Below are 57,519 nucleotides of genomic sequence, written 5' to 3'. Positions count from 1 at the left end.
GCTGAAATTGGCCAGCTCACTCTGCATCAGCCCCAGTTTGGGGCTGTCCTCAGCAACACCGAGGCCCCGCTCATTCATGTAGGCAACAGCCTGAGGCCACAGACGACCGGGTACGTCGTTGACCAACAGCCAGGTCTGGCCGTCGAGCTCTTCGATGACGTAGTTTTCGTCCAGAATCTCGGACGTCATATCCGGGGGATTGGGAATAGCCGAGGGATACAGTTTTCCGGATTCGGCGGTATTGATTTCGCGTATTGGCATCACCTGATGCAGACGGGAGCCATCGGCCCCCTCCGGCAACTGAAGCGGTGAACCTTCCGGGGCATCCACATAACGCTCGGAGCGGTCTTCCAGAAGACTGCATCCGGAGACTGCTGTCAGCAACAGCAGTCCCGATGCCAGGGCGATCGATTTGTACAGACGGACAGGACGGGTTCCAGAAAGAACCTGCATTCGGCTACTCCGGTTCAGAAACGGGATCGACAACCTCAGAGCACACCCGAGGCTTTCAGGGCTTCTTCCACCTCGGCGTGGAATTTTTCACTCAGTGGCGTCAGGGGAAGGCGAATGCCCTCGCTGATGAGCCCCATTCGATGCAACGCCCATTTCACCGGAATCGGATTGGCTTCGAGGAACAGCTTGCGGTTCAGCGGCATCAGCAGCTCGTTGAGACGCTCAGTCTCTTCCCGGTTGCCGGCAACTGCAGCTTCGCACAGCTGGGCCATGGACTTGGGCGCCACATTGGCGGTCACCGAAACGTTACCCTTGGCGCCGGCGAGCATCAGTTCCGCTGCCGTGGCATCGTCCCCGGAGTACACAGCAAGCCGACCATCGAGTGCTTCGATCAGTTCTGCACCGCGGGGAATGTTGCCCGTGGCGTCCTTGATGCCCACAATATTCGGAATATCGGCGAGCCGGAGTACTGTCTCGTTGAGCATGTCGCAAGCTGTCCGACCGGGGACGTTATACAGCATCTGGTTCATGCCGGGCACGGCCTCGGCAATGGCCTTGAAGTGCTGGTAAAGGCCTTCCTGAGTCGGCTTGTTGTAGTACGGTACCACCAGCAGACAGGCGTCTGCCCCGAGCTTATGGGCTTCGGTGGTGAGTTCGATCGCTTCGCGGGTGCTGTTGCCGCCCGTCCCGGCGATCACAGGAATGCGACCGTCCACGCGTTTTATGATACGGCCGATGGTCTCGCAGTGCTCTTCCGGGTCCAGGGTTGCGGACTCACCGGTAGTGCCCACGGCGACAATGCCGTGCGTGCCGTTTTCAATATGAAAGTCCACCAGCCGATCCAGCTCTTCCCAGTGGATATCGCCATTGGGGTGCATGGGCGTGACCAGTGCGACAAGGCTACCCGTAATCATAAACACTCCGTCCGAATAAAACCGATATGGTAATGTTGGGCTCGAACTGACACAAGGGAATTAAAGGAGATGTCATGTCATCCGTCGAATTGAACAAAGCCGTTCCGGACTTTGAAGCTGCAGCCACCGGAGATCAACAGGTTCGCCTGGCCGACCTCCGTGGCAAGAATGTTGTCATCTACTTCTATCCGAAGGACAACACGCCCGGTTGCACTACCGAAGGTCAGGAATTCCGGGACAGAATGAAAGACTTCGTGGAACTGGACACGGAAATTTTCGGCGTATCCCGGGATGGACTGAAGGCTCACGAGAATTTTCGCGCCAAACACGAATTCCCGTTTCACCTGATTTCCGACAAGGACGAGGATCTGTGCAAGCTGTTTGACGTCATCAAACTCAAAAAGCTTTATGGCAAGGAACATCTGGGCATCGAACGCAGCACCTTCCTGATCGACAAGGAAGGCGTGCTGCGCAAGGAATGGCGTGGAGTCAAGGTCAAGGGCCACGCCGACGAAGTACTGGAGGCAGTCAAGGCCCTCTGAGGCTGACTCAGGAGACTTCCTGGGCCGGTGGAGGCGGCGTTTCCTTCACCGGCCAAGCGGAGAAGACGGCCTTGAGCAGCGTTGCCAGCGGGATGGCAAAAAAGACACCCCAGAGCCCCCAGATCCCGCCGAAGAACAGCACCGCGATAATGATCGCCACCGGATGCAGATTATTCACCTCGGAGAACAGCAGAGGCACGAGGACATTACCGTCCAGGCCCTGAATGATTCCGTACACCACCATCACCCAGATGAAGTGGGTTCCCCAGCCAAAGGCAAAAAGGCCGATCATGGCCACGGGAATGGTGACGACGGCAGCGCCAATGTAGGGAATAACCACGCTTAGGCCGACCAGTAGGGAGAGCAATGCCGCATAGGGCATGCCGAGGAACTTGAAGGCTATGTAGGTCGCCCCGCCCACGATCAGGATCTCCAGCGCCTTACCACGGACATAGTTGGCGCACTGAAGGTTGACCTCACGCCAGATTTTCAACATCAATGGGCGTTGGGGCGGCAGCAGCTTGGCAATGGAGCCGAGTAGCAGGGTCTTATCCTTCAGGAAGAAGAACACCATGATGGGCACCAGGACCACATAGATCAGCAGCGCCACAAGATCCGGAATGCTGGACAGGGAAAACGACACCAGCCACTGGGTCATGTTGCCCACTTCGGTGGAAACCTGCCGGTAGACGCTATCAACCGCTTCCGCGGAAATCAGCTGTGGGTACTGATCCGGCAACAGCTCCAGGTAGGATTGGGTTTCGCGGATGATTCGCGGGGCCTCGCCGGCCAGATTGGTGACCTGGGTCCAGACAAGCGGGAGAAGGCCGAACAGAAAGCCCACCAGCACGCCGAGAAACACGAGGAACACACCGATAATGGAGACGGTTTCGGGCACACCCAGCCGATTCAGCTTGGTGACCAACCCCTGAAGGATAAACGCAACGATCAGCGACGCAATCGCCGGGGCCAGCATGGCGCCGAAAAGAATGACAAAGACGGTGCCGGTGACCAGTATCAGGGAAAGAATGACGGCTTCGTCATCTGAAAAGTATTTGTGTGCGAGACCGCGTAGAATTCTTACCATTGACGTCTCCAGTGGATTAGCCGCCGCACTGTATCACAAACCGGTACTCGCCATCGGCTTCGGTGCTGCTGACAAGCGTGTGGCTGGATAACGCCAGAAATGCCGGGATATCCCGGGCCGAGCCGGCATCAGTGGCGATGACTTCCAGCCGGTCTCCCGGAGCCATGCCATTGAGTTCAAGTTTGGTTTTCAACAAAGGCATCGGACAACGCAGTCCCGATGCATCCAGGGTTCGTTCAGCCATGAGCAGGGGGTACCATCGCAATTGGCAAATTTGACAGACGGGCATTATGCCGTGACATCGTTCGCTTTGCACCTCGGCTCAGAGACTCCCACCCAGAGAACTTTTAGTGGTAAAACAGGGTCCAAGCGTCAACGGCAATCAGAGGCAGACCGTATTACATGAGACACATCGTTGGCCGAACGCGGTTTGGCAGGTCACTCTTCAAAGGCACCGCCCTGGTCCTCGGACTGTTCATGGCAGGCACTCCGGCGCTGGCCCAGGAAACGGACCTGCCGAGCATCGGAGGTGCCGGTGGCGGTCTATTATCCGGGCAGCAGGAAGCCGACATCGGCCGACAGGTGCTGGTATCGATCCGCCGCTCTGCCCCACGCATCAATGACCCGCTGGTGTTCGATTATCTGAACGCGATTCTCTACCGCCTCGTTCCGTCCGCGCCGCTGCAGAACCGCGATCTCACCCTCGCGCTGATCGACAGCCCTCAGATAAACGCCTTTGCGGTGCCCGGTGGTATCGTTGGCGTCAACGGCGGGCTGTTCCTGAATGCGGTGACTGAGCAGCAGTTCGCCTCTGTGCTGGCACACGAGCTGGCGCACCTGAGCCAGCGCCATTTTGCTCGAAGAATGGAGCAGCAGGAAACCAGCGCGCCACTGACCATCGCCGGCATGATCGCCGGAATCGTGCTGTCTGCCGTGACCCAGTCCGATGTCGGCTTGGCCGCCATCGCCGGTACCCAGGCCCTGTCAGCGCAGAACATGCTTGCCTATAGCCGGGCCAACGAGAAAGAGGCGGACCGGATCGGCATGGACATCCTGGCATCGGCCGGCATGGATCCCCGCGGCATGCCCCAGATGTTTGAAATCATGATGAAGCAGAATCGTCTTCAGGGAAATCAGGTGCCGGAATACCTCTCCACTCACCCACTGACACAGAATCGTGTGGCGGACACCCGTAACCGGGCTGAACAGTATCCTGACCTGGATGTGAAAGAGGGGCAGGAATATCACCTGATGCGAAGTCGTATGCAGGTGCACTACGCCTCTTCCCCCGAAGTTGCGGTGGAAACATTCAAGGCCTATCTGGATCATCCTGAAGCCCGGAAATATCACGCTATCCGTTACGGCCTGGCTGTCGCCTACCAGGCCAACAATCAGCCGGAAAAGGCCGAGGCCATCTTGCGGGATCTGCTCGACAAGAACCCGGGGCGCATCACCTTTCAGGTGTCTCTTGCGCAGGTCCTGAACGATGAAGGGAAACACGACCAGGCCAGAGCGCTGCTCAAGGAGGCGCTGTTCCGGAATCCGGGAAACTACCCTATCTCCGTCACCCTGGCCAACACCGACATTGCGGCAGACAACGGTGCCGCAGCCGCAGATTTACTGAAGGAGCTCACCAGACGATTCCCGCAACAGGAGCAGATCTGGCTGCGACTCGCAGAAGCAGAGGGAATGGCCAGAAACATTGTGGGCGTCCACAGGGCGAGGGCCGAATACGACGCTCTGATGGGCGATCTTGAGAGCGCCCAGCGGCAACTCCGCCAGGCGCAGGAGAAGCTTCCGGCGGGATCACCCCAGCGTCAGGCGGTCACAGAAAGACTGGCGGAAATCTCCCGCCAGCTGCACTCGGATAGCCAAAGCTGACGAGAGTGGACTGAAAGGCCGTATCAGGCGTTTCCTGCCGCCTTCAGATTCATGTTGGCGGTGAAGTCCAGCATTCGCTGAAGAGGCTTGAGGGCTCGCTCACGCAGGGCGGCGTCGACCTGAACCTCGTCCCTGCCCGTCTCGATGGCCTGAAGCAGGTTTTCAAGGCCGTTCATCGCCATCCACGGACAATGGGCACAGCTTCGACAGGTTGCGCCATTGCCTGCAGTTGGTGCCTCGATCAGCGTCTTGTTGGGGGCCAGCTGCTGCATCTTGTAGAAGATGCCGTTATCCGTGGCCACGATAAACTCCTGATTGGGCAAGGTCTGGACCGCGTGAATCAGCTGGGAAGTCGAGCCCACCACATCGGCCATTTCCACGACCGCATCCGGAGATTCCGGATGCACCAGAATGGCCGCATCCGGGTACAGGGCCTTGAGATCCTCCAGGCCACGGTATTTGAATTCCTCGTGAACGATACAGGAGCCATCCCAGAGCAACATATCCGCACCGGTCGTCTTCTGGACGTAATGGCCCAGGTGCTTGTCCGGTGCCCAGAGTATTTTCTCACCCCGGGCATCCAGATCCTCAACGATGGCCTGGGCACAGCTTGAGGTAACGACCCAGTCTGCCCGCGCCTTGACCGCAGCAGAGGTGTTGGCATACACCACCACAGTCCGGTCCGGGTGCTCATCGCAAAAAGCCGCGAACTCATCTGCCGGACAGCCGACATCAAGGGAACAGGTCGCCTCGAGCGTGGGCATGAGGACGCGCTTTTCAGGATTGAGGATCTTGGCCGTCTCTCCCATGAAGCGGACACCGGCCACCACAACCGTAGAGGCGGGATGCTGATTGCCAAAGCGGGCCATCTCCAGAGAGTCGGCGACGCAGCCACCGGTCTCTTCCGCAAGGCGCTGGATATCCGGATCCGTGTAGTAGTGAGCGACGAGCACGGCATCCCTGGCCTCAAGTGCTGCTTTGATCCGGGATTCAAGCTCTGCCTTCTCACCGGCACTCAGAGCCTTGGGCTCCGCCTCGTGGGCAAGGTGCTCATGAACAAGGATACGGTCTTCAGCTCGTGTCATTCCTGTATCTCTGCGTTGGGTTAGTCCCCGAAGTATATCACTTCAGTCAACGTTTTCATGGATTTGCAATCGCAACGTCACAACACGGTGTTACGAGAAAACGTCCATCACAATGCATAGGTTTGGGGCGGACAGGCAAAAAAAAAGAGCCCGTAGGCTCTTTTTTTCAGGACAACGAACGTCCTGACAGTTTGGTGGGTCGTGAAGGATTCGAACCTTCGACCAATTGGTTAAAAGCCAACTGCTCTACCAACTGAGCTAACGACCCATGACTGTTTTTCAGGAGTGCTTTTGCCCGATGGCGTTAACGCTTCCTGAATGGTTACTGTCTTCGCTCAAAAAGGCAGTAGCCGGAATCTGGTGGGTCGTGAAGGATTCGAACCTTCGACCAATTGGTTAAAAGCCAACTGCTCTACCAACTGAGCTAACGACCCAAGCGAGGCGCATATAGTACTGATATTTTTTCCGTGATCAACCCCTTTTCTGGGGATTCATCGGATTTTTTTCTCCCGCCGTTTTAACCGCTTGCAGAGGACAGGAACTTCCGGGCGAGATCGGCAGCACTGCTCTTGGGATAATTATCAATGACGCTTTGCATGCGGCGCTTGGCGGCTTCGGAATCTCCCATCCGATCCAGCGTCACTCCCAGCTTGTAGACCGCGTCCGGCGCCTTCCGATGATCCGGATACCGGGTGGCAACAATGGTGAACGCCTGTTTGGCCTGCTCGAGCTGAGGCTTCACCAGATACACCTCACCGAGCCAGTAATAGGCGTTAACCGTCAGATCACCCTCGGGGTACTTGTCGATGAACTCGTACAACCGGTTGATCGCCTGATCGTACTTCTTCTGGTTCCGGATGAGGTCCAGAATTTCGTTGTAGGCTTTCTGTTCCTCATCGCCTGGCTGGCGATACTCACGGGTTTCAATCGCCCCGCTACTACCTTCGGCTTCCGCCGATGCACCAGTGGCAGCAGGCTGCGATGCGCTTTCCGTCTTTTTGGAAAGGTCCAGAATGCGCTGATCCAGGTCGATGTAACGATCCCGACCCTGCTTCTGGAGGCGTTCGATCAGGTGCTGTTGTTCCTCAACCTTGCCCTGCAACCGGCGGACGTCGTCCTGCAGTTGCTGAATCATATAGAACAGCTCGGCCGAGGCCTGGTTGTTCGACGCCTTTCGCTGGGCTTCGGAGGCGTTGGTCTGGAACGCCGGGGTCGAGGACTGCGCCAGAGCCGGTGTCGCTTGCCAGACGGCAAGCGACATCAGCAGAGGCGCCATGAGTCGGTTTCTCATGGGCACACCTGATGTTGGGTCAGAAGGTCTTATTTGAATACCAGTTCAACCCGACGGTTCTGGGCCCAGGCACTTTCATTGGAACCCATGACCGCCGGCTTTTCCTCACCATAGCTTACGGTTTCAATCTGGCCACGTGAAGCGCCGTTCACGATCAGGAAGCGCTTGACGGCATTGGCACGACGCTCGCCCAGAGCCAGGTTGTACTCCTTGGTGCCACGCTCATCAGCATGACCTTCCAGGCGCACGTCCTGCTGCGGGTGCGACGCCAGGTACTTGGCATGAGCAACCAGCACTTCACGTGCCTCGGGCTTGATTTCGGAAGTATCAAAATCGAAGTAGAAGGTGGTGATTTCACGCAGGGCCGCCTGCTTGGCCTGCTCTTCCGCTGCCTGCTTCTCTTCATCGGTCAGGCCGGAAGAAGAAACGCCGCCCTCATCGCCACCACCATAGACGGTGGAACCACCTTCCTGGTCGATAGCCGAAACGTCGGATCCGGTGCCGGCTCCACCCTCGTCCATGGTTTCGCCCGTGGTGCTACAACCGGCAAACAGCCCTACAGACAGAAGCAGTGCGAGCGCCTTGGTTTGTGTCGAAAGATTCATGGTCATTTCCTTTACGTTGGTTTGGGATAAAACGGTCATGCCTGAGGCCCATCAGTTCACGATGGGTCCCCAGGCCGGTTCACGAACATCGCCCTCGGAGGCCGGCAGACTGTATGCCGCGCCGCCATCGGCAGAGATAACAGTCAACACACTATTGTCTCCCTGCTTGGTCGCATAGATCAGCATCCGACCGTTGGGCGAAATGCTTGGTGACTCATCAGACGACGTACGGGTCAGAATGGTTTCCTCCCCGGTTTTCAGGTTTGTACGTGCGATATGAAAGGCGCTGTTCCGCTGGTGCACGTAGTACACGAATCGCCCCTCATTGTCCGGCCTGGGCCGGGCATTGTAACGGCTGCCAAAGGTAATCCGGCGGGGTTCGGCGTCGAGGCTGTCCATGTGATAGATCTGGGGGCCACCGGAACGGTCAGATGTAAAGAAAATACCCTGACCGGTATGGTCGTACACAGCCTCGGTATCAATCGCCCAGTGGTCGGTCAGCTTGGTCAGCTTCCCGCTTGCCAGGTCCATCCGATAGATTTCGGCGTTGCCGTCCTTGGACAGCGTCATCAGCAACGAGCGCCCGTCATCGGACCAGGCCGGGGCAGAGTTCAGCCCCGGAAAATCCGCCACTTTGGTTCGTTTTCCGGTTGCCAGCTCATGAACAAAAATCACCGGCTTGCCGGTCTCGAAAGAGACATAGGCGAGCTTCTTGCCATCCGGGGACCAGGCCGGCGACAGAATCGGCTCCTGGCTCTCCAGGCGGATACGGGCACGTTTGCCGTCCACGTCACTGACCTGCAGGCGGTAACGGGGCTTGCCCTTGAAGGTATCACGGGTGATGTAGGCGAGCCGGGTCGAAAACGCCCCTTTCACGCCCGTGATCGCCTCATACACCTTGTCGCTGATGTGATGGCCCAGTGTCCTCAGGCTGTTGACGGACGCGCTCGCGGTTTCACCCAGAATCCGCTCCTGTCGATTCACATCAAACAATTCATAACGGGCGGATACGCGGTCCGCACTGCGCTTCAGCTCCCCCACCAGAACATACCGCTGACCCAGCATGCGCCAGTCCCGGAAGTACACATCCTCCCTTCTGGACGGAAGGCTCAACATTTTTTCCGGCGGCAGCGGGCGGAACTCGCCGCTCATGGTGAGATCGTCCTGCACGATACGACTGACCTTGTCCCCGGCAGGCATGGTGCCGCTCTCCGAGAAAGGCACGACGGCAATGGGGATGGCCGAATCGGCCCCCTCTGTGATTCGGATCAGCAATTCCGCATGGGCACTGTTCACCAGCGCCGTCATGGCAATCACGACCGCCAGAAAGACGTGTCGGGACAGGGTCCGGGTCCGCTGTGTCATGATAGTTCCTGCTTCCTCATCTCAACCTTCGGGGGTTGAATTCGATTGTGAACTGTCTGAAATACCGTTCAAATGTGTCACGGTCATCCGGAATGGGATACCGGTTCAAGGATCGCACGGCACTCAGCGCAGAGTTATCAAACGCTGTGTTGCCGCTACTACTCACCAGCTTAACGCTCGCAAGCTCACCGGTGGGCAACAAGGTGATCTGAAGTCTGGCGGTCATTTCCTCGGTTGCCGAAGAAGGTGGATACCAGGCCTGACTCAGCCGCTCACGGATCAACGCCTGATATTTCTCGCTCTCCGACAACATCTGGGCTTCACGTGCCTTGGCCGCAGCCGCCTGCTGCTGCTTCAGAGCCTCCGCTTCTTTTGCCTTGCGGGCCTCGTCAGCGAGCGCCTCCAATTGCTGCTCCCTCAGGCGACGTTCCGCTTCCAGCCGTTTCTGCTCAGCTGCCTTGCGGGCTTCTTCCTCCCGCTTTTTGCGCTCCGCCTCTTCTTTCTTACGCTGCGCCTCCAGGCGTCGCTTCTCTTCTTCCGCCTTACGCCTGGCCTCTTCCTGACGCTTCCGCTCTTCTTCGGCCTTGGCCTCGGCCCGGGCTTTCGCCTCTGCCTCGGCTTTCTGCCGGGCTGCTTCTTTAGCTTTTGCCGCTTTCTCGCGGGCCAGAGCTTCCTGTTTTTTGCGCTCGGCTTCAGCCTCCTTGCGAGCTTGCTCTTCCCGAGCCTTCTGCTCGGCGATCTTTCGCGCTTCTTCCTGCTTGCGCGCCTGATCAGCCTGCTTCCGCTTTTCTTCCTCAAGGCGCTTTTGCTTTTCACGGTCAGCCTGATCCTGCGGTTCCACCACCGGACTGGGCTCGGGCTGCGGTGAAATCAGACGCGCCGATATACTCCGGGGGGGCGGCTCCGGAGGCGTATCCATCCAGGACCAGCCGACAATTGCGATCACGATGATCACCAGATGCAGGACCACCGACATCACAACGGGCGACTTCCAGGGCGGCGTACCGGTACTGCTTACTCTTGGTTCCCGATTCGTCACAACAGCCTCACCCGCGTCACACTCATTTCTTGTCCGACGGCGTTTCGGTGATCAGGCCAATGCTGGCAGCACCGGCGTTCTGAAGCTCCGCCATCAACCGCACGACCATTCCATATTCGACGTGCTCATCACCACGAACCAGAATCTCACTCTTGCTTCGTTGGGAGAGAATCTTGGACACCTGCTGGCGCAGTTCCGGCAACCCCATCGGGTCGCTGGTTTTGTCACCGACATCCAGATAATAGGCTCCGTTGGAATCCACCGACACGACGATGGACTCCACATCCTTTTCTGGCTGGATCGGATGAGACGTGGTCTCCGGCAGATCCACTTTAACGCCCTGTGTCAGCATGGGCGCGGTGACCATAAAAATCACCAACAGCACCAACATGACGTCGATGTACGGGACGACATTGATTTCTGACATCGGCTTGCGCCGATGCTGCGGCATCATTCCCATGCCTTTCATGATCGCAGACTCCCTCGATGATCAACGAGCATCACGCAGCGCCCTGCTCGCTGCTGTGCACCCGACGATGCAGGATGCTGGAAAACTCCTCCGCAAAGGTTTCATAGTTTTTCAGAAGCGCGTCGGATTTGGCAGCAAAACGGTTGTAGGCAATGACCGCCGGGATCGCAGCAAACAGACCCATTGCGGTCGCGATCAACGCCTCGGAAATACCCGGCGCCACCGTGGCGAGCGTCGCCTGCTGGACCTGGGCCAGGCCCATGAAGGAGTTCATGATGCCCCAGACTGTTCCGAACAGACCGACATACGGGCTGGTGGAACCCACTGTGGCCAGGAAAGGCAAGTGCATTTCGAGCCGCTCCTGCTCCCGGGAAAACGCCACCCTCATGGCTCGCTGGGTACCGTCCATCACCGCATCGGCGTCCCGGCTCTGCTGCCGCAGCCGCGAGAATTCCTTGAAACCTGCCCGGAATACCGATTCCAGACCGGAAAACGGCGTCGGCTCGGCATTGACCTCCCGGTAAAGTTGCCCCAGATCCATGCCGGACCAGAAACGCTCTTCAAACGCCAATTGGGCCTGGCGCGCTTTCTTGAAGACCTTCAGGCGCTGGAAAATCAGGGCCCAGGAAATGACCGAGGCCGAGAGCAGCAACAGCATCACCAGCTGAACCAGTGCACCGGCGTTTGTAACGAGACTCCAGACTGTTACTTCTGAATCCACCTTTTACTCCTGGATACTTTTATTGATTGGGTCCGGATCCGGGACATTTCGTCTCAACAGATCCTGCATATTGTCGGGTAACCGTCTCGGCCGTCCCGAATCAAGCGCAACACAGGCAACACGAACCTCGGCGTCACAAAGCGGCTTGCTCTCACCCTTACGCCAGACGCGCTGCCTGAAACCCATCCAGACCCGCCCGAACGCCACGGGCTCGGCCGTCACCTTCAGCTGATCATCCAGTCTCGCCGGCGCAGCGTAGTGAATCGCCAGTTTCTGGACCACGTAGCTGATGTTGTCCGCCAGCCCGGCCCTTAGACCAACGCCGCAGCTTCGGACCCACTCCGTCCTTGCCCGCTCCATATAGTGCAGGTAACGGGCATGGAAAACGATCCCTCCGGCGTCGGTATCTTCGATGTAGACCCGGACGGGCAGCTCGAAACCATTGGTACCGGTTGCCTCAGTCAAAAAGATCTCCCTCGGTTTCCGATTTTGGCGGGACCACACCAAAGTGCTGATACGCATGGGAGGTCACCATACGCCCGCGAGGTGTACGGACCATGAATCCCTGCTGGATGAGGAAAGGTTCCAGAACGTCTTCTATGGTGCCCCGCTCCTCGCTGATCGCTGCGGCCAGGCTCTCGACGCCGACCGGTCCGCCATCAAATTTCTCAATCATTGCGAGCAACAACCGTCGATCCATATGATCGAACCCCTGGTTGTCGACCTTGAGCATGTTCAGCGCCTGATCGGCAATGTCCGCGCTGATGTGGCCATTGGACCGGACCTCGGCGAAATCCCGTACCCGCCGCAGCAGGCGATTGGCAATCCGCGGCGTGCCGCGGGATCGACGGGCGATCTCGAACGCACCTTCCTGATCAACGGCCACGGATGACAGGCGTGCTGAGCGGACGATGATATCGGTCAGATCCCGGGTGTTGTAGAACTCCAGACGCTGGACAATCCCGAAACGATCACGCAGCGGAGAGGTCAGCAGACCCGCTCGGGTCGTGGCGCCGACCAGGGTGAAAGGCGGCAGGTCCAGTTTGATCGAGCGCGCCGCAGGACCTTCACCGATCATGATATCCAGCTGATAGTCTTCCATCGCCGGATAGAGGACTTCTTCGACGGCCGCGCTCAGGCGATGGATTTCATCGATGAAAAGGACATCGCCCTCTTCAAGATTGGTCAGCATCGCAGCCAGGTCTCCGGCCTTTTCGAGCACGGGACCGGACGTGGTCTTGATCGCCACCCCCATTTCATTGGCGATGATATTGGCAAGCGTCGTCTTGCCGAGACCGGGCGGACCGAAAATCAGCACATGATCCAGCGCCTCCTGCCGGCCTCTCGCCGCAGAGATAAAAATCTCCATCTGTTCCCGGACGGACGGTTGGCCGACATACTCACTCAGCAGCGTCGGCCTGATCGCCCGGTCCTGGACTTCTTCGTACTCTCCGGCCTTGCCTGAAATCAGTCGGTCGGACTCAATCATCTCATCACCCGAGTTGTGGGATTCAACTTCCTGTCTGCACGACGCGGCCTTCTCGCGTGTCGGGCCAATTGTACAAACGGACTATTCACTGTCACGTTACGCTATCTACAGGTTGCCATCCCCGACACACACCACCACCGTCTCAAGGCGTGGGGATCATGTTCCGGAGAGCCAGGCGTATCAGGGTCTGGCTGTTCATGCCCTCTTCCGCAACCTTGCTGACTGCCTTTGCAGCCTCCTGAGGTTTGTACCCCAGCGCAATCAGGGCTTCTTCGGCCTCGTCCCTGGGCTCGTGTCCACCAGCGGCCCTGGCTGACGTGGCGTCTCCGGACACTGCGCTGGCCGTCGTCGACGGCGTGAACTGACCTTCAAGTTGCCCGATCCGGTCGGCCATTTCAATCAGTAGCCGCTCGGCGGTCTTTTTACCCACGCCAGGAAGTTTCACCAGCGCATTGACGTCCCTGGCCTCCACACAGCGAATGAACTGCTCGGCGTCGAGGCCGGACAGGATGCCCACCGCGAGTTTTGGCCCTACGCCATTGACCTTGATTAACAACCGGAAAAGATCGCGATCAAGCCGCGAGGCAAAGCCATAGAGGCTCTGGGCATCTTCACGCACGGCAAAATGGGTATGCAGGGTAACTTCCTGGCCGGTTTCCGGCAGGTGGAAAAAGGCGGTGTAGGGGATGTCGATTTCGTAACCCAGCCCGCCACACTCCACCAGCGCGTGGCCGGGGCTCTTTTCAATCAGACTGCCTCTAATTCGACCAATCAACGGTTTCTCCTGTTGGCTCAGGCGAGCCGGTCATTGTTGTCGGACCCGGCCACTGCGGACCTTCCCACCGGAGGCCGCAACCTTGAGTACACTCTGGCTCATGTGCGCGTGACACAGGGCAATGGCGAGTGCGTCAGCGGCGTCGGCCTGGGGTTTACGGGACAGCGACAGCAAGGTCTGCACCATATGCTGAACCTGGGACTTGTCGGCACTGCCCTTACCCACCACCGCCTGTTTGACCTGGCGCGCGGAATACTCGTGAACGGCAAGGCCACTGTTCGCGGCACTGACAATCGCCGCGCCCCTGGCCTGACCAAGCTTGAGCGCCGAATCCGGATTGCGCGCCATGAAAACCTGTTCAATGGCGAATTCTTCCGGCCGGTATTCTCCGATCAGGGTGGCAAGGCTGTGGAAGATGGACTGAAGTCGCTGGGCCATGGGCTTGTCACCCACCCGGATACAGCCACTGTCGATGTATTCGATGTGTCGGCCTTCGGCGCGAATGATGCCGTAACCGGTTATCCGGGAACCGGGATCCACTCCGAGAATGATCGCCACGTCAGCGGGCTCCGGTCATCAGAGGGATTCCATGATCTCAGCGGATATATCCGCGTTGTGATAGACATTCTGGACGTCGTCCTGATCCTCGAGCATATCGATCAGCTTGAGGATGGTCTCGGCTCCGTTCCGATCGAGTTCAACCCGGGTGGCAGGTACCATGGTGACTTCGGAATTGTCCGGTGTCAGGCCTGCCCCGACCAGTGACTCTTTTACATCCAGGTATTCTTCCGGCGTGGTGACGATTTCATAGGATCCGTCGCTTTGCTCCTGCAGATCCTCTGCCCCGGCCTCCAGTGCCGCTTCCATCAATCGGTCGCCATCGACCTCCGGGCTGTAGCTGATGATTCCCTGCTTGGTAAACAGGTAGGCCACCGACCCGTCAGTCCCGAGGTTGCCACCGAACTTGTTGAATGCATGGCGGACTTCGGCCACCGTCCGGTTCTTGTTGTCTGTCATCGCTTCCACAAAGATAGCCACACCGCCCGGGCCATACCCCTCGTAGGTGAGCTCCTCGTAGTTGCTGTCATCGCCACCACCGGCGCCACGCTCGATGGCGCGCTCAATGGTGTCCTTTTTCATGTTGGCCGTCAGAGCCTTGTCGACAACCGCCCGTAACCGGGGGTTGTCGTTGGGATCGCCGCCGCCCAGACGGGCGGCAACGGTCAGCTCCCGGATGATTTTGGTGAAGATCTTGCCGCGCTTGGCGTCCTGTGCCGCCTTGCGATGCTTGATGTTGGCCCACTTACTATGACCAGCCATACCAATCCTCCGTCCATCGTCCGGAGAGCGGGCCAAAGGCCCGCCCCCGACTTGTCAGAATTTACTCGCTGCCCTCGGCCTTGTTGCCCTCAACCGGCTTGGCGGAACGACGCAGACGGATGTGCAGCTCACGCAGCTGCTTTTCGTCCACTTCGCCCGGTGCCTGGGTCATCAGACACGTCGCGCTCTGGGTTTTCGGGAAGGCGATGACATCCCGAATGGAGGAGGCGCCAGTCATCAGCATGACCAGGCGATCCAGACCGAAGGCCAGGCCGCCGTGCGGAGGACAGCCGAACTTCAGGGCGTCCAGCAGGAAGCCGAACTTGGCCCGGGCCTCTTCCTCGCCAATACCCAGGATGCGGAACACGGCCTGCTGCATGTTCTCGTCATGGATACGGATCGAGCCACCACCCAGCTCGGTGCCGTTGAGCACCATGTCATAGGCGCGGGACAGCGCATTGGCAGGATCCGCGGCCAGCTCTTCCGGTGTGCACGACGGAGCCGTGAACGGGTGATGGATAGCAGTCAGACCGCCATCCGGTGTCTCTTCGAACATCGGAAAATCCACAACCCACAGCGGCGCCCATTCCGACGTCAGCATGTTCAGGTCGTGCCCCAGTTTCACACGAAGCGCGCCGAGGGCTTCGTTCACCACGGTGGTCTTGTCGGCACCGAAGAAAACGATGTCGCCGTCTTCGGCACCCACGCGTTCCATGATGGCCTGTGCCACGTCGTCGCCGAGGAACTTGATGATCGGAGACTGGAGCCCCTCGACTCCCTTGGCCAGCTCATTGACCTTGATGTAGGCCAGACCTTTCGCTCCATAGATGCCCACGAACTTCGTGTAGTCATCGATCTGCTTCCGGGTCAGCTCGCCGCCTTTCGGTACACGCAGAGCGGCGACACGGCCTTTCGGGTCTTTCGCCGGACCGGCGAAGACCTTGAAGTCCACATCGGCAACCAGATCGTTGACATCCACCAGTTCCAGCGGAATCCGGAGATCCGGCTTGTCACTGCCGTAACGCTGCATGGCCTCGGAATGCGGCATGCGCGGAAACTCCGGCAGCTCCACATCGAGTACGTCCTTGAACAGGGAGCGCACCATGTTCTCGTTCAGTGACATCAGAGTCTCTTCATCGATGAAGGAGGCCTCGATATCCACCTGGGTGAATTCCGGCTGGCGATCCGCGCGCAAATCCTCATCCCGGAAACACTTGGCAATCTGGTAATACCGGTCAACGCCGGACACCATCAGCAGCTGCTTGAACAATTGCGGTGATTGCGGCAGCGCAAAGAACGACCCTTCGTGGGTCCGGCTCGGCACCAGGTAATCACGGGCGCCTTCCGGCGTGGCGCGCGTCAGGATCGGCGTTTCCACATCCATGAAGCCGTTGCTGTCCAGGAAGTTCCGGATATAGCTGGTGACCCGCGAACGGAACCGCAGGCGGTTGATCATTTCAGGACGCCGCAGGTCCACAAACCGGTAACGGAGGCGAACGTCCTCACCCACATCAACGTGCTCATCCAGCGGGAACGGAGGCGTCGCGGCCGCGTTCAGGATCTCCAGCTGCTTGCCAAGCAGTTCAACCTGGCCCGTGGGCATGTTGTTGTTCTCGGTTCCGGCGGGACGACGACGGACCCTGCCGGTAACCTTGATCACGAACTCGCTGCGAACCTTCTCCGCCAGCGAAAAACTCTCGGGGGTGTCGGGATCCACCACCACCTGTGACATACCGTCCCGATCCCGCAGATCCAGGAAAATAACCCCACCATGGTCACGGCGACGGTGGACCCACCCGCAAAGCGTGACTTCCTGATCGATGTGGGATTCGTTGATCCCACCGCAATAATGACTGCGCATACCGGTTCCCGTAGTTTCTGAAATGTGCAATAAGATGCGTGTTCGAAAAGCCGCCCATTATAAACACAATGGCCTTGAAAATCAGGCGTGTTTCCTCGCATTTCCCGCGTTCGGGTGACTCTGTCCTGGCGGGGGGCTAGAATGCGGGCTTTCAGCAGTATACGGAGCCGGACTTTGTCAACCAGAGCAGAACAGAAACTGCGAACACGACGGGCGCTGATGGACGCCGCACTGGCCCAACTCAGTGCCGATCGGGGTTTCGGCAGCCTGAGCCTGAGGGAAGTGGCCCGAGAGGCGGGCATTGCCCCCACGTCGTTCTACCGACATTTTGCAGAACTGGATGAACTGGGCCTGGCCCTGGTCGATGAGGGGGGCGTGGCCCTGCGCCAACTGATGCGCCAGGCGAGAAAACGCATTGCCCGGGATGGCAGCGCCATCTCGACCTCGGTGGATACCTTCATGGAATACCTGGGCAACAACGCGAACCTTTTCCGGCTGATGCTCAGGGAACGGACCGGCGTGTCAAAACCGTTCCGGACGGCGGTCAAGGCAGAGATCGATCACTTTGTTACTGAACTTGCCGACGACCTGCGACGATTCGCCGACGAACAGAACAAGCCGCTATCGGATGCAAGGGTCGTCGCCGAAGCCATGGTCACCCTGGTGTTCAACCAGGGCGCCGAAGCGCTCGACGCTACCACCCGGGAACGGGAAGAGCTCAAGGCCAAGCTCAAGACCGAACTCAGAATGATTCTGGTGGGCTCACAGGCCCTCGCTGCCCGGGCGTAAACCGGGGCCGGACAGACGAGAGGGTTCAGTCGAACCGGATGCGACCTCCGGTGGCGTAATTTTCCGGCGCCCCTCGCCTGGCAATCAGACCGGATTCCATATCCGCCAGCAAGGTTTCAATCGCCCTGGCCTTACCCAACAGGCTCCAGGCGCTTTCCGGTTGACGGGGGTAAAGGAACTCAATTCCAACCCGGAAAGCCTTCTCCAGGCTGGTGACATAACACACTCTTGCCAGTACGGCGTTCAGCGAATCAATCGTCTTGCCCTCCCCGGATTCGTCCAGCGGTTCCACGCAAACCCGGATTCGATCGTCCACACCCACCGCGGAATCCGGAATGACCAGCGCCGCACCGTCACGGTCGAAGTCCAGGACCTCCCCCTGACAGAGGGCATCGCCGCCGTCTTCGTTCCGAACGGTTGCTCCGAGCATTCCCAGGGCAAAATACCGGTAACGCACCAGCCCATGATCGGATTCCGGAATTACCGTTCCCTCAGGCACTTTGGACAGGTTCTCGGAAAAGGCCTCTACCCTCACTTTTGAGTTCATACGATCACTCTTCTTGTTAGCGTGTTTTTTGTGACGTACGTCACACTCGAGAGTTATCGTACTGAATTCGTTGAAGGTTCAATTTGCTGAACTGACGTTCATGTTTTTTTGGCCTACAAGGATAAATCCGCCCAAAAGGACGGATTTATGCAAGCGCCTTAAGGATAGGAGAAAGCCTGGACCGACACTGGTCGAGCTCATCAGGAGTGTAAGGTGTCGGCGACCGGGTTCCCCAGACGGGCCCTGGCCAGGCAGGGTCCGAGCTGTAGCGGACGATGTGATGAATGTGAAGCTGAGGCACCATGTTGCCGAGGGAGGCGACATTCATTTTGTCGCCGGAAAATGCCTCCATCATGCCGCGGCTGAGCCGTGACGATTCCACCATCAAACGAAGCTGCTGGTCCTCGGACAACTCATAGATCTCGCGAATGCCCGGGAACACGGGCACCAGAAGGACCCAGGGCCAGGTCGATTCATTCATCAACCGGACCTCGCACAGACGGCTGCGGCCGAGGAGTATCGTATCCGCGGCCAGCCGTTCATGAATGACGAATCCTTCCTCCATCATTCAGCCCGCGGAATGAAACTGGTTGCGACCCCGGCCGATGGCATAGTAGATCAGGCCATGGCGTTCGAGCATCTCGGGTTCGTACAGGTTGCGGCCATCGAAAACCACCGGCTCTTTCAGGGCGGCAGACACGGCCGCGAAATCCGGAGAACGGAACTCTTTCCACTCGGTGCAGATCACCAACACATCGGCGCCTTTCAGGGCCTGCTCCTTGGTGCCACACAGGGTGAGGCCGGCCTGATCACCGTAGATTCGCTGGGTTTCCTCCATGGCTTCCGGATCAAAGGCCTGGACCGAGGCGCCGGCCTTCCAGAGATCTTCCATCAGGGTACGGGAAGACGCTTCGCGCATGTCATCGGTGTTGGGCTTGAACGCCAGCCCCCACAGTGCCACAACCTTGCCCTCCAGTTTGCCCTCGAAATAGTGGCTCACCTTGTCGAACAGCACGTGTTTCTGGGCGTAGTTGACGGCTTCGACCGCGTTCAGCAGCCGGGCCTCGTAATCGCAGTCCCGGGCCGTACGGGCCAGGGCCTGAACGTCTTTGGGGAAGCAGGAGCCACCGTAACCACAGCCGGGGTAGATGAAGTGGTAGCCAATACGCGGATCGGAGCCAATGCCCCGACGGACGGCCTCGATGTCGGCGCCCAGTCGCTCCGCCAGGTTGGCAATCTCGTTCATGAAACTGATCTTGGTGGCCAGCAGGGAATTGGCCGCGTACTTGGTCAGCTCCGCCGAGCGGATGTCCATGAAGATCATCCGGTCGTGGTTACGGTTGAACGGATAATAGACTTCCCTCAGGACATCCGCCGCCTTCTCGCTGTCGGTACCAACAACGATCCGGTCGGGCTTCATGAAGTCGTTGATGGCCGCGCCTTCTTTCAGAAACTCGGGGTTGGAAACGACATCAAAGTCGAGCTCCAGATTCCGGTGATCGAGTTGTGCCTGCACGGCAGCCTTGACCTTGTCGCCGGTACCGACCGGCACCGTGGACTTGTCGACAATGACCTTGTATTCCTCCATGTACTGACCAATGGACTTAGCCACCGCCAGCACATACTGGAGATCGGCGGAGCCGTCTTCATCCGGAGGCGTGCCTACCGCGATGAACTGCAACGCAGAGTGTTTGACTGCTTCTTCAGTATTGGTTGTAAACGCCAAACGCCCCGCGTCAACCGTGTGCTGGACGATATTCTCAAGCCCCGGCTCGTAGATGGGGATGTGTCCGTTCCTGAGCTTTTCAATCTTGTTCTGGTCCACGTCCATACAGAGCACATCGTGACCTACGTCCGCCAGGCACGCCCCGGTGACCAGTCCCACATACCCAGTCCCAAAAATCGTGATTTTCATGGATTGCTATCCTTCTATCCATTAAATGAACAATGATTGAAGCTCAGTCAGAGCCGGCGGCCTTTTTCTTCAGCCAGACGGCTTCCCAGTCCAGTGCGGTGCGAACAATCGTCTCCAGGTCGTCGTAATCCGGCACCCAGCCAAGTACCTCACGAATGCGGGTGTTGTCCGCCATCAACGCCTCGGGATCCCCTGCCCGCCGGCCCGTTTCCGTGACCGGAAAATCCTTGCCCGAGAGCCGCTTGACGACATCAATCACCTCACGGACGGTAAAACCCCGGCCGTAGCCGCAGTTGAGCACTTTAGAGTCGCCACCGCCGGCCATGTAGTCGAGCGCCATCACGTGCGCCTTCGCCAGGTCTTCCACATGGATGTAGTCGCGGACGCAGGTGCCATCCCGGGTGTCGTAGTCGGTCCCGAACACACTCATCCCCTCTCTCTGCCCGGTGACGCATTCACAGGCTACTTTAATGAGGTGGGTGGCGTCCGGTGTGGCCTGCCCCAGCAAACCGTCAGGATTGGCGCCGGCAACATTGAAATACCGGAGAATCACGTGTTTCAGCGATGAGGCGGCGGACAGATCCATGATCATCCGCTCACTCATCATCTTGGACGCGCCGTAGGGGTTGATCGGCGCCAGCGGAAGATCTTCGGTCAGCACCTGTTGATCGGGCATCCCGTAAACCGCGGCAGTGGACGAAAACACCATGTAGGGAACCCGGTGCTTTTCCACGGCCTTCAGCAGGTTCAGGGTGTTCCGGGTGTTGTTGCTGTAATACTTCAGGGGGTTGGATACCGATTCCGGCACCACGATATGGGCCGCAAAGTGCAGGACGGCGTCAAAATCGTGGGCCGAGAAGAGTGCTTCGATGGCGCCCTCATCCGCCAGGTCTCCCTCGACCAGATCGCCGGCCGTGACCGCCCAACGGTAACCTGTCGAGAGATTATCAAACACCACAATATCGTGGCCCGCCTGATCCAGTTGGCGAACCACATGACTGCCGATATAGCCGGCTCCACCTGTAACAAGGACTTTCATGGTACCGATTACTCCTTCCCTGAAGATGACTTGCGTCTGCGCCGGATAGCTTCGCGACGTCGACTGAAAAAATCGCTGATCATGTTACCGCAGCGCTCGCCAAGCACGCCGCCCGTGGCCACCACCGACCAGTTGAGGTGGGGTTCCTCGAGCGTGCGGCGGGCCGACTCGACGGCGCCGGCCTTGGGTTCGACGGCACCATAGACCAACCGGCTGATCCGGCCATGAACAATGGCGCCTACGCACATCGTACAGGGCTCCAGCGTCACATACAGCGTCGCCCCGGCAAGGCGGTAATTTCCGACCCGTGCCGCGGCATCCCGCAACGCCCGGATCTCGGCATGAGCGGTCGGATCGCAGCCACTGATCGGGGCATTGTAGCCCGCTCCTATTTCACGGCCATCAAGAACAACGATAGCACCAACAGGGATTTCGCCTTTACACCAAGCCTGCTGGGCAAGCTCTAGTGCTCGCATCATCCACCGCTCATCTTCAAGGGAAGAAATTTCTTCTTTTTCTATTCTACAAGGATCGTTTTTTTCGTTTAGCATTGTACGTTTTACCAAGGCCCAACAACCACCAAACCATAAAAATCTGGCAGACAAACAGTAAACTCCCATGACAGCCTTGACTTAAATGTTGTAATTTAACATCAAAAAATCTTTAACTTCTTGATTGAACCGAACATACTCCTGCTTTATTCTACTCACATATGGCCGAAGCCTACTTAAAACGGAATCACGCTCCAGATCAATGCTTTTTATATAACCAGACAAGTACTCTGAATTTAAAAAAAGAGGACTTTCTAACTTTAGAAATTCAGGAATAAATACATCCTCTGAATAATTAGCTGCACCTACCTTTCTAACCAAAGGAATACAACCGTAAAGAGCAGCCTCCCGGGGTATACGATCTTTCCCCGGATGAGAACCAAAGTCCACAAAAAAGCGACTTTTTCTCAAAGTCATCTGAACCTCTTCCTGGGACATATTCTCAATAGCAATAACTGAGAATTTATTATTCAGCTGTTTAATTATCGATTCACAACCCGGAGCCTTTCTTGCCAAATAACATATATCATTAGTCTTGTCGTGATGCTCCGTCAAATGCTCCTCATTAAACATTGTATAGTCACTTACCATCGAGCCAGAGAAACCTAATCGACCCGCTTCAATTTGAGAATAAAAAGATTGAAAAATGTGAACACTATCTTTTAGATTAGTGTAGTGATTTATGTTATTTACCAAGGAGAGCGGTGCATTATCCCAGCTGAGCCACCAAAAGACTCTATTATCGCAACCTACACTTTTTAGCTGGGTTGACATTTCCAGCAATACTTCCGGAAAGATAAGAATATCTGTTTTTTTAAAACTTTTACATGTGGAATAAGGTAGATCTTTAATATTAAGCTCTGGATCTCTCGAATAAACTACCGAAAACGCATCAAATCCATCGAACTTTATACTTCCAATATTATAAAACAAAACCTCACTATTTAACCCGGAATCCCTTAAGGCCGCATTAAGCTGAAGCAGAGCAAACGGCCCACCAGTATATTGATCAGGACAAAAAATTATAAACTTCATTTTATAAAACCTAGCCTACTTGCTTAACTGAAACCCCGAAAAAGGAAATAAAAGTCTCAAAATGGCAAAATTTTCTAAATTCACCATTACTAGAAATCCCAAATAGATTTCTCTAAAACCTAAATAACAACAAGAAGCCAATCTTTTTGGAAATACACAAAAAGCCTTCTCCCAAAATACATTTGTCGTCATTCCCACTCGATGGTTGCCGGCGGCTTGGAAGAAATGTCGTACGTCACGCGCGACACTCCCGTGATCTCATTGATGATCCGATTGGACACTTTCTCAAGCAGATCGTACGGCAAATGCGCCCAACGCGCCGTCATGAAATCCACGGTTTCAACGGCACGGAGAGCCACCACGTATTCGTACCGGCGCTGGTCACCCACTACCCCTACCGATTTTACCGGCAGGAACACGGCAAAGGCCTGGCTGGTCTTGTGGTAGAGATCCGCACGATGCAATTCCTCCAGGAAGATGGCATCCGCCCGGCGCAGGATATCCGCGTATTCCTTACGGACTTCACCCAGGATGCGGACGCCCAGACCGGGCCCCGGGAACGGGTGGCGGTAGACCATGTCGTAGGGCAGGCCGAGTTCCAGGCCAATTCGACGAACTTCGTCCTTGAACAGCTCCCGCAGCGGTTCCACGAGCTTCATCTTCATGGTTTCCGGAAGGCCACCGACGTTGTGGTGAGATTTGATCACATGGGCCTTGCCGGTCTTGGAGGCAGCCGACTCGATGACATCGGGATAGATGGTTCCCTGAGCCAGCCAGTTGACGTCCTTGATGTTCGCCGCCTCGTCGTCGAAAACATCGATAAACGTATTGCCGATGATTTTGCGCTTCTGCTCCGGGTCGTCAACGCCCTTGAGCTTGGACAGGAACAGATCCTCGGCATCCACACGGATCACTTTCACGCCCATGTTGCTGGCAAACATGTCCATCACCTGGTCGCCTTCATGAAGACGAAGGAGGCCGTTATCCACGAACACGCAGGTCAGCTGATCACCGATCGCCTTGTGGAGCAACGCGGCGGTGACGGAGGAGTCCACGCCCCCGGACAGACCCAGCAGAACCTTGTCGTCACCGATCTGCTCCCGAATTTGCCTCACTGCATCGTCGACGATCTTCGCCGGGGTCCAGAGCGCCTCGCACCCGCAGATGTCCATCACGAAGTGCTCGAGAATACGCTTGCCCTGCAGGGTATGAGTCACTTCCGGATGGAACTGCACACCGTACAGGTTCCGACTCAGATCCTGCATCGCCGCAATCGGTGCGCTCTCTGTAGAGGCCAGGAGCTCAAAACCGTCGGGCAGCCCGACCACTTTGTCGCCATGGCTCATCCAGACATCCAGCAGGGATTCGCCCGTGGCCGTCAGGTGATCCGTAATGTCCTTCAGCAGAGGGCCCTTGGCACGAACCTTGACCTGCGCGTAGCCAAACTCACGCTTGTCGGAACTGGCCACCCGGCCGCCGAGCTGCTCGGCCATGGTCTGCATACCGTAGCAGATCCCCAGTACCGGAATACCACGGTCGAACAACCCTTCCGGCGCGCGCGGGCCGCCCAGCTGGGTGACGGATTCAGGGCCACCGGCAAGCACAATGCCCTTGGGGCGAAATGCCTCCAGCTCCTCATCGGTGATGTCGAACGCCTTGATCTCACAATAGACGCCGATCTCCCGGACACGCCGGGCAATCAGCTGGGTGTACTGGGAACCGAAATCAAGAATCAGGATGCGGTGGTCGTGAATGTTCTGGGCCATGAAATCCTCGGATCAGGAAGAAACAACGCGGCTCGATGGGAGCCGCGTTCAGTCAGGTACGTTGATTAACCGATGCGATAGTTGGGGGCTTCCTTGGTGATCGTCACATCATGGACGTGACTCTCACGCATACCCGCGTTGGTGATGCGGACAAATTCCGGTTTGGTGCGCATTTCTTCCATGGTGGCGCTACCGGTATAACCCATGGACGCCCGGAGACCGCCCATCAGCTGGTGAACGATGTTGCGCATCGGACCCTTGCAGGCAACCCGGCCTTCGATGCCTTCCGGCACCAGTTTTTCGATGCCTTTGCTGGCATCCTGGAAGTAGCGGTCACTGGAACCCTGCCCCATGGCACCAAGGGAGCCCATGCCGCGGTAGGCCTTGTAGCTCCGGCCCTGGTATAACTCGACCTCGCCCGGCGCTTCGTCCGTGCCCGCCAGCAGGCTGCCGATCATGACACTGTGGGCGCCAGCGGCAATGGCCTTGGCGATATCACCGGAGAACCGAACGCCACCGTCGGCGATCAGCGGAACGCCGCGATCCTTGAGCGCAGCCGCAACGTTTGAGACGGCCGAAATCTGGGGCACGCCGATGCCCGCAACAATACGGGTGGTACAGATGGAGCCGGGACCAATGCCGACTTTCACAGCGTCCGCGCCGGCATCCGCCAGGGCGATGGCCGCAGCCGAGGTCGCGATATTGCCGCCGATCACCTGAACTTCCGGGAAATTCTGCTTCACCCAGCGAACGCGGTCGACCACGCCCTTGGAGTGGCCGTGGGCTGTGTCCACGACAATGACATCCACGCCAGCCTCGGCAAGCGCCGAGATACGGGCTTCGGTATCGCCGCCGGTGCTTACTGCCGCGCCTACCCGGAGCCGACCCTGCTCATCCTTGCAGGCCAATGGGTAGTCCTTCGCTTTCTGAATATCCTTCACCGTGATCAGGCCACGAAGCTGGAAATTGTCGTTAACCACCAGGACCTTTTCGATCCGGTGCCGGTGCAGCAGTTCCTTGACGTCCTTGAGGCTGGCGCCCTCTTTCACGGTGACCAGCTTCTCCTTGGGCGTCATGATGTCGCGCACCAGGGTATCCATCCGGCTTTCGAAACGGATATCCCGACCGGTCACAATCCCGACCAGATCGTTTCCGTCCACCACCGGCAACCCGGAAATGTTGTTGGCAAAGGTGATATCGACCAGCTCTCGCACGGTGGTGTCCGGCGATACGGTGATCGGGTCCTTGACTACACCGCTTTCGAATTTCTTCACCTTGCGAACTGCGGCCGCCTGCTGTTCCACCGTCATGTTCTTGTGCATGATCCCGATACCGCCCTCCTGGGCCATGGCAATGGCCAGCTCGGCTTCGGTGACCGTATCCATGGCAGACGATACCAGCGGAATGTTCAGGGTGATGTTGCGGGTCAACTGGGTTTGCAGGTTGACCTGGTGGGGAAGAACTTCCGAATATCCGGGAACAAGCAGAACATCATCAAATGTGAGGGCTTCTTCAGCAATTCGCAGCATTGGGATCCGCCTTTTGAACGTGCTAAGTTTGGAAATCCTGTACGGCGCACTGAGCGGCGCCGCAAAGCAAAATCCTTAATCGATCTATTATAAAGTGGTGGTCGGTGACAGTAAACCGCGCCATTTTTAAGCTTCGGTTGCATCTTGCTGAATTTTCGATATTTTTACTCTCTCTTTTTCGGCTATTGCGTATAACCAACGACGGAGTTCGGCTTTGACGCCTTCCTTTCCCGGTTCCCCGCCCCCAGGACGGGGGGAAAACCACACTCTCCAGGCCGCGCGCGCACTGAGTGTCAGCGAACTCAACCACCAGGTCCGGCACCTTCTGGAATCCAGCTTCATGCAGGTCTGGGTGGAGGGCGAACTGTCCAGCCTGTCCCGGCCATCTTCCGGTCACTGGTATTTTTCGCTCAAGGACAAGAAATGCCAGGTTCGTTGTGCGATGTTCCGGGGCGCCAATCAGCGCGTCAGGTCCATACCGAAGGAAGGTGACCAGGTCCGCATTCGGGGCAAGGTGACGCTCTACGAAAACCGGGGCGATTTCCAGATCATTGTCGAGCATATCGAACCTGCTGGCCTGGGGGCGCTGCAGCAGGCCTTCGAGGCGCTCAAACGGAAGCTCCAAGGAGAGGGGCTGTTCGACCCCGCCAGAAAGAAGCCAATTCCGGCGATGCCACGACACATCGGAGTTGTTACCTCTCCCACTGGCGCCGCCATCCATGACATCCTCACGGTGCTGGCCCGCCGGTGTCCCGCCATTCCAGTCACACTCTACCCAACGGCGGTCCAGGGCCAGGCGGCGACCCAGGATATTGTCCGGGCCATTCGGAACGCCCAGTCCCACGGGGTTGCCGACGTACTCATCATTGGTCGCGGGGGCGGATCACTGGAAGATCTCTGGTGTTTCAACGAGGAAGCGGTGGCCCGTGCGATTGCCGATTGCACCCTGCCGACGGTCAGCGCTGTCGGGCACGAAGTGGATGTCACCATCGCCGACTTCGTGGCCGACTTGCGGGCACCCACACCGTCTGCGGCCGCAGAAAAGATTTCCCCGGACCTCGGGCACTGGTTGCGCCAGCTTGCAGAACAGGAGCTACGCCTTGGCAATGCTGCAAGAGCGGCCCTCAAACGCTTCTCAGTGCAACTGGAACACCTTCGGACCCGTCTCCGGGATCCGCGGCGGGATCTCCAGGAGAAAGCCCAACGCATGGACGAGCTGGAAATCCGGCTCGGCAAGGCCATGACACAGCGGCTGGAGCGACTGGAGCTACGCAGCAGTCACCTCGCTCAGCGTCTGAACATGCAGTCCCCCCGCAAGCTGCTCGCGGCCAACGGCGACAAGGTCACAGCCATCGAACGCGGATTGAACGCCGCCATCCAGGCACTTCTGGCAAATCGCCGAAACACCATGGAACACCTGGCCCAGACCCTCAACGTTGTCAGCCCTCTGGCCACCCTGGGACGGGGTTACGCCATCGTCCGGGCACCCGACGGCAGTATTGTACGGGAAGCCTCCGGACTGTCGCCCGGGGACCGCATTTCTGCCCGGGTGGCCCACGGCGACATCGATGCCGAAGTGATCTCTGTCAACGACGACGGAAAAATGCCCGAAGGGCACTGAGAACTAAGCCAATGGTCTACTAGTCCACACGCTGAAACGGCCTAAAGTGTTTGCATTACACAGCAAAATAACAACAGGCACAGTGAGGTGGCATCGATGGATTACAACTCCGAGTTCCGGCGTTCGATCGACCAGCGTGACCAATTCTGGGGCGAGCAGGCCCGCCAGATTGACTGGATCAAGGCGCCGGAAACCATCTGGCAGGCAAAGGATAACGGCCACGGCGACTGGTTCCCGGATGGCATCCTCAACACCTGCGATGTGGCACTGGATGCCAACATCCGGGCCGGCCGGGGTGATCAGAAAGCGCTCATCTACGACTCCCCCGTCACCAACAGCCAGCATTCTTACACCTACAACGAGCTGACCGATGAAGTTGCCCGCTTTGCCGGCGCCCTCAAGGCCCGCGGCATCGACAAGGGCGACCGGGTCATCATCTATATGCCGATGATCCCCCAGGCGGCTATTGCGATGCTTGCCTGCGCCCGGATCGGAGCCATTCACTCCGTGGTTTTTGGCGGCTTTGCCGCCCACGAACTGGCAGTGCGCATAGAGGACGCCCAACCGAAAGCACTGATTACCGCCTCCTGCGGGATCGAGGTGACCCGCGTCATTGAGTACAAACCCCTGGTCGACAAGGCCATCGAGCAGTCAAGCCACAAGCCGGACACCTGCGTCGTTTTCCAGCGCCCCCAGGCTCGGGCTGACATGCAGACGGGGCGGGACCTGGACTGGAATGAGATCATGGCGAGCGCCGAGCCCGCCGATCCGGTCCCGGTGAAAGCTACCGACCCTCTCTATATCCTCTACACGTCCGGCACTACCGGAAAACCCAAAGGCGTGGTTCGGGATAACGGCGGCCATGCCGTTGCCCTGACATACAGCATGAAACTGGTCTACGACGCCAATCCGGGTGATGTCTACTGGGCGGCCTCCGATGTGGGCTGGGTGGTTGGCCACAGCTATATTGTCTACGGCCCTCTGTTCGCCGGCTGCACAACCATTCTCTACGAGGGCAAGCCGGTAAAAACACCGGATGCCGGAGCCTTCTGGCGCGTGGTCCAGGATCACGGCGTCAACCTTCTGTTCACCGCGCCAACGGCCTTCCGGGCGGTCCGCAAAGAAGATCCCGAAGCGGATCAGCTCGAAAAATACGATGTCCGATCCCTCAAGCGCATATTCCTGGCCGGTGAACGTCTGGATCCGCCCACCTATGAGTGGCTCCGCGAACACACCGGCCTGCCGATTCTCGACCACTGGTGGCAGACAGAGACCGGCTGGGCCATCTGCTGCAATCCCGTGGGCATCGAAATGATGGAAACCAAGCCGGGTTCGGCCACCGTGCCCTCGCCGGGTTACGACGTCCAGATCGTGGACATGAACGGCAGCCAGGTGCCCGCCGGATCCCAGGGCCAGATTGCCGTCAAGCTACCCTTGCCTCCGGGCTGCATGCAGACCGTCTGGGGTGACGACGACCGCTTTCGCCGGACCTACCTGGATCCGATTCCGGGCTACTACAGCTCCGGCGACGGTGGTTATGTCGACGACGACGGCTACGTCTTTGTGATGGGCCGGACAGACGACGTCATCAATGTCGCAGGCCACCGCCTGTCCACCGGCGAAATGGAAGAAGTCGTCGCCTCCCACCCGGCCATTGCCGAGTGTTGCGTGGTCGGCGCCCACGACGAGATGCGGGGACAGACTCCAATAGGACTGGTGCTGATCAAGGACGGCGCGACCATCGATCACGACGAACTCGAAGAGGAGCTGGTGGAGATGGTGCGGGACAAGATCGGCGCCATTGCCTGCTTCCGGCGTGCCATGGTGGTTGAGCGACTGCCCAAGACCCGGTCTGGCAAGATTCTCCGCCGGGTCATCCGGCAGATCGCGGACGGCGAAGAGTACACAGTGCCCAGCACGATCGACGATCCCGCCATCCTTGAGGAAATCAGCGAACAGTTCCGCCGCTGAAACCAGCCTCATCGATCCGAAACGGGGCCTGCTTCGGCAGGCTCCGTTTTTGTCGTTGCCGCACTACGGAAAAACCTGACAATGCCTGACTTTTCAACCAATTGAGGCACTCAAAAAAAGCGTTGACGGCTTCCAAACTCGGTCTATACTGAAAATGCTGTGAAAATACAGCGGTATTTGGTGAATGTGCGTTACAACGTCCTGCCGAAGTGCTCTTCGTTGCCCCTTCCTCAGTACTCTCTGGATTTCTCAGCAGGATTCCGTCATGGAATATGAAGGTCCCGTGAGGGCAAATTTTTGAAAGACAGGAAAGATCAATGTCCGATACCAAAACCGGCCACGTAAAGTGGTTCAACGAGTCCAAGGGCTTTGGCTTCATCGCTCAGGATGGTGGCAGTGACGTATTCGTTCACTACAGTGCAATCAACGCTTCCGGGTTCCGTACCCTGACCGAAGGTCAGCAGGTGCAGTTCACCGTGACGCAGGGCCCGAAAGGTCCCCAGGCGGAAAACGTAACTCCGGTGTAAACCGGGTTCGTTGACCGTCCCTTGCCCCTCACGGGCAGAGGAAACGTAAAAGCCGGCGCATTGCCGGCTTTTTTGTGCCTGTGCAATTGATCAGGCATCCGTTGTCTCGAGTTCCGGCCTCACGTCCGGAAGCCGGTCCCCCACGGCCTGGGCCACCGCGGAAAACAGCGCCTGCAGGGTTGCCGAAGTAGTGTCTTCCGCCAGCGCCGCTGCGCTGCAATGTTGACCGTCCACCGTCAACCGAATGCAGGCCAGAGCATTGGCGTTGGTTCCTTCGCCAAGTGCAAACTCGTCATAGGCCTCAACGGCAATGGCAACGCCGAACCGGGCTTCGAGAGCGGCCGATACCGCTTCGACGGCGCCCAGCCCCCGACCGTCCAGGCGAACCGGCGCCGCGGGGTCACCAATGGTTACGTCTGCCCGAACGCCGTTGTCGTCCCGATGCAGATCGTAGGAACGCAGGGTCCAGTCCGGCAGGATCCGCAGATAACGTTCTTCGAACAACCGGTGGATGGTATGGGAGTCAATTTCACCACCGTCGGTTTCTGCCTCACGCTGGACAACCTTGCTGAACTCGATCTGTAACCAACGCGGGAGGCTGATGTTGTAATCCCGCTCCAGCACATAGGCCACGCCGCCCTTGCCGGACTGACTGTTGATCCGGACCACCTCTTCGTAGCGGCGCCCGACATCGAACGGATCGATCGGCAGATAGGCAACGTTCCAGGTGTCCCCTTCCCGCCGACGGGACAGACACTTCCGGATCGCATCCTGGTGACTCCCGGAGAAGGCAGTGAAAACCAGCTCACCGGCGTACGGATGGCGTGGATGGGTAGAGATTTCGGTGCAGGCTTCAACCACTTCGGTGATTTCCGCCATCCTCGACAAATCCAGCGTCGGGTCGATGCCCTGGGAATAGAGATTCATGGCCATGGTCACCAGGTCCATGTTCCCGGTCCGTTCGCCATTGCCCATCAGCGTTCCCTCGACTCGATCGGCACCCGCCATGACCGCAAGTTCAGCGGCCGCTACCGCACAGCCACGGTCATTGTGGGTATGCACGCTGATTCGGATATGGTCGCGCCGCTGGATGTTGTCGCAAATCCACTCGATCTGATCGGCAAAGACGTTCGGGGTTGCCATTTCAACGGTTGCCGGAAGATTGATGATCACCGGCTGGCCCTGCTCCGGGCGCCATACCTCTGTCACTGCGTCGATCACTTCCGCCGCGAAATCCAGCTCCGTTCCGGTAAAGCTCTCCGGCGAATACTGGAAGGTCCACTCGGTCTCCGGATACCGGGCGGCAATGTCACGAACCACGCGGGCTCCGTTGACGGCGATGTCCCGAATGCCATCGCGATCCATGCCAAAGACCTGTTCGCGCTGCACCGTCGACGTGGAGTTGTAGACATGAACAATCGCGCGCTTCGCTCCCTGTAGAGCTTCGTACGTGCGCTCAATGAGCTCGGGCCGGGCCTGGGTCAGAACCTGGATCTGCACGTCATCCGGGATGCGGTTCTCTTCAATCAACTTCCGGCAGAAATCAAAGTCGGGCTGACTGGCCGCCGGAAAGCCGATTTCAATTTCCTTGAAGCCAAGCTTGACCAGCAAATCGAACAATCGCTGTTTCTGAGCAACCGACATCGGCTTCACCAGTGCCTGGTTACCGTCCCGAAGGTCGACCGCGCACCAGTCCGGCGCCCGTTCGATGACTCGGTCCGGCCAACGACGGTCGGTTTTCCGTATGGGTTCGAATGCCACGTATTTGCGATGATCAAAGGCCATGGAATGAAATCCTTGAAAGTGACGGCAAAATGTCTCGATTCAGGGACTATGCTAACGCGGATGGCGGGATATTTGATTGCTATTTAATGGCATCTGGCGTTATTTTTGACATTAAATATCTCTGATCAACCAATAAAGGCAATTATATGCTTCCCGCCTCCAGAGAACTTGTAAAGATCGACCGAACCGACCGCCGGATTCTCGAAGAGCTGCAGCAGGATGGATCGCTGACCAATCAGGAACTGGCCGAGAAAGTCGGCCTGTCGCCGTCGCCCTGCCTGAGACGGGTCCGGGCCCTCGAAGAATCCGGCGTCATTGTCCGACGGGCGACGGTCCTGGATCACAAGAAGCTGGGGCTTTCCCTGACGGCCATTATCCTGATCGGCATGGACCGGCACACGCCGGAACGGTTTGCTGCGTTTGAGGAAAAGGTGGCGGGCTACCCGGAAGTGCAGGAATGCTACCTGATTACCGGGCAGGACGCCGACTACATGCTGAAAGTCGTGGTGCCGGACATGGATCACTACCACCACTTCCTGTTGAACCACATCACCCGTATCCAGGGCGTCAGCGGTGTGCATTCGAGCTTCGTTCTGCGCCGCGTTATCGACAGCACGGCCCTGCCGCTGGGCTACCTGTCCTGAGTCAGCGGATCAGCTCGCGGACATAGGCGCCGGCCATGCATTTGAGTTCCTCGACCAGCTGGCGCCCCTGTTCCTCGGGGAGAGTGACCGCCAGCCGAAGGATGTTGCCCGCCGACCGCGGCAACAACAGGCTCGCGGTCCAGCGCCGGCCCGGTGGGATCCCGGGGCACTCTTCACGCAATCGGGCATCCAGTTCTTCGGCGTTGCTGTAGAGCTCGCGCAGGTCGAGATCGCGGAGTTCCGGCATGGCTTCCACACCACTCCAGATCGCCGAGTACGCCGGCTCGGTCCTGTAGAATTCATAGAACTGATCGATCAGCACATCCACCGCGTCGGTCAGCGCCAGCTCGGGCAGGCGCTGCCGCAACGCCTTCTCCATCTTCTCGACATGCAGTTCGGCGATGGCATGGACCACAGCGGCCTTGTTGGGAAAGTAACGATACAACGACGCCAGGGACATTCCGGACCTGCGGGCAATGGCGGACATACTGGTCGCGTCAACGCCGACCTCATCAAAGATCCCCGCTGCGTTTTTAAGAATGGTATCGACTCTTTCGCGGCTCCGTGCCTGCACCGGCCGGCGGCGCGGGGCAACATCGACAGTTTCATCGGTCATCATCTGTACCTTGTCAGGCTTGCTCCGTACAATAATGACCACTTTACGACAATTCGGGACAAGGGCGGCGGTCACCCGCCTGTCCATTAGTCTAACAACCCCTGATCCACATCAAACGGAAGAGACAATGCGAGCGAGCCGTTACCTGATAGCTACCCAGAAAGAGACCCCTGCAGACGCCGAGATCATCAGCCACCAGCTGATGCTTCGTGCCGGCATGATCCGCAAGCTGGCGGCGGGGCTCTACACCTGGCTACCAATGGGTTTGCGGACCCTGCGGAAGGTCGAGCGCATTGTTCGAGAGGAAATGGACAAGAGCGGTGCTCAGGAGGTTCTGATGCCCGCGGTACAGCCGGCCGAACTCTGGCAGGAATCCGGGCGCTGGACCCAGTATGGCGGGGAACTGCTTCGGATGAACGACCGTCACGGTCGCGAGTTCTGTTTTGGCCCCACCCACGAAGAGGTCATCACCGATCTGATTCGTAACGAACTGAAGAGTTACAAGGAACTTCCCTCGAACTTCTATCAGATCCAGACCAAGTTTCGCGATGAGCGCCGTCCGCGCTTCGGTGTGATGCGCGCCCGTGAGTTCATCATGAAGGACGCCTATTCCTTCCACCTGGACGCGGAATCACTGAACGAGACCTACCAGGTAATGCACCGGACCTACTGCAACATCTTCGATCGGCTGGGCCTGGACTACCGTCCAGTACAAGCGGACTCCGGCGCCATCGGCGGCAGTGCCTCTCACGAATTCCACGTGCTCGCCTCTTCCGGGGAGGACGACATTGTATTCAGCACCGAGAGCGATTACGCCGCCAATATCGAGAAGGCAGAAGCGGTCGCTCCGGCCGGCGAGCGCCCAGCTCCGGCCGAAGAGATGAAAGAAGTCTCGACTCCCGGCCAACGGACCATTGAAGCCATTGCCTCCTTCCTGAATATTGATGCGACCCGGACAGTGAAAACCCTGCTGGTGAAAGCGGAAGAGGACGAAAACGGTGAGGCCGGTCTGGTCGCGCTGATCCTGCGTGGCGACCACACCCTGAACGAGATCAAGGCCGAAAACCTGCCCGGCATTGCCGAACCCCTCACCATGGCCACCGACGAGGAAATCAAGCGCGTGATCGGCTGTGAGCCCGGCTCCATCGGCCCGGTAAACCTGCCGATTCCGGTTATTGTCGATCGCAGTGCCGCCCATCTGGCCGACTTTGTATGCGGGGCAAACCGGGACGATTATCACCTGACCGGCGTAAACTGGGAACGCGATTTGCCGCTGGGCCGCGTTGAAGACCTGCGTAACGTGGTCGAGGGAGACCCGAGCCCGGACGGCAAGGGCACGCTTGAGATTCGCCGCGGTATCGAGGTCGGCCACATCTTCAAGCTCGGCAATAAATACAGCAAGGCCATGAACGCCACCGTACTCGACGAACATGGCAAGAGCGTCGTCATGGAGATGGGCTGCTATGGTGTGGGTGTGTCACGCATCGTTGCCGCGTCCATTGAGCAGAACCACGATGATAAGGGCATTATCTGGCCAGATGCCATCGCACCGTTCGAAGTGGCCATCGTCACCCTCAATGCACACAAGTCGCCGACTGTGGCCGAGGCAGGTGAAAAACTTTACGAACAGCTTCGCCAGGCCGGTTTCGATGTGCTGATCGATGATCGTAACGAACGCCCGGGCGTTAAGTTTGCGGACATGGAACTGATCGGCATCCCTCACCGTTTCGTGGTGTCGGATCGGGGGCTCGCGGCGGGAACGCTGGAGTACAAGGGGCGCCGCGACGAGGACAAGCAGGACGTTCCGCTTGCCGAAGCCCTGCCCTTCCTGATCAACGCGTCACCGCGCAAGGGCCTCTGATCAAACGCTGACCGAAGGGAGCCCGTCGCCACCCACCACGCCGGGCTCCATTTCAAGCTCAATACCGAACCTTTCCCACACCGAGGCCCGAATCCTTGCCGCCAGTGCCAGGATATCGGCACCGCTGCCACCGGAATGATTGATCAATACCAGCGCCTGGCGATTGTGGACACCCACACGCTGGTTCCGGTAACCCTTCCAGCCAGATTGATCAATCAGCCATGCAGCTGCCACTTTCACACCGTTCGGCTGGGGATAGGCCGGCATCTCCGGATAGGTCTCCTTCAGAGCCTCATACACAGCATCGGTGATCACCGGATTCTTGAAAAAACTGCCTGCGTTCGGCAATTGAAGGGGATCCGGGAGTTTCCGGCGCCGAATCGCCATGACCGCCTCTGCGACCGCCAGGGGATCCAGGTTCTTCTGCGGCAGGTTGGCAAGGTATTCCTCCAGATCCCGATAACCCAGCTGGAGCGGACGACCACGAGACAGGCGCAGTCGGATCGCGGTGATCAGATAACGCCCGGGCTCGTGTTTGAACAGGCTGTCCCGGTAGGCAAACCGGCACTCCCCCGCATCCAGGCAACACCACTGCCGGGCTTTGCGATCATACGCGGTGACGGATTCCAGGGTATCGCACAACTCGACGCCGTAGGCGCCGATGTTCTGAACCGGCGCTGCGCCGGCTGTTCCCGGAATCAGGGCGAGGTTTTCAACCCCCCGATAACCGGAACTGGCGGCGTACAGCACGGATTCATGCCAGTTCTCGCCCGCCGCAAGCACCAGCGTCGCTTCATCGCCATCCACCCGCTCCCAATGCCTGCCAAGGTTGGCAATGTGAATGACCAGGCCCGGGAATTCACCGGCGAACACCAGGTTACTGCCACCACCGAGGATCAGCACCTCAAGATCGCGATCGGCTGCCCAATCCAGGGCAAGTGGCACCTGCTCTTCATGTTCCAGATCCAGAAAATAACGGGCGTTTGCCTCAACGCCGAGGGTGTTCAATGCCTTGAGATCGACGAACTCGCGTATCGATAACGGGTGATTCAACCGATCCGCTCCCGGATGTCATTCAGCAACCCTTCTCCGGCGTCCTGGATCAGGTCCAGCACCTGCTCGAATCCTTCCTCTCCCCCGTAATAGGGATCGGGGACTTCCTTGTGGGAACTGGTCCCGAAGCTCAGAAACAGCGCCGGCTCGGTCCCGCCGTTCTGATGCCAGAGATCCTTTACATCCGCCAGGTTCTGCCGGTCCATGACCATTACATAGTCGTAGCGGTCGAGATCCTGTTCGGTGATCTGGCGGGCCCGAAGGTCACTGATATCGATTCCCCGTTGACGGGCTGCGGCCAACGCCCGCGCATCGGGTGCCTTGCCCACGTGCCAGTTGCCCGTGCCACACGAATCTATGTGAATACGGTCTGCCAGGCCAGCCTGCCCAACCAGCTGCCGGAACACACCTTCCGCACTTGGCGACCGACAGATATTTCCCAGACACACGAACAGAACCTTCACCGGCTCACTCATCTATTCCTCCCGAGTCGAAGCCAGCCACGCGCGAACCCGATCCAGATCGGCCTCGGTATCCACACCGGCCGGCGGTATTACGGACGCAATATCGACATGAATTTGGGCACCATGGTAGAGCGCCCGCAACTGTTCCAGCGACTCGGCGCGCTCTGTAGGCGCCACCGGCCAGGCCACAAAGTCTCTCAGCACACTTGCCCGATAGCCATAGATTCCGATGTGACGGAAATAGCCAATGCCCTCGGGGAGAGAAACGTCGCCCCTTTCGGGCCGGATTCCTGCGGGCCAGTGGTCACGGGCCCAGGGAATCGGCGCACGGCTGAAATAGTGCGCCATACCCTGCTGGTCAAATACCACTTTGACCACGTTCGGATTGAATACGGAGTCCATGTCATGGAGTCGTTCACACAGGGTCGCAATTGCCGCTTCCGGATAACGGTCCAGATTCTCGGCCACCTGGTTGATCAGGACCGGCGGAATCAGGGGCTCGTCACCCTGCACATTGATGATTCGGTGGTCGTTGTCCAGGCCGAGTTGCCGCACCACCTCCTCCAGGCGATCGGTGCCGCTGGCATGATCCGGCGAGGTCATGACCACCTCCGCACCAAACGCCGCACAGGCATCGCGGATACGCTCGTCGTCTGTGGCCACCACCACCTGGGCAGCGTCACTCTCCCGGGCGCGTTCACAGACATGCTGAATCATAGGCTTACCGGCAATATCGGCAAGTGGCTTGCCGGGTAGCCGACTGGACGCATAACGGGCCGGAATGACGACGGTAAAAGACATGGTGCTTCGCTTCCCTACTCTGTATCAGTGCTTGTCGAGGCGCTCATCGGACGTCAGCGTCCTCGCCTCGTTGGCCAACATCACTGGAATGCTTTCACGAATCGGGAACGCCATTCCGTCCTGATAACAGGTCAGCTCGGTCTTTTCCCGGTTCAGTTTGAGGTCGCCCTTGCAGACGGGGCACGCCAGCAGGGCTATCAGCTTTTTATCCATGATCCACTCTCATAGGGTTCGAATCCATCAGTTGTTCGGCACACTCCCGAAGTCGCTCGAGGAAGCTCTGGAGAAACGCCTCCGGCAGATCGGCTTCCACCAACAAATACCATGCCTGTTCAGACGCAAATTGCCGACATTTTACGGCGTCTTTCGCCGTCATCACCAGCCACTCATCCGGACCGGCCGAAAGGTCCCCGGGCTTGAAGTCGTGATGATCCGGAAACGGTGCCTCGCGGACGGCTGCACCGAGTGCCCGGAGTGTTTCAAAAAAACGATGCGGATTGCCGATGCCGGCAACAGCCCGAACCTCCTTTCCGCTTAGAGCGCCCGGAGACAACTCGTCAGAAGTCGCGAGGTTGATCAGGGCAGATGGCACAAGACGCATCGCAAACAGTTCCGGGTGTTCGACCCCCGCAAAATTCTCCAGCCGCTCCTCACCATCCGTCACCGCGGCGCCGTTGACCAGGACAAAATCGACACCGGACAGTCGGGAGACCGGTTCACGCAACGGACCGACCGGTATCAACGCGCCATTGCCAATGCCCCTTGCACCGTCAAAAACGGCCAGCTCGATATCCCTTGGCAGCGCGTAGTGCTGCAATCCATCGTCACAGATCAGGACATCGCCAAGGGACCGGGACAATGCAAATTCGGCGCCCCGCAGCCTTTGCGGATCCACCACGACGGGAACACCGGTGGCCTGTGCCAGCATCACCGGCTCGTCTCCGGCCAGCGAGGGATCGGTATCGGCATCCACAGCCAGGGGGTAATGATCGGATTTGCCACCATAACCCCGGCTCAGAATAACCGGTTGCCAGCCGGCGACACGCATCTCACGCACCAGTCGCGCCGTAAGCGGCGATTTGCCGGTTCCGCCGACGGTGATGTTGCCAACCACCACAACCGGAACGGGAAGAGAGGCATTGCGTCGATCCCAGGCCTTGCGCCGACGCGATTCGGCAACGGCCCTGTACAGCCATGCCAGCGGTGCCAGCCACCGAAGAGGACGGCCCTCACCGTACCAGAGCCGGTCCACCAGAGAACTCATGCCTGCTCGCTGAACTGCATCTGATGCAACTGGGCGTAGGCACCACCCTGGGCCAACAGATCCTCGTGGCGGCCGGACTCGACGATCCGACCCTGATCCATCACCAGTATCCGGTCGGCCTTTTCGATCGTTGACAGCCTGTGGGCGATCACCAGGGTGGTACGGCCCTGCATCACGGTTTCCAATGCTTCCTGGATATGACGTTCAGACTCGGTATCCAGCGCAGAGGTCGCCTCGTCGAGGATCAGGATCGGCGCGTCCTTGAGCAGGGCCCGGGCAATTGCCAGCCGCTGTCGCTGACCGCCGGACAACATCACACCGTTGTCACCGATCATGGTGTCCAGCCCCTGGGGCATACGGTCGATGAATTCCAGCGCATGAGCCTGATCGGCGGCGGCACGGATCTCTTCCCGACTGCAGTCCCGGAGCACACCATAGGCAATGTTGGCAGCGATGGTATCGTTGAACAGCACGACGCTCTGGGTCACCAGCGCAATCTGGGCCCTCAGCGATTTCAGGGAATACTCACGGAGCGAATGCCCGTCGATCCGGATGTCACCGCCGGTATGGTCATAAAAGCGCGGCAGAAGACTGACCAGGGTGGACTTGCCACTACCCGAACGACCGACCAGCGCCACGCTCTGGCCCGCCGGTATGGAAATCGAGATGCCATCCAGCACGTTATCGAGCTGATCCCGGTACCGGAACGACACGTCATCGAAGTCAATATCACCCGAGACCCGTTCCGGCGCATAGGTGCCCGGGTCCTCTTCCGGCTTCTCATCAATGGTTTCAAAAACGTCGTATGCCGCAGCCACACCTTTCTGGATCTTGGCGTGTATGTTGGTTACCTGTCGGATCGGTTTGGCCATGGTGGTCGCAGCCGTCAGGAAAGCAACCAGCTGCCCCGTTGTCATCTCACCACGGATCTCCGGAGCCAACATCATCCAGACAAGACCCGCGATCGCAATCGCCACGAGCACCTGGATCACCGGCACACTGGTGGCCTGGGTAGCCGCCATTTTCAGGCTCTGGGTCAGGTTCCGGTCGTTCACCTCGCGGAACCGCTCCCGCTCGTAGGGTTCGCCGCCGAAGGTCCGGACCACCCGGTAGCCACTGATGGATTCGGACGCGACGTGGGTGATGTCACCCATGGATCCCTGAATGCGACGACTGATGCGACGGAAGCGCTTGCTGGCGTAACTGACCACCGCACCAATAATCGGGCCGACGGTGAGGAACAGCAGGGTCAGCTTCCAGTTGGTGTACAGCATGAAGCCAAGCAGCCCCAGAACCGTCAGGCCTTCCCTCAGGGCTGTGGTCACCGCATTGGTGGTGGCCTCGGCAACCTGCTCCACGTTGAAGGTCAGCTTCGACACCAGCCGCCCCGAGGCGTTGTCATCAAAATACCGGGAAGGCAGGGCCATGAGCCGGTTGAACAGATCAGCCCGCAAGGCGTTGATGACGTGACGACCCACGTAATTGATGAAATAGGTGCTCATATAGGTGCCGAGTCCCCGGGCACCGAACACACCCACAATCAGCAAGGTGAGCTGCAGCCGGTTCTGGTCGGTGGGATTCTCGACAGCCGCAATAACATACTCCATCGCCGCAGCCATGCCCGTGGACGCACCGGCATAGATCATGTTGCCAATAACGGCGAGAAGGAATGCGAGCCAGAAGGGCCTCGCATAGGACAGCAGACGTTTATAGGTTTCCCAGCTGCCCCGGTCCCTGGGAACCGGCGCAGATGTTTCCAGATCACTCACCCGAATCCGCCTCCCGCTCCGTGGTGATGCTCAACTTGGCAAAACCAAGGCGGCCAGCAACATCCATCGCACGGACCACGAATTCGTGGGGGGTACGCGCATCCGCAGTGATGATGAATGGCAGGGTATGGTCGCCTTTGGCCAGCTCACGAACGCCCCGCTCAAGGGTTTCGCGGCGATTGTTGACGAGGACCCGGTCATTAAGGGTGTATTGGCCCTGGGCGTTGATTACCACATCAATCTGTTGGGTTTCGGAAGGTTTCGCCGGTTCGCCACTTGCCTCGGGCAGCTCCACCTCAAGGTGGCTTTCCCGGGTGAACGTCGTCGAAACCATAAAGAAAATCAGCAGCAGGAAAACCACATCAATCAGTGGCGTCAGGTCGACCCCGACCTCCTGACTTCTCTGGCGCTTGAACTTCACGGTGTTCAGGCTCCTTCCACGTCGATTTCGCGGTCTCCGTGGACAACCTCGACGAGCTTGACCGCTTCCTGCTCCATATTGACCACCAGCTCATCCACCCGACGGATGAAGTAGCGATGACATATAAGGGCCGGAATCGCCACACTCAGGCCCGCAGCCGTGGTAATCAGCGCCTCGGAGATACCGCCGGCCAGATTTCCCGCGTTGCCGACACCCGCCAGCTGAATCTCGGCGAACACCTTGATCATACCGATAACGGTGCCCAGAAGACCGAGCAGCGGCGAAATCGTTGCGACCGTTCCGAGGGGGTTCAGGAAACGCTCGAGGTCGTGGATGACCTGACTGGCCTCGTGTTCGATGCTTTCCTTCATGATATCGCGGCCGTGCTTGGCATTCAGCAGTCCGCCAGCCAGGATGCGCCCCAGCGGTGAAGAAGCCTGGAGAGCCTTGAGCTTCCGGCCATTGAGATCCTTTTTCTTGATCCAGCGCCAGAGCTCATTGATCGTCTGGGGCGGAGCAACCCGAGACGCCCGCAGGGTCCAGAAACGTTCCAGAATGATGGCGAGGGCCAGTACGGAACAGGCAACAATGGGCACCATCATAATGCCGCCAGCTTTCAACAACTCGAACACGCTTGGTCTCCCTGATTAGTTACAAGCCGCGCTACTTTAGCATAGCTGCCGTTTCAGGCCACACCCGTTATGTCACGGTATTTTACATTGGTCACGGGCGAGACCCGCACCACCGATCCAGAAGGGTGACTCATCGACGGCCTCGCGGATAAACAGCCCCCGGGGACCGGCGGTCATCGTGATGGCGCCCGAGCAGGCCGTGTTCAGTGCATCGGCGCCGACCTCCCGATACCGCTGCACCACCGAGGGATGGGGATGGCCAAAATGATGGTGATAACCGGCGCTGTAGATCACGTAATCGGGAGCCAAAGTCCGGACCCACCGGGCCGACGAGGAGCTCTTGCTGCCGTGATGCGGTGCCAGCACGATCCGAACCAACGGATCCGAAGCCCGCTTTTCGGCCCTGGCCTCAAGGAACCGAGCCTCTGCCGAAGTGGTGATGTCCCCGGGCAGAATCCATTCAACATCCGATTCCGGGTCCCGAATCGTCAAAACGCAGGAGGCGTCGTTGCCGGAGCGGGCGGCCGGATCCCGCCAGAATGAGAGTTCCATGCCGGAAAAACTGACCCGGCGGGAGACGCAATCGTCGATGATCGGCACCTCCATACCAGCCAGCTCCCGCGCAATGGGGGCCGGCTCTCCGGTAACAAGGTGATCCACCGGCAAGCGACGAAAGAGTGCCTTCAGTCCACCGGAATGATCCCGATCACTGTGACTGACCACCAGGGTGTCGATTCGATCGACTCCGAGCGCCTTCAGGTTTGGCAGAATGGTCGATTCCACCGCCGAGAACACCCCGGGGACCGCTGGCCCGGTATCGTAAAGCAAAGCCCGGTTTCCCCGGGTGAGCAAAACCGACAGCCCCTGCCCCACATCAAACACCTCAACCCGGGCGCTTGCCGGTGTTGCACTGGCGGCCGTGGATCGAGCGTCAGCCCCTGCAAGCAACCAGAGCGTCACGGCCAGGATGGCCACAGGCCGACTCCAGGGTAACGAAAGACGAATCGCAACCAGTCCGAGCACGGCAACGAACACGAGCGTCTCAGTGCCTGCAGAAGCGGATGGCCAAGGCTGCTTTGAAAGCCAGGCCAGTACCCACCAGAGCACATCCAGAACGCCATTCATCAAGGGCAGCGCCAGGAAGGACAGATCCGGAAGGGCGGCGACGACAAGCCCACCCAGAACGATGACGGGCATCACGACGAAGGAAACCCAGGGAATGGCAAAGACGTTGGCCAACAGGCCGGCCATTGGCTGACTCTGACCAAACTGAGCCAAAACCGGTGCCAACCCGACGAACACGCCAGCCTGCGCGAGAAGGAGGCCCGGAAGCCAGCCGGGCCGTCCCAACCGATTCGAGAAAACCAGCACCAGAATGCCGACGGCCGAGAAGGACAGCCAGAAACCCTGGTCGAGTGGTGCAAACGGATCGAGCAGGAGTATCAGCACAAGCGCGATAACCAGCGTCCGCCACGGCGACTCATAGCGTCCACTCATGGTCGTCATCATCGCCAAAACAGCCATCACCAGGGCTCGGCGGGTCGGAACGGTAAATCCGGAAGCCAATGCATACGCCAGACAACACAGGCCGACCACCAGCAACACACAGCGACGGGCTCCGGATGCCGAAAGCCGACCCGCGGGGACCGACAACAGCAACTGACGAACCGCCATCCCGACCGCGAACGCAATCAGGCCCAGATGCAAGCCGGAGATCGCAACCAGATGGACCGTGCCGGTCGCCTTCAGCACGTCCCACTGCGTATCGGTGACCGGCCCCCGGTTGCCAATCATCAGCGACGCGATCAACGGATAATGTCTCGCCCCGCCGAACTGGCTCTTCACCCATCGAGCCAGCGACTGATGCCATCGGGTGTACCGGCAGTGCAGTCCACACACCAGCGAAGACGCCGGCGACGCGGACTGCACCGTACCGGTGGCCCGGAAGCCCTGCCGGAACAGCCAGTCTTCATAGCGAAATCCAGCGGGGTTCAGGGTGCCGTGGGGGCGTTTCAGCGTCACCGTGAGCGTCAGCCGATGCGCCTCGAGAATGGAGGAATCGCCGTGGTACCAGGCCAGGCGGAGCTTGTCGGGAAGGTTGAGGCGGGCCCGTCCTGGCCACCCGGTGACACAAAAGCTGAACCGGAGGCTTTGAAAGCTCCCCCGGGAGGGCAGATCACAGACGTAACCACTGACCACCACCGGAACACCCTCCAGTCCGGGCGGAAGACTTTGTGACAGCCGCTCGCACGAATGCCAGCTTCCCCATGCCAGACCGCCAACCAGACAGACGACAAGCCATAAAACATGGTGAAGCCACCGCGAGGAGAGAATGCGGACACTGCAAAATGCTGTCATAAAGATGATCAGCAACATCCACGATGCTGGCAAGATCGACAAGCGATACAGTAAGATATCGCCGCACGCGAATGCGAATGCGCCGGGGCCACCGACAAAGAATCCGGGCGCCGGGAAATTCGGTCCCGTGCCCCTGACGTGTTCGGACAATCCGTGTCCTCCATTTTTCATTCATCTTCGACGACATCCTTGTCGCCGGGGTTACCACAATCAACAGGCAGAACTTCCGATGCCAAAGAAGTTCATGAAACGCTATCTGCCAACGCCGGAGAAAGTGCAGTCGATGCAATCACTGCACTTTCTGGGCGATATACTTCATGAACCTAACCTCTGGCATATCAACCGACACAGCGTTGCACGGGCTTTCCTGGTCGGCGTCTGGTTCTGCTTTATTCCGATGCCCTTCCAGATGGTTGCCGCCGCAATATTCGCGATCTGGTTTAACGCCAACCTGCCTCTGTCGGTGGTGCTGGTCTGGATCAGCAATCCGCTGACCATGCCACCGCTGTTCTATTTCAATTACAAGGTCGGTGCGTGGGTGCTCAGTCGTCCGGTGTTAACCTTTGATTTTCACCTGTCCTGGGCCTGGATCAGCGAACGCATCGTGGACATCGGGATTCCGCTCTATCTTGGCTCAATCATCTGCGCCACGGTGTTCGCCTGTGTGTCCTACCTGGTCATCCAGTTCCTGTGGCGCCGGAAAATCCGCTCCGACTGGCGATCCAGACGAAGCACCCGAATCCAGGGCAAACGCAGCAGCGATCAGCTCTCCTGAACCAGGCGTCCCTGCTCCAGCCGCAGGACACGCCCGAGGCTCCGGGCCATACGCATGTCGTGGGTCACCATCACGAAGGCAATACCAAACTGATCCCGGAGCGACTCGATCAGGGCCTGAACGCCCTCCCCGGTCTGCTCATCCAGGTTACCGGTGGGCTCGTCCATCAGCACACAGGCCGGTTCGTTGACCAGCGCCCGGGCAATCGCCACCCGCTGACGCTCCCCTCCGGACAATTCTCCGGGCTTGTGGGTGAGCCTGGCGCCAAGCCCCACCTTTTCCAGAATCGCCGTCGCTTTCTCCCTGGCAAGCTTTACCGGGACGCCACCCAGTGCACAGGGCATCATCACGTTCTCGAGTGCCGTAAACTCTGGCAGGAGGTGATGGAACTGATACACGAACCCGAGATGGCGATTTCGGAAGCGGGCACGGCCGCCTTCGGAAAGGGACTGAATATTTTCGCCACAGATGTGAATGGTTCCCGAGGAGGGCTTGTCCAGGCCTCCCAGCAGGTTCAATAACGTCGTCTTGCCAGCACCACTGCTGCCCACAATGGCGACGGTCTCCCCCTTGGCCACCGTCAGCGAGATCCCCGAAAAAATCGTCAGCTTCCCGGGGCCTTCGTTGTAGGTCCTTGTGACCTCACGGCAATCAATGACTGGCATATCGTCGTTCATGGATGCGCTCGCCTCATTCATACCTCAGAGCCTCCGCCGGATCGATACGGGAAGCGCGCCAGGCTGGATAGATGGTCGCCAGCAGGCTCATGGCCAGACCGGCACCACTGATGATCAACACGTCTTCCCATTGCAGCTGCGACGGGAGATAGCTGATGAAATAGACATCCGCACTGAGGAAGTGGTGCCCGGTGACCGATTCCAGCCAGGCAATGGCATCACTGACGTTGAGCGCACCGAGGATCCCCAGCGCTGTGCCGATAAGCGTGCCGACGACGCCAATCACCGCGCCCTGAACAATGAAGATCCGCAGAATCCTGCCGGGCGTCGCGCCCATGGTCCGGAGAATCGCAATGTCTGCCGTCTTGTCAGTCACCACCATCACCAGGGTGGAGACAATATTGAATGCCGCCACCGCGACAATGAACATCAGGAGCAGGCCAATCATGGTCTTCTCCATGCGGATGGCCTGGAACAGATTGCCGTGGGTACGCGTCCAGTCGGAGATGTAATAGCGTCCATCAAGCATTCTGGCCGCTTCCCGCGCTACCTTCGGGGCGGCAAAGAGATCGTCCACCAGTAAACGAATGCCCTGGGCCTTGCCACCCGTCCGCATCAGTTTGGCGGCATCATCCATGTGAACGAGCGTGTAATTGCCATCCAGCTCGGCACCGACGCTGAAGATGCCCTTAACCGTAAACCGTTTGAGCCGGGGCAGCACACCGGCAGGCGTCAGGGAGGCTTCGGGAAGCACAACCGTGACCCGGTCCCCTACCTTCAGGCCCAGACTGGATGCAGCGATACGGCCGATGATGATACCGAACTCTCCGGACTTCAGGTCATCAATGGACCCCTCGACCATGTGATCCTCGATGATCGAGACTTTCTTTTCCTGCTCCGGAAGAATGCCGTTGAGCATGATTCCGCGCACATCGCCCCCACTGGTCAGCATGCCCTGGGCGTGGATGAAGGGAGCTGCCTCCAGCACTCTGGGATGTTGCTTTACAATTTTTTCCACAGCCCGCCAGTCGTCCAGTGGACCGTCGCCCTGAATCACCGCATGAGGCACCATGCCCAGGATGCGTTGCTTGAGTTCCCGATCAAAGCCATTCATGACGGACAGCACGATGATCAGAACCGCGACGCCGAGCATCAGCCCGATCATCGAGGTCAGCGATATGAAGGAAATAAAGTGATTCCGGCGCTTGGCCGCGGTATACCGCAAGCCTATATAGAACGATAAAGGTCTGAACATGGAGGAACGCCTGTCGCTACCATCAGCTCTTGGGGGTGTGTTGATCCCGCACCGGTGCCCGCCGGGCAGGAAACTGCTAAACTCTTATTTACCAATAATAATTCTGATATCCGGAGCCGAGATGGAGACACACGACACCGCCGGAGAATCCCGTAATGGAACGCCCGAGCGCCGGGATTTCTTCCGTATTGAAGACCGGATCGGCCTGGAATTCCGCAAGCTTGCTCCCGATGCGGCCATCGACGAACAGATGTTCGATACTGACCACCTGGCCATGCTGAAAACGGAACTCCGACGGCACGACCAGGATTTCAGGAATCAACTGGCCATTCTGGCAGAACGGGACCGGACGCTGACCGCCGCACTCAAGTCTCTCAATGGCAAGCTCGACACGCTGGCGCGCATTATGGCCTTTGAGCAAAATCCCTTGCAACCGGAAGACTGGCAGGAAGTGACACTCAGCGAGGGGGGGCTATCATTTACCAGCACCAGCGGCGCACTGAAAAAAGGAGACCGCCTTGCGGTTCGCATGACACTCCCCCCCGACCTGGCGCAGGCTGAGGCCGTAGCCGAAATCCTCGAGATTCACCCCGAATCTGCCGACAGGACAAGGGTTCACACGGAATTCGTCCAACTCACTGATGGTGACCGGCAGCAAATCGCCCGTCATGTGATGCGTTGGCAAATTCGACAGCGACAAAAAGGATAAACTGGGGAAAATCGGGTGACTTTTGTTAGCCTTTTTCGGATATTACGTTTTATCCATATCGATACGCGGTACCCTGAGCGGACCCAAGCATGACTGGAGATCCATCAATGAAGAAAAACAGAACCCTGTTCGGTGTAATGGCCGTGATGGCCACCCTGTCGTTTGCACCGGCCAGCGGTGCCCTGGCCGAGGAGATCAAGATTCCGGTTGGCAGCCAGGCTGCCCGGGACCAGGGACAATTTCCGGCTTCCGGCCTTACCCAGGCGTCTGTTCGCACCAAGTGGGGCAACCCCACCGAGGTTCGCGGACCGGTCGGAGAGCCTCCCATCACCCAGTGGATCTACCCCGACTTCATCGTCTATTTCGAGGGTAATCGCGTGATCCATACGGTGCTCAAACCCGAACACTAGAAGAAGCGGCCGGTCCGGACCGGCGTATTTTCACCTACCTCCTCCTGACGTTGGCCGGGAGCTTGGGTAGAATGGCGGCTTTTGCGAGTGAAGGTGTTTCAGAGAGTGACTTCCAGACGCGTCCTGCCCGCCGAGTGGGCCCCACAAAGCGCTGTTATGCTGACCTGGCCGCACCCGGGTACGGACTGGGCATCGCACCTTGAGGCGGTAGAGCCGGTCTTCGAAGCCATCGCCCGGGCAGTGCTGCACTTCGAACACCTGGTGATCAGTTGCGAACATGTGTTCCGGCTTCAGGAGCTTCAGAAAAGCCTCAACCGCTATGCTGAGGAGTCCGGCCTTCCCGGCCGGGTGCTTGCAGTGCCGGCTCCCGCCGACGACACCTGGGCGCGGGATCATGGGCCGATCACCGTTGAAACCGACGATGGACCGACGCTTCTGGATTTCCGATTCAACGCCTGGGGCGGCAAGTTTCCGTGGGAAAAAGACAACGCCCTGAACCGGCACCTGTCGAACGCAGGCGTCTTCGGATCAACGCCGCTCAGCGAGGTCGACTTCGTTCTCGAAGGCGGTTCCATTGAATCCGATGGACAGGGTACGCTGCTCACCACCAGCGAATGCCTCCTGACACCCAGCCGGAACCCGACCCATGGCCGCGCTGATATCGAGCAGCTATTGTCCGAATTGCTGGGAGTCGAACGCATCCTGTGGCTAAACCACGGTTACCTGGCGGGCGACGACACCGACAGTCACATCGACACCCTGGCCCGTTTCTGCGCAACGGATCATATCTGCTACGTCGCCTGCCCTGACGTCGCCGACGAACACTACAGTGCACTGGCGGCCATGGAGGAAGAATTGCAGGAGTTTCGTCAGGCGAACGGCGAGCCCTACAAGCTTACGGCCCTGCCATGGCCCGATGCGATCTATTCTGACGAGGGTGAGCGTCTGCCCGCCACCTACGCCAATTTCCTGATTATCAATGGGGCCGTTCTCGCGCCCGTCTACGGCATTCCACAGGATGAGACCGCCATCAGTGTGCTTCAGGAACTGTTCCCGAATCGGGATATTGTGCCGATCAATTGCCGTCCTCTGATCGAACAGCACGGCAGCCTGCACTGCGTCACCATGCAGATTCCGGCAGGAGTGGTGAACCCATGAGCAACGACAGCATTCTCTCCGTGGCCGCCATCCAGCAAGCCTGCAACGCCGACAAAGCCGAAAGCCTGGCCACTACCGAACGGCTGGTCCGTTCAGCGGCTGCCGATGGCGCGGACCTGATCATCTTGCAGGAGCTACATGCCACATTGTATTTCTGCCAGACAGAAGACACCTCCGTCTTCGAACTGGCAGAGCCGATCCCCGGCCCTACCAGTGACCGGCTGTCCGCGTTGGCGAAGGAGCTGGGCATTGTTCTGGTGGGCTCTATCTTTGAACGCCGCATGAACGGCGTTTACCACAATACTGCGGTGGTCTTCGAGAAGGACGGCTCGATTGCCGGCACCTACCGGAAAATGCACATCCCGGACGATCCCGGCTTTTACGAGAAATTCTACTTCACACCCGGCGATGCCGTTTTCAATGACGGGCGGAGTGGTTTCACTCCAATCCAGACATCGGTCGGCCGCCTTGGGGTTCTGGTCTGTTGGGACCAGTGGTATCCGGAGGCCGCCCGCCTGATGGCGCTGGCTGGCGCGGAGATACTGATCTATCCCACCGCCATCGGCTGGGACGTTACTGACGATCCGGATGAACAGGCACGCCAGCTGGAAGCCTGGATTACCGTGCAGCGCGGTCACGCCGTCGCCAACAACCTGCCGGTGGTCGCACCCAACCGGGTTGGTGTCGAGCCCGATCCCTCAGGACAGACCGATGGCATCCGGTTCTGGGGAAACAGTTTCATCTGCGGTCCCCAGGGCGAATTCCTGGCACGGGCCGATGACGCTGCGGAAAAGATCCTGATGGTCCACCTTGACCGTTCGCGCACAGAGTCGGTTCGCCGAATCTGGCCCTATCTCCGGGACCGCCGCATCGACGCCTACGGGGATATCGTCAAGCGGGTCAGGGACTGAAATCGGGATGAAAGCATTGGTAGATCAGGTCGTCCGGGAGCTAAATGGCATCCTGCTTGGCAAGGAACGCCAGGTCCGCCTGGCACTTTGCGGGTTGTTCGCCCGCGGCCACCTGCTGATCGAAGACATTCCCGGCATGGGCAAAACCACGCTCTCCCATGCCCTGGCCCGGATCATGGGGCTGACTTATCAACGGATCCAGTTCACCAACGACCTGCTCCCCGCCGATGTACTCGGGTACTCGATGTATGACAAACAGGCCGGCAGGCTGGTGTTTCATCCCGGACCCATTTTTGCGCAGGTAGTCCTGGCCGATGAGATCAACCGGGCGTCGCCACGCACACAGAGTGCGTTGCTTGAAGCCATGGAGGAACGGCAGGTCTCCATCGAGGGCGAAACCCGCCCTCTTCCGGAACCGTTTTTCGTGATCGCCACCCAGAACCCTATCGAGCAGGGCGGCACCTTCCCGTTGCCGGAGTCCCAGCTCGACCGGTTCCTGATGCGGCTCAGACTCGGCTACCCGGATCCACGAGCCGAACGTGAGCTGCTCGAGGGAGAAGACCGACGGGCACTGACCGACCGCCTGGACCCGATACTGTCCGGCGAAAAACTGCAAACGCTGCAACAGGGGGTCAACCGTGTCACCGCAAGCCCGGCCCTGCTGGACTATGTACAACGCCTGCTTGAGCAAAGCCGGAACATGCCGGGACTGCTCTACGGCCTGTCCCCGAGGGCGGGACTGGGACTGCTGAGGGCAGCGAAGGCCTGGGCTCTGATGGAAGGCCGGCACCACGTGCTGCCGGACGACATTCAGACGGTTTTCCCCGCTATTGCGGAGCACCGCCTCGAACAGGGCGAATCCGGAAAAAGCGAGGAGCGTATCAGGCAGCTGCTGGCGAACGTGTCGGTACTTGATTAAAAGCCTCTGAGGACATAGCAAGGTTCTATAACCGGCATTGTCCGAAATGAATGGTCGCCGGGTTAATTCATGTTAGCCTTTTGCCATTCTGAAAAAGGACCTCTTGCCATCTCCGGCAAACCCAATTTTCAAACATCAGTGAGAGACACTCATGAGCGATAGCAAACACTCCAGACTGATCATTCTCGGTTCTGGTCCGGCGGGCTACACCGCCGCTGTCTATGCCGCGCGGGCTAACCTCAACCCAACGCTGATCACCGGCATTGAGGTAGGCGGGCAACTGACCACCACCACCGATGTTGATAACTGGCCTGGCGACAATGATGGCGTCCAGGGCCCGGAATTGATGCAGCGGATGCAGAAGCATGCCGAGCGTTTCGAAACCAGCATCGTGTACGACACCATCAATGAGGTTGATGTACGGAATCGCCCATTCCGCCTGAAAGGTGACAGTGGCGAATACACCTGCGACGCGCTGATCATCGCAACGGGTGCCTCCGCCATGTACCTCGGGCTGGAATCCGAGGAGAAGTTCAAGGGCCAGGGCGTTTCCGCCTGCGCCACCTGTGACGGTTTTTTCTACCGCAAACAGAAGGTAGCGGTCATTGGCGGCGGTAACACGGCGGTCGAGGAGGCGCTGTACCTCTCGAACATTGCTGATGAAGTGACACTCGTGCATCGCCGCGACAGCCTGCGGGCGGAAAAAATCCTCCAGGACAAGCTGTTCGAGAAAGCCGAGAATGGCAACGTCAACATCGTCTGGGACCACACGCTTGACGAAGTGCTCGGCGATGGCACCGGCGTTACCGGGATGCGCATCAAGAGTACCAAGGACGGCAGTACCCGCGATGTGGAACTGGCGGGCGTGTTCATTGCCATCGGCCACAAGCCGAATACCTCGCTGTTTGAAGGCCAGCTCGACATGGACAACGGGTACATCCGGATTCGCTCCGGTCTGGACGGGATGGCAACACAAACCAGTGTTCCGGGCGTTTTCGCTGCCGGCGATGTAGCTGATCACGTCTACCGTCAGGCCGTCACCTCCGCCGGCTTCGGTTGCATGGCAGCGCTGGATGCGGAAAAGTTCCTGGATCAACCGGTCTGACAGCCGGCAGTCACTGGATAAGGATGACCTCCCTACCCTGGCTCGATCCCGACTATGTGTGGTTCCCGCCCGCCGAGGATGCCCTTGACGATCCGGACGGACTCCTGGCACTCGGCGGTGACCTGTCTCCGGAACGACTGATTCTCGCTTACCGAAGCGGCATTTTCCCGTGGTACAGCGATGATCAACCCATACTCTGGTGGTCACCGGATCCGAGGTGCGTGTTGTTCCCCGATGAAATTCATGTATCGAGGAGTCTTCGACGAACCCTTAACCAGCATCGGTTCCATGTCACAGCCGACCGCGCCTTCAACCGCATCATCCGGTTGTGCGGCACGACCCGGGCCGAGGGCACCTGGATCACCGACGATATGGTGACGGCCTATACCGAGCTCCATCGACAGGGAATCGCACACTCCATCGAAATCTGGAACCGGAAAGGTGAGCTGGCGGGCGGCATGTACGGTGTTGCCATTGGCCGCTGCTTTTTCGGTGAGTCCATGTTCTCGCTGGAAACCAACGCTTCCAAAGTCCTGATGGTGTACCTGGCAAACCAGCTTCGCCTCTGGGGCTATCAACTGATGGACTGTCAGGTCGAAAGCCCCCATCTTCTGACGATGGGCGCGAGGAGCATTCCAAGACGTGAGTTTTTATCTATACTCAGGTCATGTGTTGATCAGGAGCCCGAAATGCCGGGATGGCAATTCAGCTGGGAATGGAGCGGGCCGGAGGTCTGAATGAGCAATCTCAGAACGCTGGTGTTTTTTGCCACTCCACCCCATGATTGCAGCTACCTGCCCGATCGGGAGGCCACCACCATGTTTGTGGACCCGCGGGCAAACGTTGACAAGAAGCTGTACAGCCAATTGACAGCGCTGGGATTCCGTCGGAGCGGGTCCCATTATTACCGGCCTCATTGTGAACATTGCAATGCCTGCATACCGGTTCGCCTCAAGGTCAATGACTTTGAACCGGATCGGGGACAGCGGCGGGTGCTTCGCAAGAACGCCGACATCGAATGCAGAGTGGTCCCGGCCAGCTACAGCGACGCCTATTACGCACTTTACGCTCATTACATCGAGGAGCGTCACAGTGATGGCGATATGTATCCGCCTTCCCGGGAGCAATTTGTGTCGTTTCTTGTGGAAGGGGCAACCGACTCTTGGTTTATCGAGATGCGACTGGAGGGCCAGCTGATCGGACTGGCGGCGATGGACGCACTCGACGATGGCCTGTCGGCCATCTATACCATTTTTGCTCCCGAACTCGAACACAGAAGTCTTGGAACCTTTGCGATCCTGTGGCAGATCGAGGAGGCGAAACGTCGTGAACTGCCCCACCTGTACCTCGGCTACTGGATCCGGGAATGTCGGAAAATGAACTATAAAACCCGTTTTCAACCGATAGAGTCGCTGATTGATGGGCATTGGCGGGTTATGCAGAACCCCTGACTTTGCCAAATGGCGACAAATCAGGCAGAATTGCGCAATTTAAAATCACCAGAACCATAGTAAACACGAGGTTTCTACTGAATGGCGAAATCAGATGTCATTGAAATGGAAGGCGTCATTGTCGACACGCTTCCCAACACCATGTTCCGCGTTGAGCTGAGCAACGGTCACGTTGTCACCGCTCATATTTCCGGCAAGATGCGCAAAAACTACATCCGCATCCTGACCGGCGACAAGGTCAAGGTTGAGCTCACCCCTTACGACCTGAGCAAAGGCCGGATCGTTTACCGCGCCCGTTGATTTTCGCCAGTGACATCTGAAAAACCCCGCCGAGGCGGGGTTTTTTAGTGCGTTTCCGGGCGAATCTGCCGCCGGACCGTCAGACGGCCTCGGCGGGTTCATCCTCGTATTCGAACTCCAGATCGTCGCCCTTCAGGTGGATGTACACGTCGCCGCCGTGTTCCGACAACCGCCCGAACAGAATCTGCTCGGCGAGCGGCCGCTTGATCCGGTCCTGGATCAGACGTGACATCGGGCGGGCACCCATGGTGGCATCGTAACCCTTCTCGGCCAGCCAGGCTTTTGCATCCTCGTCGACATGAAGGACGACGTGCTTCTCGTCCAGCTGAGCCTGAAGCTCCGTCAGGAACTTGTCCACCACGTGGGTGATGGTGTCCTTCTGGAGATCGGCGAACTGGATAATGCCATCAAGCCGGTTCCGGAATTCAGGCGTGAAGGTCTTCGCGATGATCTCCATGCCATCCGTGCTGTGATCCTGCTCGCTGAAACCGATGGACCGGCGGGCCATGCTCTCTGCGCCCGCGTTAGTGGTCATCACCAGAATCACGTGACGGAAATCGGCCTTGCGACCATTGTTGTCCGTCAGTGTCCCGTGATCCATCACCTGCAGCAACAGGTTGAAGACCTCCGGATGTGCCTTCTCGATCTCATCCAGCAGCAACACGCAGTGGGGATGCTTATTCACCGCTTCGGTCAGCAACCCACCCTGATCGTACCCGACGTAGCCCGGGGGTGCGCCAATCAGACGTGATACCGTGTGCCGTTCCATGTACTCGGACATGTCGAACCGGACCAGCTCGATACCCAGCACCTTCGCCAGTTGGCGGGTTACCTCGGTCTTGCCGACGCCGGTCGGACCGGCAAACAGGAACGCACCTTCCGGTTTTTCCGGCGCCTTCAGGCCGGCACGGGCCAGTTTGATGGCCGTCGAGAGTGACTCGATCGCCGGATCCTGGCCGAATACCACCATCTTGAGATCCCGCTCGACGTTACGCAGCAGTTCCTTGTCGCTGGTCGAGACGTTCTTCGGCGGAATCCTGGCAATATTGGCAACCACGTCTTCTATTTCAGACACATCCACGGTTTGCCGACGCTGGCTTTCCGGCAGCATTCGCTGACGCGCACCGGCTTCATCAATCACGTCGATGGCCTTATCCGGCAAGTGACGATCCGTGATGTAGCGATCCGCCAGTTCCGCGGCGACACGAAGCGCCTTGTCGGTGTATTTCAGATCGTGATGCTTCTCGAAACTGGGCTTGAGCCCCTTCAGGATCTGATAGGTATCCTCGACACTGGGTTCGTTAACGTCGATTTTCTGGAAACGGCGTGCCAGGGCACTGTCTTTCTCGAAAATACCCCGGAATTCCTGGAAGGTGGTCGAACCGATACAGCGAATCTCGCCCGAGCTCAACATGGGCTTGAGCAGATTCGACGCATCCATGACACCACCTGACGCTGATCCGGCGCCAATGATGGTGTGGATCTCATCGATGAACAGAATGGCGTGGTTCTGCTTCTTCAGTTCACTCAAAAGGCCCTTCAGGCGCTTCTCGAAATCGCCCCGGTACTTGGTGCCCGCCAGCAGCGCGCCCATATCCAGCGAGTAGACGACAGCGTCAGAGATAATGTCTGGCACCTGGCCATCGACGATACGTTTCGCCAGGCCCTCAGCGATGGCGGTTTTGCCGACACCGGCCTCACCCACCAGCAACGGATTATTCTTGCGACGACGTGCCAGAATCTGGACAACCCGCTCAACTTCGTGCTCCCGCCCGATCAGCGGGTCGATACGGCCCTGCCGGGCCTGCTCGTTCAGGTTGGTTGCATAACTTTCAAGCGGCTTGGACTGGCCGCCTTCCTCTCCGACCTCTTCGTGGGAAGCCTGGTCGTGACCTTCATCCTCTTCGGCGCCCTGGACGCGGGAGATTCCGTGAGACACGAAATTCACCACATCGATACGGGCAATGCTCTGCTTCTTCAGAACATAAACGGCCTGGCTTTCCTGCTCACTGAAGATGGCCACCAGGACATTCGCGCCCGTAACCTCTTTCTTGCCGGAAGACTGGACGTGGAATACCGCCCGCTGCAAAACCCTCTGGAAGCCCAGAGTGGGCTGGGTTTCACGCTCACTGTCGTTGCTTGGAATCAGAGGCGTGGTGGAATCCACGAACTCTACCAGTTCCTCTTCGAGGCGCTTCAGATCCGCACCACAGGCTTTGAGGACGCCCACCGCCGATTCATTGTCCAGCAGAGCCAGCAACAAATGCTCGACCGTCATGAATTCATGACGCTTGTCCCGGGCATTTTTGAAGGCCGTATTCAGCGTAATTTCAAGATCTTTGCTCAGCATGGGCCACCCCAACGTCTTTCAGTCCGCACGTTCAATCTCGCAAAGGAGCGGATGTTCGCATTCCGAGGAATACTGGTTCACCTGTGCTGCCTTTGTTTCTGCGATGTCTCGGGTATATACCCCACATACGGCTTTTCCTTGCGTATGGACGAGCAGCATCACCTGCGTCGCCTTTTCTTCGTTCATTGCGAAGAACTTCATCAGTACATCCACCACAAAATCCATGGGGGTGTAGTCATCATTCAGAAGCACGACCCGGTACCTTGCCGGGCGTTTCAGAGCTGGTTTCTCAGGCGCCACACTGACGTCATCCTGACGACCAGGCTGGTTGTCCTCCCCCTGATTCAATATTAGTAGAGAATTGTCGATAGTCCGCATGTTTCTTTACCGGTTTACTCGGTGTCCCCGTTTAATGTGGTTGTCCGCCGCACCGTTTTCAAGCCAGAGGCGCGACGTAGCGTGAGAGAATTATCAATACCGGCATGATACCGTTTCCAGACCGCGTTAAACCACACATTACGACGATAGAAACTATTGACTCAAAGCGTCGATTGGTCGACAGTTAATGTGCATTGTTAAATATTGTAAAGATGTACAATGCCTGTGTAACACGACGACCTGGCGGAGCTCCGGGTTGCAGATCTACCCGAATAATAAGAACTGACAGCAAAGGAACAGGGGAGTTCATCATGCCAAGAGGCAAAGTTAAGTGGTTCAACAATGCCAAAGGTTACGGATTCATCATCGAGGATGGCTGCAGTGACGACCTGTTTGCCCACTTTTCTTCGGTTCAGATGGACGGCTACAAGACCCTCAAAGCCGGTCAGACCGTAACTTTTGAAAAAAAGCCCAGCGACAAGGGCATTCACGCGGTCAACATTGTGCCTGACGAGATGCCCTCAAGGTCCGCCGAAGGCCGACACGGGACTGACGAGAAAAGATCCGATTCCAGGGATCAGGGCGGCGACGACCTGTCCCAGCGAGCGGTCAACGCCTGACGAGCTTAATCCGTTATCTGTCGCCGGGCGAACAACCCGGCGCAAGGCGTCGGGCGAAACGCCTGAATCGTGCCCGTCAGCAGAACCGGGCAACAGACCCATTGACGGGGCCGCAAATCAGCGTGCCTGGCGGTAGGTCATTGCCATAGACACGGCTTGCCAATTCCGGAAAATCCCGTACCCTTTGCGCTCAACCCCGCCAGCGACACAGGATTCCGGAACCCCCGTATGTCCGAACTCGTGCTGTTCAACAAGCCCTTTCATGTTCTTAGCCAGTTCACGGATCAGGCCGACAGCGGTCATCATGGTGCCAGAACAACACTGGCGGACTGGATCCGTGTACCCGGCATTTACCCCGCTGGCCGGCTCGATTATGACTCGGAAGGCCTGCTTCTGCTCACAGGCGACGGGGCCTTGCAGCATCGCATTGCCTCTCCCACGAACAAGATGCCAAAGACCTACTGGGTGCAGGTAGAGGGTGACATCACAGACACCGCGCTGGATGCGTTGGCAGCGGGCGTCACACTGAAGGACGGCCTGACCCGGCCTGCCAAGGCAAACCGACTGGGCGAGCCCGATGTCTGGCCCCGGACACCACCGGTGCGGCATCGGGAATCCATACCAACAAGCTGGATCGAACTGACCA

General features: G+C 58.4%; 60 protein-coding genes and 2 tRNA genes (2 of these 62 cut by a window edge). 20 read left to right on the top strand and 42 right to left on the bottom strand.

Annotated features, from left to right (window positions below; all coding sequences use genetic code 11):
* Together bamC and dapA are read right to left on the bottom strand one after the other, a co-directional pair.
* A protein-coding gene (bamC, locus tag MLD04_RS04975; protein ID WP_248155295.1) for an NlpB/DapX family lipoprotein crosses the window boundary here: on the bottom strand, positions 1–453 show its 5' end (the start). The gene continues 645 nt to the left of window position 1, outside the view; only the first 453 of its 1,098 coding nucleotides appear in the window; it begins with the start codon at positions 451–453; its stop codon lies off the left edge, out of view.
* 35 nt (positions 454–488) lie between these two features.
* Positions 489–1,367, bottom strand: coding sequence for a 4-hydroxy-tetrahydrodipicolinate synthase (dapA, locus tag MLD04_RS04970; protein WP_248155293.1), 879 nt, complete (start codon positions 1,365–1,367; stop codon positions 489–491).
* 74 nt (positions 1,368–1,441) lie between these two features.
* Between dapA and MLD04_RS04965 the strand changes: the two genes are divergently transcribed.
* Positions 1,442–1,909: a peroxiredoxin gene (locus MLD04_RS04965; RefSeq protein ID WP_248155291.1), complete on the top strand. Its 468-nt coding sequence runs from the start codon at positions 1,442–1,444 to the stop codon at positions 1,907–1,909.
* Between the two features lie 7 nt (positions 1,910–1,916).
* Here the strand turns inward: MLD04_RS04965 and MLD04_RS04960 are convergent, their stop codons facing one another.
* Together MLD04_RS04960 and MLD04_RS04955 are read right to left on the bottom strand one after the other, a co-directional pair.
* Complete coding sequence (locus MLD04_RS04960; RefSeq protein ID WP_248155289.1) at positions 1,917–2,996, bottom strand: AI-2E family transporter; 1,080 nt, start codon at positions 2,994–2,996, stop codon at positions 1,917–1,919.
* A 16-nt stretch (positions 2,997–3,012) separates the two neighbouring features.
* Positions 3,013–3,240 (bottom strand): sulfurtransferase TusA family protein, encoded by a 228-nt coding sequence (locus MLD04_RS04955; protein ID WP_040886711.1) that lies wholly within the window; start codon positions 3,238–3,240, stop codon positions 3,013–3,015.
* Between the two features lie 158 nt (positions 3,241–3,398).
* On the opposite strand from MLD04_RS04955, the gene MLD04_RS04950 reads away from it, so the two are divergent.
* Entirely contained in the window at positions 3,399–4,877 is a 1,479-nt protein-coding gene (locus tag MLD04_RS04950; protein WP_379883379.1) for a M48 family metalloprotease, read from the top strand.
* Positions 4,878–4,900: 23 nt separating this feature from the next.
* On the opposite strand, the gene nadA is transcribed toward MLD04_RS04950, so the two are convergent.
* The 15 genes from nadA to aspS all read right to left on the bottom strand — a co-directional run bounded on the left by nadA (position 4,901) and on the right by aspS (position 16,897).
* Positions 4,901–5,962, bottom strand: coding sequence for a quinolinate synthase NadA (nadA, locus tag MLD04_RS04945; RefSeq protein WP_248155287.1), 1,062 nt, complete (start codon positions 5,960–5,962; stop codon positions 4,901–4,903).
* 192 nt (positions 5,963–6,154) lie between these two features.
* A tRNA-Lys gene (locus MLD04_RS04940) sits at positions 6,155–6,230 on the bottom strand.
* A gap of 90 nt (positions 6,231–6,320) precedes the next feature.
* Positions 6,321–6,396: transfer RNA gene (locus MLD04_RS04935), tRNA-Lys, on the bottom strand.
* Between the two features lie 83 nt (positions 6,397–6,479).
* Entirely contained in the window at positions 6,480–7,253 is a 774-nt protein-coding gene (ybgF, locus tag MLD04_RS04930; protein WP_248155284.1) for a tol-pal system protein YbgF, read from the bottom strand.
* A gap of 29 nt (positions 7,254–7,282) precedes the next feature.
* Complete coding sequence (pal, locus tag MLD04_RS04925; protein ID WP_248155282.1) at positions 7,283–7,858, bottom strand: peptidoglycan-associated lipoprotein Pal; 576 nt, start codon at positions 7,856–7,858, stop codon at positions 7,283–7,285.
* A gap of 51 nt (positions 7,859–7,909) precedes the next feature.
* A complete protein-coding gene (tolB, locus tag MLD04_RS04920) occupies positions 7,910–9,223 on the bottom strand; it encodes a Tol-Pal system beta propeller repeat protein TolB (RefSeq protein WP_379883378.1) in 1,314 nt (437 codons plus the stop codon).
* A gap of 16 nt (positions 9,224–9,239) precedes the next feature.
* Positions 9,240–10,199: a cell envelope integrity protein TolA gene (gene tolA / locus MLD04_RS04915; protein ID WP_248155418.1), complete on the bottom strand. Its 960-nt coding sequence runs from the start codon at positions 10,197–10,199 to the stop codon at positions 9,240–9,242.
* Between the two features lie 85 nt (positions 10,200–10,284).
* Positions 10,285–10,731, bottom strand: a complete 447-nt coding sequence (gene tolR / locus MLD04_RS04910; RefSeq protein WP_248155280.1) for a protein TolR — start codon at positions 10,729–10,731, stop codon at positions 10,285–10,287.
* Positions 10,732–10,762: 31 nt separating this feature from the next.
* Positions 10,763–11,452, bottom strand: a complete 690-nt coding sequence (gene tolQ / locus MLD04_RS04905; RefSeq protein ID WP_248155279.1) for a protein TolQ — start codon at positions 11,450–11,452, stop codon at positions 10,763–10,765.
* A gap of 3 nt (positions 11,453–11,455) precedes the next feature.
* Positions 11,456–11,917, bottom strand: coding sequence for a tol-pal system-associated acyl-CoA thioesterase (gene ybgC, locus MLD04_RS04900; RefSeq protein ID WP_248155276.1), 462 nt, complete (start codon positions 11,915–11,917; stop codon positions 11,456–11,458).
* The gene (gene ruvB / locus MLD04_RS04895) at positions 11,910–12,941 is read right to left on the bottom strand and encodes a Holliday junction branch migration DNA helicase RuvB (protein ID WP_248155274.1); all 1,032 of its coding nucleotides are present in this window, start codon (positions 12,939–12,941) and stop codon (positions 11,910–11,912) included. The genes ybgC and ruvB overlap by 8 nt, the downstream gene beginning before the upstream one ends.
* A 142-nt stretch (positions 12,942–13,083) precedes the next feature.
* The gene (gene ruvA, locus MLD04_RS04890) at positions 13,084–13,716 is read right to left on the bottom strand and encodes a Holliday junction branch migration protein RuvA (protein WP_248155272.1); all 633 of its coding nucleotides are present in this window, start codon (positions 13,714–13,716) and stop codon (positions 13,084–13,086) included.
* A gap of 30 nt (positions 13,717–13,746) precedes the next feature.
* Positions 13,747–14,274, bottom strand: coding sequence for a crossover junction endodeoxyribonuclease RuvC (gene ruvC / locus MLD04_RS04885; RefSeq protein WP_248155269.1), 528 nt, complete (start codon positions 14,272–14,274; stop codon positions 13,747–13,749).
* A gap of 18 nt (positions 14,275–14,292) precedes the next feature.
* On the bottom strand, positions 14,293–15,036 hold the full coding sequence (locus tag MLD04_RS04880) for a YebC/PmpR family DNA-binding transcriptional regulator (protein WP_248155267.1): 744 nt from the start codon (positions 15,034–15,036) through the stop codon (positions 14,293–14,295).
* Positions 15,037–15,097: 61 nt separating this feature from the next.
* Positions 15,098–16,897, bottom strand: coding sequence for an aspartate--tRNA ligase (aspS, locus tag MLD04_RS04875; protein ID WP_248155265.1), 1,800 nt, complete (start codon positions 16,895–16,897; stop codon positions 15,098–15,100).
* Between the two features lie 174 nt (positions 16,898–17,071).
* Here aspS and fabR point away from each other — a divergent pair, with 174 nt between their 5' ends.
* Positions 17,072–17,686, top strand: coding sequence for an HTH-type transcriptional repressor FabR (fabR, locus tag MLD04_RS04870; protein ID WP_248155262.1), 615 nt, complete (start codon positions 17,072–17,074; stop codon positions 17,684–17,686).
* A gap of 25 nt (positions 17,687–17,711) precedes the next feature.
* Here fabR and MLD04_RS04865 read toward each other — a convergent pair whose 3' ends face one another.
* The 8 genes from MLD04_RS04865 to guaB form a co-directional block, all read right to left on the bottom strand.
* Positions 17,712–18,233 (bottom strand): PilZ domain-containing protein, encoded by a 522-nt coding sequence (locus MLD04_RS04865; protein ID WP_248155260.1) that lies wholly within the window; start codon positions 18,231–18,233, stop codon positions 17,712–17,714.
* 145 nt (positions 18,234–18,378) lie between these two features.
* Positions 18,379–18,801 (bottom strand): HIT domain-containing protein, encoded by a 423-nt coding sequence (locus MLD04_RS04860; RefSeq protein WP_248155257.1) that lies wholly within the window; start codon positions 18,799–18,801, stop codon positions 18,379–18,381.
* Positions 18,802–20,148 (bottom strand): UDP-glucose dehydrogenase family protein, encoded by a 1,347-nt coding sequence (locus tag MLD04_RS04855; RefSeq protein ID WP_248155255.1) that lies wholly within the window; start codon positions 20,146–20,148, stop codon positions 18,802–18,804.
* Between the two features lie 43 nt (positions 20,149–20,191).
* A complete protein-coding gene (galE, locus tag MLD04_RS04850; RefSeq protein WP_248155252.1) occupies positions 20,192–21,187 on the bottom strand; it encodes a UDP-glucose 4-epimerase GalE in 996 nt (331 codons plus the stop codon).
* A gap of 8 nt (positions 21,188–21,195) precedes the next feature.
* A complete protein-coding gene (tadA, locus tag MLD04_RS04845; RefSeq protein ID WP_282451726.1) occupies positions 21,196–21,738 on the bottom strand; it encodes a tRNA adenosine(34) deaminase TadA in 543 nt (180 codons plus the stop codon).
* Positions 21,739–21,819: 81 nt separating this feature from the next.
* On the bottom strand, positions 21,820–22,773 hold the full coding sequence (locus tag MLD04_RS04840) for a hypothetical protein (protein ID WP_248155247.1): 954 nt from the start codon (positions 22,771–22,773) through the stop codon (positions 21,820–21,822).
* Positions 22,774–22,961: 188 nt separating this feature from the next.
* Positions 22,962–24,539, bottom strand: coding sequence for a glutamine-hydrolyzing GMP synthase (gene guaA, locus MLD04_RS04835; protein ID WP_248155245.1), 1,578 nt, complete (start codon positions 24,537–24,539; stop codon positions 22,962–22,964).
* Positions 24,540–24,604: 65 nt separating this feature from the next.
* Positions 24,605–26,068, bottom strand: coding sequence for an IMP dehydrogenase (gene guaB / locus MLD04_RS04830; protein ID WP_248155242.1), 1,464 nt, complete (start codon positions 26,066–26,068; stop codon positions 24,605–24,607).
* A 286-nt stretch (positions 26,069–26,354) separates the two neighbouring features.
* Here guaB and xseA point away from each other — a divergent pair, with 286 nt between their 5' ends.
* The 3 genes from xseA to MLD04_RS04815 all read left to right on the top strand — a co-directional run bounded on the left by xseA (position 26,355) and on the right by MLD04_RS04815 (position 30,187).
* Entirely contained in the window at positions 26,355–27,689 is a 1,335-nt protein-coding gene (xseA, locus tag MLD04_RS04825; protein ID WP_248155416.1) for an exodeoxyribonuclease VII large subunit, read from the top strand.
* A 54-nt stretch (positions 27,690–27,743) separates the two neighbouring features.
* Positions 27,744–29,660 (top strand): propionyl-CoA synthetase, encoded by a 1,917-nt coding sequence (locus tag MLD04_RS04820; protein ID WP_345799607.1) that lies wholly within the window; start codon positions 27,744–27,746, stop codon positions 29,658–29,660.
* Positions 29,661–29,977: 317 nt separating this feature from the next.
* The gene (locus tag MLD04_RS04815) at positions 29,978–30,187 is read left to right on the top strand and encodes a cold-shock protein (protein ID WP_008169155.1); all 210 of its coding nucleotides are present in this window, start codon (positions 29,978–29,980) and stop codon (positions 30,185–30,187) included.
* A gap of 90 nt (positions 30,188–30,277) precedes the next feature.
* On the opposite strand, the gene leuA is transcribed toward MLD04_RS04815, so the two are convergent.
* A complete protein-coding gene (leuA, locus tag MLD04_RS04810; protein WP_248155238.1) occupies positions 30,278–31,972 on the bottom strand; it encodes a 2-isopropylmalate synthase in 1,695 nt (564 codons plus the stop codon).
* A 146-nt stretch (positions 31,973–32,118) separates the two neighbouring features.
* Here leuA and MLD04_RS04805 point away from each other — a divergent pair, with 146 nt between their 5' ends.
* On the top strand, positions 32,119–32,616 hold the full coding sequence (locus MLD04_RS04805; RefSeq protein ID WP_008938596.1) for an Lrp/AsnC family transcriptional regulator: 498 nt from the start codon (positions 32,119–32,121) through the stop codon (positions 32,614–32,616).
* Between the two features lies 1 nt (position 32,617).
* Here MLD04_RS04805 and MLD04_RS04800 read toward each other — a convergent pair whose 3' ends face one another.
* Complete coding sequence (locus MLD04_RS04800) at positions 32,618–33,232, bottom strand: TetR/AcrR family transcriptional regulator (RefSeq protein WP_248155415.1); 615 nt, start codon at positions 33,230–33,232, stop codon at positions 32,618–32,620.
* 127 nt (positions 33,233–33,359) lie between these two features.
* On the opposite strand from MLD04_RS04800, the gene MLD04_RS04795 reads away from it, so the two are divergent.
* Entirely contained in the window at positions 33,360–35,093 is a 1,734-nt protein-coding gene (locus MLD04_RS04795) for a proline--tRNA ligase (protein WP_248155236.1), read from the top strand.
* Here MLD04_RS04795 and murB read toward each other — a convergent pair whose 3' ends face one another.
* From murB to MLD04_RS04750, 9 genes are all read right to left on the bottom strand, one after another.
* Positions 35,094–36,146, bottom strand: coding sequence for a UDP-N-acetylmuramate dehydrogenase (gene murB, locus MLD04_RS04790; RefSeq protein WP_248155233.1), 1,053 nt, complete (start codon positions 36,144–36,146; stop codon positions 35,094–35,096).
* On the bottom strand, positions 36,143–36,622 hold the full coding sequence (locus MLD04_RS04785; protein ID WP_248155231.1) for a low molecular weight protein-tyrosine-phosphatase: 480 nt from the start codon (positions 36,620–36,622) through the stop codon (positions 36,143–36,145). Before MLD04_RS04785 ends, murB begins: the two co-directional genes overlap by 4 nt.
* Complete coding sequence (gene kdsB, locus MLD04_RS04780; protein WP_248155229.1) at positions 36,623–37,411, bottom strand: 3-deoxy-manno-octulosonate cytidylyltransferase; 789 nt, start codon at positions 37,409–37,411, stop codon at positions 36,623–36,625.
* Between the two features lie 24 nt (positions 37,412–37,435).
* Positions 37,436–37,624: a Trm112 family protein gene (locus MLD04_RS04775; RefSeq protein WP_248155227.1), complete on the bottom strand. Its 189-nt coding sequence runs from the start codon at positions 37,622–37,624 to the stop codon at positions 37,436–37,438.
* A complete protein-coding gene (gene lpxK, locus MLD04_RS04770) occupies positions 37,617–38,675 on the bottom strand; it encodes a tetraacyldisaccharide 4'-kinase (protein WP_248155226.1) in 1,059 nt (352 codons plus the stop codon). Before lpxK ends, MLD04_RS04775 begins: the two co-directional genes overlap by 8 nt.
* Positions 38,672–40,444 carry a lipid A export permease/ATP-binding protein MsbA gene (msbA, locus tag MLD04_RS04765; protein ID WP_248155224.1) on the bottom strand — a complete coding sequence of 591 codons (1,773 nt, stop codon included), beginning with the start codon at positions 40,442–40,444 and terminating at the stop codon, positions 38,672–38,674. The genes lpxK and msbA overlap by 4 nt, the downstream gene beginning before the upstream one ends.
* Complete coding sequence (locus MLD04_RS04760) at positions 40,437–40,865, bottom strand: ExbD/TolR family protein (RefSeq protein WP_248155222.1); 429 nt, start codon at positions 40,863–40,865, stop codon at positions 40,437–40,439. Before MLD04_RS04760 ends, msbA begins: the two co-directional genes overlap by 8 nt.
* A gap of 5 nt (positions 40,866–40,870) precedes the next feature.
* A complete protein-coding gene (locus MLD04_RS04755) occupies positions 40,871–41,497 on the bottom strand; it encodes a MotA/TolQ/ExbB proton channel family protein (RefSeq protein WP_008938606.1) in 627 nt (208 codons plus the stop codon).
* Positions 41,498–41,569: 72 nt separating this feature from the next.
* Positions 41,570–43,873, bottom strand: a complete 2,304-nt coding sequence (locus MLD04_RS04750; RefSeq protein WP_282451725.1) for a DNA internalization-related competence protein ComEC/Rec2 — start codon at positions 43,871–43,873, stop codon at positions 41,570–41,572.
* Between the two features lie 211 nt (positions 43,874–44,084).
* Here MLD04_RS04750 and MLD04_RS04745 point away from each other — a divergent pair, with 211 nt between their 5' ends.
* A complete protein-coding gene (locus MLD04_RS04745; protein WP_248155218.1) occupies positions 44,085–44,630 on the top strand; it encodes a DUF2062 domain-containing protein in 546 nt (181 codons plus the stop codon).
* On the opposite strand, the gene MLD04_RS04740 is transcribed toward MLD04_RS04745, so the two are convergent.
* The gene (locus tag MLD04_RS04740; RefSeq protein ID WP_248155216.1) at positions 44,618–45,328 is read right to left on the bottom strand and encodes an ABC transporter ATP-binding protein; all 711 of its coding nucleotides are present in this window, start codon (positions 45,326–45,328) and stop codon (positions 44,618–44,620) included. The two genes, MLD04_RS04745 and MLD04_RS04740, sit on opposite strands and share 13 nt — an antisense overlap.
* A complete protein-coding gene (locus MLD04_RS04735) occupies positions 45,321–46,562 on the bottom strand; it encodes a lipoprotein-releasing ABC transporter permease subunit (protein WP_248155214.1) in 1,242 nt (413 codons plus the stop codon). The genes MLD04_RS04740 and MLD04_RS04735 overlap by 8 nt, the downstream gene beginning before the upstream one ends.
* A 121-nt stretch (positions 46,563–46,683) precedes the next feature.
* Between MLD04_RS04735 and MLD04_RS04730 the strand changes: the two genes are divergently transcribed.
* The 9 genes from MLD04_RS04730 (at position 46,684) to infA (ending at position 53,525) form a co-directional block, all read left to right on the top strand.
* A complete protein-coding gene (locus MLD04_RS04730; protein WP_248155212.1) occupies positions 46,684–47,271 on the top strand; it encodes a PilZ domain-containing protein in 588 nt (195 codons plus the stop codon).
* A gap of 107 nt (positions 47,272–47,378) precedes the next feature.
* A complete protein-coding gene (locus MLD04_RS04725) occupies positions 47,379–47,681 on the top strand; it encodes a hypothetical protein (RefSeq protein WP_248155210.1) in 303 nt (100 codons plus the stop codon).
* A 105-nt stretch (positions 47,682–47,786) separates the two neighbouring features.
* Positions 47,787–48,839: an agmatine deiminase family protein gene (locus MLD04_RS04720; RefSeq protein ID WP_345799604.1), complete on the top strand. Its 1,053-nt coding sequence runs from the start codon at positions 47,787–47,789 to the stop codon at positions 48,837–48,839.
* Positions 48,836–49,750, top strand: a complete 915-nt coding sequence (locus MLD04_RS04715) for a carbon-nitrogen hydrolase (RefSeq protein WP_248155208.1) — start codon at positions 48,836–48,838, stop codon at positions 49,748–49,750. Before MLD04_RS04720 ends, MLD04_RS04715 begins: the two co-directional genes overlap by 4 nt.
* Before the next feature lie 7 nt (positions 49,751–49,757).
* Positions 49,758–50,669, top strand: a complete 912-nt coding sequence (locus tag MLD04_RS04710; RefSeq protein ID WP_248155206.1) for an AAA family ATPase — start codon at positions 49,758–49,760, stop codon at positions 50,667–50,669.
* A gap of 151 nt (positions 50,670–50,820) precedes the next feature.
* On the top strand, positions 50,821–51,774 hold the full coding sequence (gene trxB, locus MLD04_RS04705; protein ID WP_248155204.1) for a thioredoxin-disulfide reductase: 954 nt from the start codon (positions 50,821–50,823) through the stop codon (positions 51,772–51,774).
* Positions 51,775–51,797: 23 nt separating this feature from the next.
* The gene (gene aat / locus MLD04_RS04700; protein ID WP_248155202.1) at positions 51,798–52,511 is read left to right on the top strand and encodes a leucyl/phenylalanyl-tRNA--protein transferase; all 714 of its coding nucleotides are present in this window, start codon (positions 51,798–51,800) and stop codon (positions 52,509–52,511) included.
* Entirely contained in the window at positions 52,512–53,225 is a 714-nt protein-coding gene (locus MLD04_RS04695) for an arginyltransferase (protein ID WP_248155200.1), read from the top strand.
* Between the two features lie 81 nt (positions 53,226–53,306).
* Positions 53,307–53,525, top strand: a complete 219-nt coding sequence (gene infA, locus MLD04_RS04690) for a translation initiation factor IF-1 (RefSeq protein ID WP_008938619.1) — start codon at positions 53,307–53,309, stop codon at positions 53,523–53,525.
* A 79-nt stretch (positions 53,526–53,604) separates the two neighbouring features.
* Here infA and clpA read toward each other — a convergent pair whose 3' ends face one another.
* Both clpA and clpS read right to left on the bottom strand, forming a co-directional pair.
* Positions 53,605–55,875, bottom strand: a complete 2,271-nt coding sequence (gene clpA, locus MLD04_RS04685; protein WP_248155198.1) for an ATP-dependent Clp protease ATP-binding subunit ClpA — start codon at positions 55,873–55,875, stop codon at positions 53,605–53,607.
* 18 nt (positions 55,876–55,893) lie between these two features.
* Positions 55,894–56,253 carry an ATP-dependent Clp protease adapter ClpS gene (clpS, locus tag MLD04_RS04680; RefSeq protein WP_008938621.1) on the bottom strand — a complete coding sequence of 120 codons (360 nt, stop codon included), beginning with the start codon at positions 56,251–56,253 and terminating at the stop codon, positions 55,894–55,896.
* Between the two features lie 311 nt (positions 56,254–56,564).
* On the opposite strand from clpS, the gene MLD04_RS17650 reads away from it, so the two are divergent.
* Positions 56,565–56,873, top strand: a complete 309-nt coding sequence (locus tag MLD04_RS17650) for a cold shock domain-containing protein (protein ID WP_282451724.1) — start codon at positions 56,565–56,567, stop codon at positions 56,871–56,873.
* A 228-nt stretch (positions 56,874–57,101) separates the two neighbouring features.
* Positions 57,102–57,519, top strand: partial view of a pseudouridine synthase gene (locus tag MLD04_RS04670; RefSeq protein ID WP_248155196.1) — the 5' portion only. It continues 209 nt past the right edge of the window; only the first 418 of its 627 coding nucleotides appear in the window; its start codon is at positions 57,102–57,104; its stop codon lies beyond the right edge, outside the window.

Origin of the sequence: Marinobacter koreensis (assembly GCF_023156285.1) — a bacterium.
Taxonomy (GTDB): Bacteria; Pseudomonadota; Gammaproteobacteria; order Pseudomonadales; family Oleiphilaceae; genus Marinobacter; species Marinobacter koreensis.
This window is presented reverse-complemented; position numbering and strand designations above follow the sequence as displayed.

Coding starts and splice junctions, on each gene's coding strand:
- tolR (WP_248155280.1), bottom strand. CDS start 10,731: ATGAAAGGCATGGGAATGATGCCGCAGCATCGGCGCAAGCCGATGTCA.
- MLD04_RS04805 (WP_008938596.1), top strand. CDS start 32,119: ATGCTTCCCGCCTCCAGAGAACTTGTAAAGATCGACCGAACCGACCGC.
- galE (WP_248155252.1), bottom strand. CDS start 21,187: ATGAAAGTCCTTGTTACAGGTGGAGCCGGCTATATCGGCAGTCATGTG.
- MLD04_RS04750 (WP_282451725.1), bottom strand. CDS start 43,873: ATGTTGCTGATCATCTTTATGACAGCATTTTGCAGTGTCCGCATTCTC.
- leuA (WP_248155238.1), bottom strand. CDS start 31,972: ATGGCCTTTGATCATCGCAAATACGTGGCATTCGAACCCATACGGAAA.
- nadA (WP_248155287.1), bottom strand. CDS start 5,962: ATGACACGAGCTGAAGACCGTATCCTTGTTCATGAGCACCTTGCCCAC.
- tadA (WP_282451726.1), bottom strand. CDS start 21,738: ATGCTAAACGAAAAAAACGATCCTTGTAGAATAGAAAAAGAAGAAATT.
- guaA (WP_248155245.1), bottom strand. CDS start 24,539: ATGGCCCAGAACATTCACGACCACCGCATCCTGATTCTTGATTTCGGT.
- MLD04_RS04860 (WP_248155257.1), bottom strand. CDS start 18,801: ATGATGGAGGAAGGATTCGTCATTCATGAACGGCTGGCCGCGGATACG.
- aspS (WP_248155265.1), bottom strand. CDS start 16,897: ATGCGCAGTCATTATTGCGGTGGGATCAACGAATCCCACATCGATCAG.
- clpS (WP_008938621.1), bottom strand. CDS start 56,253: ATGCGGACTATCGACAATTCTCTACTAATATTGAATCAGGGGGAGGAC.
- MLD04_RS04950 (WP_379883379.1), top strand. CDS start 3,399: ATGAGACACATCGTTGGCCGAACGCGGTTTGGCAGGTCACTCTTCAAA.
- MLD04_RS04730 (WP_248155212.1), top strand. CDS start 46,684: ATGGAGACACACGACACCGCCGGAGAATCCCGTAATGGAACGCCCGAG.
- MLD04_RS04710 (WP_248155206.1), top strand. CDS start 49,758: ATGAAAGCATTGGTAGATCAGGTCGTCCGGGAGCTAAATGGCATCCTG.
- aat (WP_248155202.1), top strand. CDS start 51,798: ATGACCTCCCTACCCTGGCTCGATCCCGACTATGTGTGGTTCCCGCCC.
- MLD04_RS04795 (WP_248155236.1), top strand. CDS start 33,360: ATGCGAGCGAGCCGTTACCTGATAGCTACCCAGAAAGAGACCCCTGCA.
- MLD04_RS04695 (WP_248155200.1), top strand. CDS start 52,512: ATGAGCAATCTCAGAACGCTGGTGTTTTTTGCCACTCCACCCCATGAT.
- clpA (WP_248155198.1), bottom strand. CDS start 55,875: ATGCTGAGCAAAGATCTTGAAATTACGCTGAATACGGCCTTCAAAAAT.
- infA (WP_008938619.1), top strand. CDS start 53,307: ATGGCGAAATCAGATGTCATTGAAATGGAAGGCGTCATTGTCGACACG.
- MLD04_RS04960 (WP_248155289.1), bottom strand. CDS start 2,996: ATGGTAAGAATTCTACGCGGTCTCGCACACAAATACTTTTCAGATGAC.
- MLD04_RS04745 (WP_248155218.1), top strand. CDS start 44,085: ATGCCAAAGAAGTTCATGAAACGCTATCTGCCAACGCCGGAGAAAGTG.
- MLD04_RS04880 (WP_248155267.1), bottom strand. CDS start 15,036: ATGGCTGGTCATAGTAAGTGGGCCAACATCAAGCATCGCAAGGCGGCA.
- MLD04_RS04715 (WP_248155208.1), top strand. CDS start 48,836: ATGAGCAACGACAGCATTCTCTCCGTGGCCGCCATCCAGCAAGCCTGC.
- MLD04_RS04815 (WP_008169155.1), top strand. CDS start 29,978: ATGTCCGATACCAAAACCGGCCACGTAAAGTGGTTCAACGAGTCCAAG.
- guaB (WP_248155242.1), bottom strand. CDS start 26,068: ATGCTGCGAATTGCTGAAGAAGCCCTCACATTTGATGATGTTCTGCTT.
- MLD04_RS04775 (WP_248155227.1), bottom strand. CDS start 37,624: ATGGATAAAAAGCTGATAGCCCTGCTGGCGTGCCCCGTCTGCAAGGGC.
- dapA (WP_248155293.1), bottom strand. CDS start 1,367: ATGATTACGGGTAGCCTTGTCGCACTGGTCACGCCCATGCACCCCAAT.
- ybgF (WP_248155284.1), bottom strand. CDS start 7,253: ATGAGAAACCGACTCATGGCGCCTCTGCTGATGTCGCTTGCCGTCTGG.
- trxB (WP_248155204.1), top strand. CDS start 50,821: ATGAGCGATAGCAAACACTCCAGACTGATCATTCTCGGTTCTGGTCCG.
- MLD04_RS04740 (WP_248155216.1), bottom strand. CDS start 45,328: ATGAATGAGGCGAGCGCATCCATGAACGACGATATGCCAGTCATTGAT.
- MLD04_RS04865 (WP_248155260.1), bottom strand. CDS start 18,233: ATGAACTCAAAAGTGAGGGTAGAGGCCTTTTCCGAGAACCTGTCCAAA.
- MLD04_RS17650 (WP_282451724.1), top strand. CDS start 56,565: ATGCCAAGAGGCAAAGTTAAGTGGTTCAACAATGCCAAAGGTTACGGA.
- MLD04_RS04840 (WP_248155247.1), bottom strand. CDS start 22,773: ATGAAGTTTATAATTTTTTGTCCTGATCAATATACTGGTGGGCCGTTT.
- MLD04_RS04800 (WP_248155415.1), bottom strand. CDS start 33,232: ATGACCGATGAAACTGTCGATGTTGCCCCGCGCCGCCGGCCGGTGCAG.
- MLD04_RS04855 (WP_248155255.1), bottom strand. CDS start 20,148: ATGAAAATCACGATTTTTGGGACTGGGTATGTGGGACTGGTCACCGGG.
- ruvB (WP_248155274.1), bottom strand. CDS start 12,941: ATGATTGAGTCCGACCGACTGATTTCAGGCAAGGCCGGAGAGTACGAA.
- MLD04_RS04955 (WP_040886711.1), bottom strand. CDS start 3,240: ATGGCTGAACGAACCCTGGATGCATCGGGACTGCGTTGTCCGATGCCT.
- kdsB (WP_248155229.1), bottom strand. CDS start 37,411: ATGTCTTTTACCGTCGTCATTCCGGCCCGTTATGCGTCCAGTCGGCTA.
- lpxK (WP_248155226.1), bottom strand. CDS start 38,675: ATGAGTTCTCTGGTGGACCGGCTCTGGTACGGTGAGGGCCGTCCTCTT.
- pal (WP_248155282.1), bottom strand. CDS start 7,858: ATGAATCTTTCGACACAAACCAAGGCGCTCGCACTGCTTCTGTCTGTA.
- MLD04_RS04735 (WP_248155214.1), bottom strand. CDS start 46,562: ATGTTCAGACCTTTATCGTTCTATATAGGCTTGCGGTATACCGCGGCC.
- MLD04_RS04785 (WP_248155231.1), bottom strand. CDS start 36,622: ATGAGTGAGCCGGTGAAGGTTCTGTTCGTGTGTCTGGGAAATATCTGT.
- MLD04_RS04725 (WP_248155210.1), top strand. CDS start 47,379: ATGAAGAAAAACAGAACCCTGTTCGGTGTAATGGCCGTGATGGCCACC.
- tolB (WP_379883378.1), bottom strand. CDS start 9,223: ATGACACAGCGGACCCGGACCCTGTCCCGACACGTCTTTCTGGCGGTC.
- MLD04_RS04965 (WP_248155291.1), top strand. CDS start 1,442: ATGTCATCCGTCGAATTGAACAAAGCCGTTCCGGACTTTGAAGCTGCA.
- tolA (WP_248155418.1), bottom strand. CDS start 10,199: ATGTCGGTGGTCCTGCATCTGGTGATCATCGTGATCGCAATTGTCGGC.